Below are 57,671 nucleotides of genomic sequence, written 5' to 3'. Positions count from 1 at the left end.
GACGGGGCTGGTCTACCGGCACGTCAAACAGGACGGCGGGGCCGGGCAGTTCGCCCACGTCGTGCTCGACGTGGAGCCGTACGACGGTGGCTTCATGTTCCGCTCGGCCGTGGTCGGCGGGCGCGTACCGCAGGAGTACGTGCGGGCGGTCGAGGCCGGCTGCCGGGACGCCCTCGTCGAGGGGCCGCTCGGCGGGCACCCGGTGACCGGGCTGCGCGTCACGCTCACCGACGGGGCGACCCATGTGAAGGACTCCTCGGACACGGCGTTCCGCACGGCCGGCCGGCTGGGACTGCGCGAGGCGCTGCGCGCCTGCGCGATGGTCCTGCTGGAGCCGGTCGCCGAGGTCACGGTCACGGTGCCCGAGGAGACGGTCGGCGGCGTGCTCGGCGAGCTCGCCGCCCGGCGCGGCCGGGTGACCGGCTCGGTCACCCGGGCGGGCGCCGCGGTCGTCACCGCGACCGTGCCGCTGGCCGAACTGTTCGGCTGGGCGACCCGGCTGCGCAGCCGCACCCAGGGCCGTGGCACGTTCACGGCCCGGCCCACCGGCTACGCGCCGGCGCCGACGGCGGCCGCCTCAGCGAGGTAGGCCCCCGGCCGGTCCGCTTCCGCCCAGCGGTGCGGTGCGGTGCGGTGGGAGCCTCGGTTGGTTCCCGCCGCGCCGCGGTGCGGTAGCCTCGCCGACCGCGTCGGCGCCCCGGCCCGCAGCGTCTCCCTCAAGCGCCGCTCGGCCCTCGGCCGGTCCCTTCCCGCGCGGTGCGGTGGAGCCTTGTCCGGTCCCTTCCGCCACCGCCGTGCGGGTTGGTCCGGCCGGTCCGCTTCCGCGCCGCGGTGCGCTCTGCCCCGCCGGTCCGCTTCCGCGCCGCGGTGCGCTCCGCCCGGCCGGTCGTTCCCCGCGCCTCCGTGCGGGACGGCCCGGCCGGTCGTTCCCCGCGCCTCCGTGCGGGACGACCCGGCCGGTCGCTCCCCGCGCCTCCGTGCGGGACGACCCGGCCGGTCGCCTCCCACGCCCCCGTGCGGGACTCCCGGCCGGACCCCAGCCTCGGCGGAAAGGAACCGGCCCGCCCCCACGGCTGCCGGTCCGCTCCCGTGCTCGCACGGGAGCGGACCGGTTCCTCGCTACGGGTACGACACCACCGTCGACGGCACGGTCGACGTCCCCGACGTGGGCGCCCCCGTGTCGTTGATGACGCGCTCGTACTGTCCGTTGCCGCCCAGCGAGACCACGAGCAGGTCGTGGAAGCGCACTCCGGGCCGCACGGGCGCGGCGAAGCCGTGGTGCTGCACGATGGTCGGGTCGACGTTGTAGTAGCAGTAGCTGCCCAGGCCCCAGCCCTCGTGGGTGGTCACGTTGTCCCCGACCCGGTAGGCCGCGTAGCCCTTGATCGACCCGTTCTGGATCGCGGCCTGGTTCGGCGCGTCGTACGCCTTCTCGTTCTGGAAGAAGATCGTGCGGCCGCGCTCGCCGAACCACTGCACGTCGTACTTGTTGAAGTGCTCCACGAACAGGCCGGTCGCCAGGACGTCGTGCCCGTTGACGACGACGCCGTAGTCGGCCCGGTTGGTCTCCCAGCCGACGCCATCGCCGTGGTCGGCGCGCCAGACCCAGGTGTGGTCGACGATGGTGTGGCGGCTGTTGACGACCATGCTGGTGGTGGCCTTGCCGGGGCCGGCCCCGCCGATGCGGACGAACACGTCCTGCACGGTGGTCGGGTTGGCGGAGTGGTCCCGGGAGGCGCCGGGCGGGCCGATCTCCAGCAGGGTCGGGGAGTTGACCGGCCCGGCGTCGATGAGGAATCCGGCCAGCCGGACCCCGTCGACGTCGGCGACCCTGAGCGCCGTGACGCCGTTGTCGGGGATGAGCGTCGCGTAGCCGAGGCCCAGGACCACGGTGTTGGCCCGGTCCACCCGGATCGGCCGGTCCAGGTGGTAGATCCCCGGCGTCAGCAGCAGGTGCAGCCCTTCGGACAGGGCCTGGTTGAGCGTGGCCGCCGAGACACCCGGCTTGGCGACGTAGAAGCGGGTCAGCGGCAGGGAGGTGCCGCGCGGGGTGCCGCTGCCCCAGGTGACGCCGCGGGCGTTGGTCCGCTTCTCGGGCAGGAAGACCCGGTACTCGCTGCCGCTGAGGTACAGGAACGGCTTCTCGCGGGAGACGGGCGTGGTGTTCAGCGTGGTGTACGGCGGGTTCGGGAACCCCTGGGCGGGGGCGCCCTCGACGCCGGAGAACACCATGTTCCACACGCCGTTGAGCCAACCGCCGATCGCGCTGTCCCGGGTGTACCACTGCTGCTGCGAGTACGGCTGCACCTGGCCGTCGATCCGGCTATCGGCGATGTAGCCGCCGCTGGACCAGCCGTACCCGGTCGGCGCGAGGTTGAGGTTGCCGCGCACGTGCATGCGGCGGAACGGGGCGGCCTGGGAGACCGCCCAGCGGTTGGTGCCGTTGACGGGGACCACGGCCAGGTTCTCCGCCGAACGCCAGAAGTTCTGCGTGGCGTTGCCGTTGAACCAGCCGGCGTCGACCGTGATGTCACCGTTGATGGTGGTGTCGTCGGGGGAGAGGCCGAGACCGGAGATCGAGGTGTAGAAGCCGATCTGCGCGTTGAGGCCGTGGTAGGTGCCGGGCTTGAACAGCAGCTGGTAGCGGCCGGTGCCGAACTGGGCCGACTCCTGCTGCCGGAAGATCTCGTCGAGTCTGCCCTGGATGTTCGGCGTGGACGGGTCGAAGACGACGACGTTGGGGCCGAGGTCGCCGCCGCCGGGCAGGGCGCGCGGCCTCCTGGGTACGGGCCGCTTCCCGGCGGCGGGGGCGGCCGCGGCCGTGCCGGGCAGGCCGGCGAGCACGGTGGCCGCCGCCGCGGCACCGAGGACGGCGCGGCGGCCGGGGGAGGGCAGGCCGGACGACGGGGAGTCAGTGGGCATGGGGCGGCTCTCCTGGTTCAGGAAGTGAACGGCGTGGGGTGCGGGGAGCGCTCTCTCGCCGCTGAATGGTTCATCCGTGGAACAGATGCGTCAAGGGGGTGCGGCGAGACTTCGGAGAGTACGTCCAAACCCTTGACGTCTCTGCCTTCCACGGATTAACTCACGTCCTAAATTAAGCCATGACGGCTCCCTCCCGGCGGGGGAGCACGGTCTGGGAGGCGAATTCCCGTCCTCCCGGAAGGGACACGAGCAGCATGCGCAGTACCCGAGCCGCGGCAGCCGGCGCCGTCACCCTGTCACTCGTCCTCGCGGCCTCGGCCTGCGGAGGTGGCTCCGCCACCGGCGGCGGGTCCGACGACTCGCCCAAGACGCTGACGTACTGGGCCTCCAACCAGGGCGCCAGCATCGAGATCGACAAGAAGGTCCTCCAGCCCGAGCTCGACAAGTTCGAGAAGCAGACCGGGATCAAGGTGAAGCTGGAGGTCGTCCCCTGGTCGGACCTGCTCAACCGGATCCTCACCGCCACCACCTCCGGCCAGGGCCCGGACGTGCTGAACATCGGCAACACCTGGAGCGCCTCGCTCCAGGCCACGGGCGCCCTGCTGCCCTGGGACGCGAAGAACTTCGACAAGATCGGCGGCAGGGACCGCTTCGTGGACTCGGCGCTCGGCTCCACCGGCGCCCAGGGCAAGGACCCGGCCGCTGTGCCGCTGTACTCGATGGCGTACGCGCTCTACTACAACAAGAAGATGTTCGCCGAGGCGGGCGTCTCCAAGCCGCCGGCCACCTGGGACGAGCTGGTCGCCGCCGGGAAGAAGCTCTCCAAGGACGGCAAGTGGGGCCTGGGCGCCGAGGGCTCGAACCCGTCCGAGAACATCCACCACGCCTACGTCTTCGCCAAGCAGCACGGCGCCGACTTCTTCACCGCCGACGGCAAGCCCGACTTCACCAGCGGCGGAGCGGTCACCGCGGTCAAGCAGTACGTCGACCTGATGGCCAAGGACAAGGTCATCGCGCCCGGCAACGCCGAGTACGCGCAGAACCAGTCCGTCAGCGACTTCGCCAAGGGCAAGACGGCGATGCTGCTGTGGCAGTCCGCCTCCGCCAACCTCAAGTCCCAGGGCATGAGCGAGGACGACTACGGCATCGCGCCCGTGCCCGTGCAGTCCGGCACCCCCGGCACCGGCCGGCAGGTCAACTCGATGGTGGCGGGCATCAACCTCGCCGTCTTCAAGAACACCGACAACCTCGACGGCGCCACCAAGTTCGTGAAGTTCCTGACCAGCGACGACGAGCAGAAGATCCTCAACAAGGCCTACAGCTCCATCCCGCCGGTCAAGACCGCCCAGTCGGACGCCGCGTTCGCCAGCCCGGCCAACGCCGTCCTGAAGGACACCCTCGCCAAGAGCGCCGTGGCGCTGCCGCAGGTCGCCGACGAGTCGCAGTTCGAGACGGCCGTCGGCACGGCGATCAAGGACCTGTTCGCCGACGCGGCCGCCGGACGCGCGGTCACCACCGCGTCGGTGAAGGCGGCCCTGGAGAAGGCCCAGCAGCAGATGCCGGCGGCCTGAGCGACATGACCACCACGGTTGAAGCCGGCACGCCGCCGGTCCGCACGAGCCCGCCCGGTGCGGCGCGCGGTCCCCGCCGCCGCACCGGACGGGTCCGCCGCGTCGGCCTGCCCTACCTGCTGCTCCTGCCCGCGCTGCTCCTCGAACTCCTCGTCCACCTCGTGCCGATGGTGATCGGCGTCGTCATGAGCTTCAAGGAGCTCACGCAGTTCTACATCCGTGACTGGGGCACCGCCCCCTGGTCCGCCCTCGACAACTACAAGGTGTCGGTGGACTTCGACGCCCCCGTCGGCGAGGCGCTGCTGCACTCCTTCCTCGTCACGGTCGCCTTCACGGTGCTGTCGGTGGGCCTGTGCTGGCTGATCGGCACGGCCGCGGCGGTCTTCATGCAGGACACCTTCCGGGGCCGCGGCCTGCTGCGGGCCCTGTTCCTGGTCCCGTACGCCCTGCCGGTCTACGCGGCCGTCATCACCTGGGTGTTCATGTTCCAGCACGACAACGGCCTGGTGAACCACGTCCTGCACGACCAGCTGGGCCTCACCGACAAGCCGTCCTTCTGGCTCATCGGCGACAACAGCTTCATCGCGCTGCTGACCGTGTCGGTGTGGAAGGGCTGGCCGTTCGCGTTCCTCATCGTGATGGCGGGGCTGCAGAACATCCCGCGCGAGCTGTACGAGGCGGCCGCCCTGGACGGCGCGGGCGTGTGGCAGCAGATCCGCCGCATCACCCTGCCGTCGCTGCGCCCGGTCAACCAGGTGCTGGTCCTGGTGCTGTTCCTGTGGACGTTCAACGACTTCAACACGCCGTACGTCCTGTTCGGCAGGACCGCGCCGGCGGCCGCCGACCTCATCTCGGTGCACATCTACCAGGCGTCGTTCGTCACCTGGAACTTCGGCACGGGCTCGGCGATGTCGGTGCTCCTGCTGCTGTTCCTGCTGCTGGTGACGGGCGTGTATCTGGCGCTGACCTCGCGCGGACGGAGGGCCGCCCCATGAGTTCGCCCCTGGCCCCGCCCCGGTCCTTCCTGTGGTCCCGGCGGGTGTTCCTGACCCTGCTGACGGGCTTCGTGCTGCTGCCGGTGTACGTCATGGTGTCCAGCTCGCTGAAGCCGCTCGCGGACGTCACGGGCGAGTTCCGCTGGCTGCCGACCGAGCTGACGATCCGTCCCTACGTCGACATCTGGTCGACCGTCCCGCTCGCGCGCTACTTCGTCAACTCGCTGATCGTGGCGGGGGCGGCGACGGTCTGCTCGGTGGTGATCGCGGTCTTCGCGGCGTACGCGGTGAGCCGCTACGACTTCCGCGGCAAGCGCGTCTTCACGGTCACCGTCCTGTCGACGCAGATGTTCCCCGGCATCCTGTTCCTGCTGCCGCTGTTCCTCATCTACGTCAACATCGGCAACGCCACCGGCATCGCCCTGTTCGGCTCGCGCGGCGGGCTGATCCTCACCTATCTCACCTTCTCGCTGCCGTTCTCCATCTGGATGCTGATCGGCTACTTCGACTCGGTGCCGCGCGACCTGGACGAGGCGGCGCTGGTCGACGGCTGCGGCCCGCTCGGCGCGCTGTTCCGGGTCGTGGTGCCGGCGGCGGTCCCGGGCATCGTCGCGGTGGCCGTCTACGCCTTCATGACCGCCTGGGGCGAGGTCCTGTTCGCCTCGGTGATGACCAACGACACCACCCGCACCCTCGCCGTCGGCCTCCAGGGCTACTCGACCCTCAACGACGTGTACTGGAACCAGATCATGGCCGCCTCGCTGGTCGTCAGCGTGCCCGTCGTCGCGGGCTTCCTGCTGCTCCAGCGCTATCTCGTCGCCGGCCTGACGGCAGGAGCCGTCAAGTGACCGACTCGCCTGTTTCCGAAGGGACTTCCGTGACCATCGACCTCGCCGCCCTCCCCGACGACTTCCTGTGGGGCACGGCCACCTCGGCGTACCAGATCGAGGGCGCCGTGGCGGAGGACGGCCGTGCGCCGTCGATCTGGGACACCTTCTCGCACACCCCGGGCAAGACCGCCGGCGGTGACCACGGCGACGTCGCCTGCGACCACTACCACCGCTGGCGCGAGGACATCGCCCTGATGCGGCAGCTGGGCGTCAACGCCTACCGCCTGTCGATCGCCTGGCCGCGCGTCGTCCCGGGCGGCGACGGCCCCGTGAACCCCAAGGGCCTGGCCTTCTACGACGAGTTGATCGACGGCCTCCTGGAGGCCGGCATCACCCCGTCCGTCACCCTCTACCACTGGGACCTGCCGCAGGCGCTGCAGGACCGCGGCGGCTGGCCGGAGCGCGACACCGCCCTGGCGTTCGCGGACTACGCCTCGGTGGTGGCCGAGCGGCTCGGCGACCGTGTCGGCCACTGGGCCACCCTCAACGAGCCCCTGTGCTCGGCGTGGATCGGCCACCTGGAAGGCAAGATGGCCCCCGGCTGGACGGACCTGACCGCCGCGGTCCGCGCCTCCTACCACCTGCTGCTGGGCCACGGCCTCGCGGCCCGGGCCATCCGGGCGGCGGTCCCGGACGCCCAGGTGGGCATCGTCAACAACCTCTCCACCATCCACGCGGCCTCCGACCGCCCCGAGGACCTCGCCGCGGCCCGCCGCATGGACGGCCACACCAACCGCTGGTGGCTCGACCCGGTGCACGGCCGCGGCTTCCCGGAGGACATGCGCGAGGTCTACGGCGTCGAACTGCCCGAGCAGGCCGGCGACTCGGCGGCCATCGCGGCCCCGCTGGACTGGCTGGGCCTGAACTACTACTTCCCGCAGACCGTGGCCGACGATCCCGAGGGTCCCGCCCCGTACGCCCGGGCCGTCCGCCGGGAGGGCGTCCCGCGCACCGGCATGGACTGGGAGATCGACGCCGGCGGCATCGAGACCCTGCTGCTCCGCCTCACCCGCGAGTACGGGGCGCGCCGGCTGTACGTCACGGAGAACGGCTCGGCCTTCCCCGACGTCGTCCGCCCCGACGGCACCGTCGACGACCCCGAGCGGCAGGACTACCTCCTGCGGCACCTGGCGGCCTGCGCCTCCGCCGCCCGCCAGGGCGCCCCGCTGGCCGGCTACTTCGCCTGGTCCCTGCTGGACAACTTCGAGTGGGCGTACGGCTACGAGAAGCGGTTCGGCCTGGTCCACGTCGACTACGCGACGCAGAAGCGCACGATCAAGGGGACGGGCCACCGGTACGCCGAGGTGGTGCGGACCCACCGGGGCCGGGCGCGCGAGGCCGCCTGAGCCACGAGCGCCGGGGTGGGCGGGGATGCGGGAGCCCGCGCCCACCCCGGCTCACCCCCCGTTGAACCTCTGCACTGTCAGGTACACGCCATTCGAGCCACGTCCTTTCGGTGCCGTCAGGCACATCGAACCGGAGGAGAGCCATGCCGTCCCGTACGCCCCGCACCCTCCTGACCGCACTCGCGGCCCTCACCCTGCTGACCGCGGGCCCCGCCTTCGCGGCCCCCGCCCCCGAGGCGCGGGCCGCGGCCGCCGCCTGGGACACCGACCGCGCGGCCGCCGCGTACGCCGTGAACCCGGCCGCCGTCACGGCGTCCGGCAGCGAGAACGCCGACACGTCCCCCGGCCGCGCCTTCGACGGCAACGGCTCCACCCGCTGGTCCAGCGACTTCTCGGACACCGCATGGATCCGCGTCGACCTCGGCTCGACGATCCGTGTCGACCGGGTCGTCCTGGACTGGGAGGCCGCCTACGGCAAGCGCTACGTGCTGGAGGCCTCGAAGAACGGCACCGACTGGTCACCCTTCTTCACGGAGACGGCCGGCACCGGCGGCTCGGTCAGGGCCCACACCTACCCCCAGGAGGTGACGGCCCGCTACGTCCGCCTGCGCGGCGTGGAACGCGCCACCCCCTACGGCTACTCGCTCTGGTCGATGAGGATCTACGGCGGCGAGCCGGCCCCCGCGTCCACCACCCGCACCAACCTCGCCCTGAACCACCCGGCCTACGCGAACTACTACCAGCACGCGGGCAACTCCCCGGCGTTCGTGACGGACGGCGGCCGGCCGGCGGACCTGAAGGCCGACATCAGCCGCTGGTCGAGCGACTGGAACGCGAACCGCTGGGTCTCGGTCGACCTCGGTGCGCCCTCGACGATCGACTCGGTCGACCTGTACTGGGAGGCGGCCTACGCCGTCGACTACGAACTGCAGGTCTCCGACGACAACCGCACCTGGCGCACGGTTCACCGCCCCTCGGCCGCCGAGGTCGCGTCCCGCCGCGCCGACGTCAAGTCCCCCGGGGAGGCGGTCGGCCGCCACGACGCGATCCGCCTCCCGCAGCCGGTCACGGGCCGCTACGTCCGCATGCTCGGCAAGGAACGCCGCTCCTTCTACAACCCGCCCCCCGCCACCGCCCAGTTCGGCTACTCCCTCTACGAGTTCGAGGTCTGGGGCACGGGCGGCAGCGCGACGGCCGCGTACCCGGCGCTCCCGGGCGAGCAGTCCGGCAGCTACCGCACCACGTTCTTCGACGACTTCACCGCCCCGGCCCTGGACCGGAACAAGTGGCGGGTGGTGCGCACCGGCACGGAGATGGGCTCGGTCAACGGCGAGGCGCAGGCGTACGTCGACTCCACGGACAACATCCGCACGGAGAACGGCGCGCTGGTGCTGTCGGCGAAGCACTGCAAGGGCTGCACCCGGGCGGGCGGCGCCACCTACGACTTCACCTCCGGCCGCATCGACACCCACACCCGTTTCGACTTCACCTACGGCAAGGTCAGCGCCCGTATGAAGCTCCCGGTCGGCGACGGCTTCTGGCCGGCGTTCTGGCTGCTGGGCAGCGACGTCGACGACCCGTCGGTCGGCTGGCCGTCCTCCGGCGAGACCGACATCATGGAGAACATCGGCTACGCCGACTGGACCAGCACCGCCCTGCACGGCCCCGGCTACTCGGCGGACGGCAACATCGGCGCCCGCCAGGTCTACCCCGGGGGCGGCCGGGCGGACGAGTGGCACACGTACGCGGTCGAATGGACCCCCACGACGATGCGCTTCTTCGTCGACGACCGCCTGGTCCAGGAGACGACCCGCAACAAGCTCGAATCCACCCGCGGCCAGTGGGTCTTCGGCCATAACCAGTACGTCATCCTCAACCTGGCCCTCGGCGGCGCCTACCCGGCGGGCTGGAACAAGGTGACGACCCCGTACTGGGGCCTGCCCCAGTCCAGCGTGGACCGCATCGCGGCCGGGGGAGTACGGGCGGAGGTGGACTGGGTGCGGGTGGAGCAGAAGGGGTAGTTCAGGCCGCCTCCACCTCCCAGGTAACCTCTGAACCGTAGTCATCGCGGCCCGACGGGCTTCCGCTCCGCCTCGGTGGAGTCTCGAAGGACATGCCCCCACCCGCACGAGTCAGTTCGTGCTGCCCGGGGGAAGTCCTTGCTGTTCCGCGCGTCTGCCGCATCGGTCGCCACCATGGCGCTCGACAGTTCCCTCTACCTCCACCTCACCGAGCAGTTCACCCACGTGCACGGCCACCGGCCCGGACCCTCAGAGGTCCGATCCTGGCAGCGGAGCATTCCTGCCCTGACAGCCGCGCTCAACGACGCGGGGCTCGGTGAGGTGGAGGTCATGCTGGAGTACGCGCTCCCCTTGAACAGCAAGCGCGCCGATGCCGTGCTCGCAGGGGTCCACCCGGATACGGGGGATCCGTCATACGTCGTGGTGGAACTGAAACAGTGGAGCCAGGCCGAGCCTGATGAGGAAGACCCGGCGCTGTGCCACGTGGACGCGTACGCGCGCCCGGTCCTGAATCCCATCGAGCAGGTCCGCCGCTACTGCGAGTACCTGGTCAACTTCAACGGTGCTGTGGCCCAGCACCCGCGGCGCGTCAGCGGAGCCGCGTTCCTGCACAACGCGACCGAGTTCGGGGTCGGAGGACTGCGCGCAGTGGAGCGCGACGAGCACGGCCTGCTGTTCACCGCGGACCGTCGCGGTGCGTTCCTCGACCATCTCCGTGCGAGGCTCAGCGACAAGCAGGCTGGTGCCCGGGCCGCCGACGAGCTGCTGGCCGGGAAGACCGTCCCGTCCAAGCAGCTGATGTCGGTGGCGGCCCAGGAGGTGCGCGAGCGCGAGCAGTTCGTCCTCCTCGACGAACAGCAGGTCGCGTACCGCATGGTGCTGAACGCCGTGCGCAGGGCAAAGCGGTCGGACCACAAGGAGGTCGTGGTCGTCACCGGCGGTCCCGGCACCGGCAAGAGTGTCATCGCTCTCTCCCTGCTCGGCGAGCTGTACCGTCAGGGCGTCCCCGCACTGCACGCCACCGGGTCCCAGTCGTTCACCAAGACCATGCGGAAGGTGGCGGGCTCCCGCAAACGGGAAGTGCAGGAGCTGTTCAAGTACTTCAACAGCTTCATGACGGCCGAGAAGAACAGCCTGGACGTCCTGATCTGCGACGAGGCGCACCGCATCCGTGAAACGTCCGCCAACCGGTACACGCCGGCCGCGCACCGGACCGGGAGGCGGCAGATCGACGAGTTGCTGGACGTCGCCAAGGTGCCCGTCTTCCTCCTCGACGAGCACCAGGTCGTCCGTCCCGGTGAGATGGGCCGGATCGAAGACATCAAGGAGGCGGCCGCGCGCCGGGGACTGACCTGTCATGTCGTTCCACTCGACAGCCAGTTCCGCTGCGGTGGGAGTGGCGCCTACCTGCGCTGGGTCGTGCGCCTGCTGGGGTTGGAAGCGGGCGGGCCGGTGGTGTGGGAGCCCGACGACCGCATGCGGCTGGTGATCGTCGAGAGCCCGCAGGAGATGGAGTCCTTTCTGGACGGCCGACGCGCCCAGGGTTACGGTGCCCGGATGTCCGCGGGCTACTGCTGGCCCTGGTCGCCGGAGCCCAAGCCGGGGGAGCCGCTTCCCGCGGACGTGCGCATCGGGGACTGGGCCCGTCCCTGGAATTTGCGGGGCGACCGCTCCGTGTCCGGTGCGCCGCCCTCCGCCCTGTGGGCGACGGATCCGGCGGGTTTCGGTCAGATCGGCTGCGTCTACACCGCCCAGGGATTCGAGTACGACTGGGCGGGCGTCATCATCGGGCCAGACCTGGTGTGGCGCGGTGACCGCTGGGTCACCGACCGTACGGCATCCAAGGACCCGGCCTTCAAGCGCTCCACTCCCGATGCGGACGTCGATCGTCTGATCCGCAACACCTACAAGGTTCTCCTCACCAGAGGCATGGTCGGCACGGTCGTCTACTCCACGGACGCGGAAACCCAGGACAAGCTTCGGGAACTGGTGGGCCGGCCGCGCCTCACACCTGTAGGGACATGACGGGCGGCCCACGTCCACGGCCCGTCGATCAGCCGATATGGGATGTGGGGCCGGTGGCCTGGAACAAGCTGTCCGGCACACCGCGCACCTAAGATCACCGATACCGATCGCGGCCCGACGGGCTTCCTCCCCACGAGGACATGCCCCCACCCGCACGAGTCACTCGTGCCCTGGGGGACCCACTCGTGTCCATGCTCCTGCTGAGGCTGACCGCGCAGGACCTGCTCACCCTGAATTCCCGTCGTCGGATGGTGCCCCACCTCGCAGCGCGATGGAAGCACTTCCGGGGCACGGAAGCCTCACTTTCCGAACGAACCGCCTGGGCGGAGAGCCTGGTCGAACTCGCCAAGGACCTCGTGGCGGCGGACCGTGGCGGTGTCGAGATGATCGTCGAATGCGCAGCGACGGTGGAGGAGCCGGAGGACCGAAACGACCAGCGCCTGATCGACGTCGTCCTGGCAGGCCGCCATCCGGAGACTCACCATCCGTCGTTCCAGCTCGTCGAACTGAAACGCTGGTCAACGGTCACCCGGGTCGAGGCCGCGACGGCCGAACTGGTGCGCGTACCGGGCATCATCGAACCGAAGCGGCATCCTGCCTTGCAACTGCGTGAATGCTTCGACCTGTTCACCGGAGACTCGGGACCGCTGGACGGCCTCGAGGTCGAGTGCGGCGGGTTCGCCTATCTCCACAACGCCACGGAGGAATCAGCGAAGCCCCTGCTCGACAGTGACGCGCCCACGGGGATCTACGCGCGCACGTACACCAGGGACCGCCGCGCGAAACTGCTGGCGGACCTGCGCGGACATTTCGCGGAGGACGGTGGTGACCACGCTGCCGAACTGCTGCTGAAGAAAATGAACCTCCGCAACACCCCCTTGCTGGACGCGATGATCAGGTCCCGGGGCGAGGACACCGTGTTCACCCTGCGGAGGAAACAGAAGGAGATCGCCGACGACGTCATGGAGAAGGCATCCCTGATACTCGGGGATCCGGACCAGCCGACGCTCGTGCCGGACGACCGAAGGGCCGTGTTCGTCGTGACCGGCGGCGCCGGCACGGGCAAGAGCGCGGTCGGGCTCCAGCTCAAGGCCTGGTTCGAAGCCGCCGGACGCACGGTCCGTTACTCCAGCGGCAGCAGGGCCTTCAACGGTGCGCTCCAGGAGCACGTCGGCTATGGGGACAAGCAGTTCAAGGAGAGCTTCACCTACTTCAGCAGCTTCGTCACGCCGCCCGAGCCGCCCCTCGACGTTCTCATCTGCGACGAGGCGCACCGCTTGCGGGACAGGACCACGAACCGCTACCTGCCCGCAGAGGCACAGGGTACGAAACCTCAGGTGGAGGAGTTGCTGGACGCCTCCCGCCTCACGGTGTTCTTCCTCGACGGGAGCCAGTCGGTCCGCCCGAACGAGGTGGGGACGGTCGAGCTGATCACGGAGGCGGCCAGGGCCCGTGGCATCGTTCCGGCCCGCTACGAGCTGACCGCCCAGTACCGATGCGGCGGCAGCGATGCGTATGTGCGCTGGGTGCGCGACGTCCTCGGGCTGACCGGAAACGAGCCGCAGCCCTGGACTCCGGATGGACTCATGCACGTCGAGGTTGCCGACAGTCCGGAGGAGATGGAGCGGATCATCAGGGCGGAGGCGGACGCCGGGGCCTCTGCCCGCATGGTCGCGGGCTTCTGCTGGCCTTGGACCAAGCCGTTGGGCAAGGGCGCGGGCAGGCGGCTCGAGGCCGATGTGCGCATCGGCGGTTGGCACAGGCCGTGGAACGCGTACAGCGAGAGCTTCTGCGAGGACGGGACCGTGCCGCCCTCCAAGATCTGGTCCGTCCATCCCGCCGGCATCAACCAGATCGGCTGCGTCTACACCGCACAGGGACTTGAATGGGACTGGTGCGGCGTGATCATCGGCGAGGACATGGTCCGCCGCGGTGGTCGCTGGGTCTTCCAGAAGGGCAAGGCGCGCAAGGACCCGGAGACCGGAGTCAAGCGCGTGGCGGTCCCTGGTTCCTTCGATCCCAGTCTTCGAGGCAGAAAGCCGGACGACGAGGACTTCGCCCGATGCATCCGCCACGCGTATCACGTGCTCATGACGCGGGCCGGTCGAGCGACCGTCCTTTACTCGCCCGACGAGGAGACACAGGCATACCTGAAGCAGATCGTCGGCGACGTACGGATCGACGGCCTGCGGCCCACGTGGGAGAACCTTCCGCCCGTGGCACGGACGAACCATCTGCCCCGGCCCACGCGGGGGCGCAACCGATCGCGCAACAGGAGGAAACAGAACAAGCCCGATCACGGGCAGCGACGTCTCTTCTGAGCATCTCTCGCCAGTTGCCTCCGGGGCTGACGCAAAGAGAAGAGTGGCGGGCTCGCCGGACCCGCCACATGCCTCACTCAGACGAGGAGGCGCGCTGCCGCCGTCAGCAGCTCCCACACAAGGTTGGAGGCAACTCCTGCGGCGGCGCCGACCAGGATCTCTCGAGACCAGGAACGACGCGCGGGCTTGTACTCGACCGGTTCCATGAGGGGCCACTCCAGTGGTGAGTTCGGAATGGCAGGGATCGCCCTACCGGGCATCCGCCCTCACAGACGTGAGGTCCACATGGTGGATCACCGCTCTTCACTCACGACCAGCGGACTGGACCGTGGAACACCGCCTCGTACCCTCCGGGAAGGTGCGCAGCGAGAGTGAGCCTAGTGATGAGCGCGGCTTCGTGCCAATTGCTATTCGCGCCACCATCAGGGGAGTACGCCGACCGGTTGCCGGTTGCCGGTTGCCGGTTGCCGGTTGCCGAGCGAGTGCTGCCGCGAACGCCGTCGCTCAGGAGCCCGCCGGGCCGCCCGGTACGTACTCCGGATCCACCTGGGCCGCCAGGTTCTCGCCCGTGCGGTCGTTCGCCCAGGCGTGGGCGTTGCGCAGGTGGAACTCGACCGCGTGGCGGTGGAGCCGGTTCCAGTCGCGGACCTGGGCGTCGACCGTCTCGCGCAGGACGTTCAGCGCGTGCCGGTTGTGGGGCTCCAGTTCGCCCCGCTGCCGGCCCTGTTCCGCCGCGCGGACCCAGGGCGACTGCACCAGGTGCGTCAGCAGGTCGTCGCCCACCTGTTCCTTGAGGAAGAGCAGGTCGTCCTCGGAGGTGACCTTGTTGCCGACGACGGCGACGCGGATGCCGAACTGTTCCGCGTGGTCGCGGTACTGGCGGTAGACGGAGACACCCTTGCGGGTCGGCTCCGCCACCAGGAACGTGAGGTCGAAGCGGGTGAACAGGCCCGACGCGAAGGCGTCCGCGCCGGCCGTCATGTCGACCACGACGTACTCGCCGGGGCCGTCCACCAGGTGGTTCAGGTACAGCTCGACCGCGCCGAGCTTGGAGTGGTAGCAGGCCACCCCCAGGTCGGACTCGTCGAACTCGCCCGTGACCATCAGCGGTACGCCGCCCGCCCGGCCGACGTGGCGGGCGTGCAGCGGGTCGTCGCCCAGCACGCGCAGCAGACGGGAACCGCGGCCGGGAGGGGTCGTCTTGAGCATCGCCTCGGCGGAGGCGATGCGCGGGTTGCCGCCCCGCAGGAGGTCCTTGATCTCCGCCAGGTGCGGGCCCAGGGGGACGGCGGGCCGCTCCTCGGGGCCGAGCGCCTCGGCCAGGTGCTGGTTGATGTCGCCGTCGACGGCGAGGACCGGGGCACCGGAGCGCGCCAGGTGGCGGGAGAAGAGCGCCGACAGCGTGGTCTTGCCGCTGCCGCCCTTGCCGACGAACGCGACCCTCACGACCGGCCCACCGTCTTGAAAATGGATGTCATGTGACTAGGTTTTAGGGAGTGATCGCCGCCACTGTCAAATCCCGTGCCCCGATCGGGGCGCTGCCGGTGCCCTCCGGCTCACACCCTGAGTGCCGCCGGAGCGCTCCCTCCCGCCGGGCGGGCCCGCGCCCCCCGGTTCTCAGGCCGGCAGTCGCGTGTCCGCCACGCAGGCGATCTCGACCACCTGGCCGGGGAAGGTCAGCTCGGTGACGCCCAGGGCCGTGCTGACCGGGCGGTGGGCACCGAAGTAGGCCCGGTTGCCCTCCGCCACCACGTCGGCGTTGCGCACCAGGTCCACGACGTACAGCGTCTGCGAGACGACCTGATTGCGGGTGGCCCCGAAGTGGGCCAGGACCTTGTCGAGGTTCGCGTACGTCCCCGCGAGCTGGGCGGCGACGTCGTCACCGGGGTCGAAACCGCCCGCCTCGTCGAAGGAGAGCTGCCCGGAGACATGGATCAGCTCCCCGGACCGGATCGCCTGCGTGTAGCCGAAGTGCCGCTCGGCCGGTATGCCGTGGTCGTAGAGGTCGAGGGTGGTCATGGTTCCCGTCCTTCCGTGGCGCGCAGCCGTGCCGCGCTCTCTTGTGGTTACTGGGAAACCGTAGGAGAGTGAACGCCGACCTGGAAGAACGCACTTTTCGGTGACAGGGGAACCAGATGGTGACCAAGCAGCTCAGGGACATTCCCGAGCACGCGGACCTGCGGCGGGCGGACTCCCTGGCGCGGGAGATCTTCTCGGACGTCGCCAACAAGTGGGCGCTGCTGATCATCGAGGCCCTCGGTGAACGCACGCTCCGCTTCAGCGAACTGCGCGACGAGGTCGAGGGCGTCAGCCACAAGATGCTGACCCAGAACCTGCGGATGCTGGAGCGCAACGGCCTGGTCGACCGGACGGTGCACCCCACCGTGCCGCCCAAGGTCGAGTACACGCTCACCGAACCGGGCCGGGCCCTGCGCGCCACGGTCGACCTGATCTGCGGCTGGACCCACCAGTACCTCGGTCACATCGAGGCGGCCCGGGAGCGGTTCGGCGACTGACCCGGCGGCCCTTCAGCCGGCGACGAGTTCCGGCACGGGGCGCCGTGCCGGGGCCGCCTGCGCCCGCGAGGTCCGGTACAGCCACAGCACGTCCCGGCCGAACGACCACACCAGCAGGCCCAGGGCCAGCGCCGCCACGGCGAAGTTGGCCGCGTGGGGGAGCAGACCGGCGCCCGCCAGCAGCAGGAGCACACCCTGCAGGGCGGCGACCGTCTTGCGGGCCGTGCTCGGCGGGAGCGCCGCCGTCAGCCACGGCCACACCCTGGCCGCGGCCACGAACACGTACCGCATGGCCCCGATCAGCAGCACCCACGGACCCAGTTCCATCGAGACGTACACGCTGAGCACCAGGATCAGGAACGCGTCGACCTCCATGTCGAAGCGCGCGCCCAGCGGGCTGGAGGTGCCGGTGCGCCGGGCGACCTTGCCGTCGACACCGTCGAGGATCAGGGCCACCGCCGTCAGCGCGACGAACAGCGACACCGGCGGTGAGCTCTGGAAGGAGTCGGCGACCAGCGCGGTGACCCCGCCGACGAGGGTGGCCCGGCCGAGGGTGACCCGGTTCGCCGCGCCGAAGGAGCGCAGCCGGGAGCGGTGCAGGGCCCGGGAGAGCACCGCCCAGGTGGCGATCGCGAACGCGAGGCCGCTCAGCCAGCCCGCCGGGCCCATCCCGATCGCCGTGCCGATCAGGGCCAGCAGCAGGATCTGCACCCCCGCCCCCACGGCGGTCTCCTGCTGTACGAGCCTCGCGTCGTAAGTGTTGTTCAGGGCCACCGAACACCCTCCGGCCGTGTGACAGAGTCGATCAACGCCGCTACCTTGTGCGCGGCCTGTGCACCCCTCGGTACGCAAGCAGCTTCCCGATCGTTCAGGAGGACTTCGATGAAGCACACCGGACGCGCGTTCTGGATCGACTCGCCCGGCCGAGGCGCGATCCGGGACGTCGCCCTGCGGGAGCCCGGCGAGGACGAGGTGCTGGTGCGCACGCTGTTCTCCGGGGTCAGCCGCGGCACCGAGACGCTGGTCTTCCGCGGCGGCGTGCCCGTCAGCCAGCACACGGCCATGCGGGCCCCCTTCCAGGAGGGCGACTTCCCGGGCCCGGTCAAGTACGGCTACCTCAACGTCGGTGTGGTGGAGCAAGGGCCCGGGACGCTCGCCGGCCGCACCGTGTTCTGCCTCTACCCGCACCAGACCCGGTACGTCGTGCCGGCGAGCGCCGTGACACCCGTGCCGGACACCGTCCCCGCCGAACGGGCCGTGCTCGCGGGGACGGTGGAGACCGCCGTCAACGCCCTGTGGGACGCGGCGCCCCTGATCGGCGACCGGATCGCCGTGGTCGGCGGCGGCATGGTCGGCTGCTCCGTCGCCGCGCTGCTCGCCCGCTTCCCGGGCGTGCGCGTCCAGCTCGTCGACGCCGACCCGTCCCGCGCGAAGACCGCCGAGGCGCTCGGTGTCTCCTTCGCCACCCCGCAGGACGCCGACGGCGACCGCGACCTGGTCGTCCACGCCAGCGCCACCGAACAGGGCCTCGCCCGCTCCCTGGAACTGCTCGCCGCCGAGGGCACCGTCGTCGAACTGAGCTGGTACGGCGACCGGAAGGTGAGCCTGCCACTCGGCGAGGCCTTCCACTCCCGGCGCCTGACCATCCGCTCCAGCCAGGTCGGCACCGTCTCCCCGGCCCGCCCCGGCCGCACCTACGCCGACCGGCTCGCCGTCGCCCTCGACCTGCTCGCCGCCCCGGCGCTCGACGCCCTGATCACCGGGGAATGCGCCTTCGAGGACCTGCCCGAGGTGCTGCCGGGGCTCGCCTCGGGCGAGATCCCCGCCCTGTGCCACCGCGTCCGCTACGCCGAGAGCGAGGGACGCATCGGCTGACGATTCGTTCCATCCGGTACGACATCGGCCGCGACAAGAGCGCCTGACCTGAGAAAAGACGTAGCCCACGCTGAACGGGGGAAGGGAAGCAGCCGTACTACTCGGCATCCCCGGCAGCCATCAGCGGGGGAGCAGACGCGCCGCACCTGGAGGGTCGTCCGTTGTTCAGCATCACCGTCCGCGATCACATCATGATCGCCCACAGCTTCCGCGGCGAGGTCTTCGGACCGGCGCAGCGCCTGCACGGCGCCACGTTCCTGGTGGACGCCACGTTCCGGCGCGAACAGCTGGACGAGGACAACATCGTCGTCGACATCGGGCTGGCCACCCAGGAACTCGGGGCCGTCGTCAGCGAGCTGAACTACCGCAACCTCGACAACGAACCCGACTTCGCCGGGGTCAACACCTCCACTGAGTTCCTGGCCAAGGTCATCGCCGACCGGCTCGCCGAGCGCATCCACAAGGGCGCGCTGGGCGAGGGCGCCAAGGGCATCGCCGGCCTCACCGTCACCCTGCACGAGTCGCACATCGCCTGGGCGAGTTACGAGCGTGCGCTGTGACCGACACGACCGTCGAGCGGCCCGGCTCGACCGGAGGCGCACCGGCGCGGCTCGACTACGTGCCCGTGCAGCACGCCGCCCTGAAGAACGCCGAGATCATCCCCATGTCCCTGCGCACCGTGCACTTCGTGCTGCCGGGCGGTGTCGACGACCCGGCCACCCCGAGCGGCGGCAACGCCTACGACCGGCGCGTCTGCCTGGACCTGCCCGGCTTCGGCTGGCAGGTCGGCAAGCACCCCGTGGCCGGCGCCTGGCCCCGGCCGCAGGCCGCCGCCCGGACCGAACTCGCCCGCACGCTCGCCGCGTTGCCCGACGGCTCCGTCGTCCTGCTCGACGGGCTCGTCGCCTGCGGCGTGCCGGAGATCGTGGTGCCGGAGGCGGAACGGCTGCGCATGGCCGTCCTCGTCCACCTGCCGCTCGGCGACGAGACCGGGCTCGACGCGGCCGTCGCCGCCGAACTCGACGCCAGGGAACGGGCGGTGCTGCGGACGGTGCCGGCGGTGATCGCCACCAGCGACTGGGCGGTCCGCCGCCTGGTCGCCCACCACGGCCTGCCCCCCGAGCGGGTCCACGTCGCGGCTCCCGGCGCCGACATCGCGCCCCTGGCGCCCGGCACCGACGGTGTGTCGCGGCTGCTGTGCGTGGCCGCCGTGACCCCGCGCAAGGGACAGCACCGGCTGGTGGAGGCCCTGGCCGCGATCACCGACCTGCCGTGGAGCTGCGTGTGCGTCGGCGCCCTCACCCAGGACCCGGAGTACGTGGCCCATCTGCGGTCCCTCATCGCCCGGCACGGTCTCGAGGACCGGCTGGAGCTGGCCGGACCGCGGTCCGGCGCCGCGCTGGACGCCAGTTACGCCACCGCCGACCTCATGGTCCTCACGTCCTACGCCGAGACGTACGGCATGGCCGTGACGGAGGCGCTGGCCCGGGGCATCCCGGTGCTCGCCACGGACGTCGGCGGACTGCCCGAGGCGGTCGGCCGCGCACCCGACGGCGGGGTGCCCGGCATCCTCGTGCCGCCGGAGAACCCCGCCGCCATCGCCGCCGAACTGCGCGGCTGGTTCGGCGAGGCGGACGTACGACGCCGGCTGAAGGCCGCCGCCCGCGGCCGCCGCGCCGCCCTCGACGGCTGGGCGACGACCGCACAGAGCCTGGCGGCGGTCCTGCGCCGGCTCCCGACCGAACCCCGGAGGGGCGCATGACGAACCCGGCGACGACGACGAAGCCGGGCGGACCGGTCCCGGCCCGGCCCGGACCCGGCACCCCCTCCGCACCCCCGCACACCCCGGGCGCGGTCATCCCCGGTGCGGGCCCCAGCGGCGCATCCGGCTCGCGGCCCACCGTCAAGCTGCGGGAGGCCGCTCCCGACGACCCGCCCCGCTACGCGCCCGAGTGGCTGGAGCTGCGGGAGCCGGCCGACGCGGCCGCACGGGCGCACGACCTGCTCGACCCGCTGCGGATCCGGCTCGCCAACCTGCCGGGCAGGCCGGGCGGTGCCGTCATCCACGACCTGGGCTGCGGCACCGGCTCCATGGGCCGCTGGCTCGCCCCCCGCCTGGACGGCGCGCAGCACTGGATCCTGCACGACCGCGACCCCTACCTGCTGCACTTCGCCGCCGTCGCCTCCCCGCGCTCCGGCGCCGACGGCAGCCGGGTCAGCGTCGAGACCCGGCGCGGCGACGTCGCCCGGCTCACCGCGGACGCCCTGCACGGCGCGTCCCTGGTGACGGCGTCCGCCCTGCTGGACGTCCTCACCCAGGAGGAGATCGACGCCCTCGCCGCCGCCTGCGCCGGAGCCGGCTGCCCCGCGCTGCTGACCCTGTCCGTCGCGGGCCGGGTGGAACTGACCCCGTCCCATCCGCTCGACGCGGAGATCACCCGGGCGTTCAACGACCACCAGCGCCGCGACGGCCTGCTCGGCCCCGACGCGGTCACCGCGGCGGCCGAGGCGTTCTCCGCGCTCGGCGCGACCGTGCGGCTGCACCCGAGCCCCTGGCGGCTCGGCCCCGAGCAGGCGGCGCTCACCGAGCAGTGGCTGCGCGGCTGGGTCGGCGCCGCCGTCGAGCAGCGTCCCGAGCTGCGGGCCGAGGCGGAGGTCTACCTGAACAACCGCCTGCGGGCGTGCGCGGCGGGCGAGTTGCGCGTCACGGTCCACCACACCGATCTGCTGGCCCTGTGCCGTCCGGCGGGCGGAGCGTCATGACCCCCCGGGCGACGGGCACGCGCCCCCGGCCGCACGCCACCGCCGGACCGCCGGCGGCGGGCGCCGACCACGCCGTGCCCGGGCCTGCGGACCGGCCCGCTCCGGGGATCCCCGAGCCGGCGCGCCCGGGCCCGACGCGCGGCGATGCCGCCTCCGGCGCCCAGAGCGCGGACGCGGCAGGCCCCGCCGAGGCACCGGCGACCCCGTCGCCCATGACCGGCACCACGGCAGCGCGCGTCGTCCCGGGCGTCCCCTCGTCCCTGCGCGTTCTGCTCGGCCGGTTCGGCTCCCGCAGGACCCGTACGCGGCTGGGGGCCGTCGCCGGAGTCGCCATCGTCGGGGTGCTGTTCTGGCGGCTCGGCACCGGTGCCTTCCTCGACGGGCTGCGCCGGATCGACGCCGTGACGCTGCTGCTCGCGCTCGGCATCGGCGCCGTCACCACCGTGTTCAGCGCCTGGCGGTGGGCCCTCGTCGCCCGCGGCCTGCGCATCCGGCTGCCGTTCGGGCCCGCCCTGGCCGACTACTACCGCGCGCTGTTCCTCAACGCGGCCCTGCCCGGCGGCGTCCTGGGCGACGTCCACCGGGCGGTGCGGCACGGACGAAGCGAGGGGGACCTGCGGCGCGGCGTGAAGGCGGTCGTCCTCGAACGGGCCGCAGGGCAGCTCGCGCTGTTCGCGGCCGCCGCGGTGATCCTCCCGGTGATGCCGTCCCCGGTGCGGGACGAGGCACGGCACATCGCCCCGCTCGCGGCCCTGGCCGTACTGGGCGCCCTCGCCGTCCTCCTCGCCCTGCGCATGAACCGGGCCGTGCCCTCGCGCCGGGGCGGGACGGCGCGCGCGCTGCTCGCCGAGGCCCGCGAGGGGCTGCTGTCCCGCCGTAACGGACCCGGAGTGCTTGCCTCCTCCGTGGTGGTCCTGGCAGGTTACGTCGCCATGTTCGTCCTCGCCGCCCGGGTCGCCGGGACCGCCGCCTCCGTCGCCGTCCTGGTGCCGCTCGCGGTGCTCGCCCTGCTGGCGATGGGACTGCCGCTGAACGTCGGCGGCTGGGGTCCGCGGGAGGGCGTCACCGCCTGGGCGTTCGGCGCCGCGGGCCTCGGCGCCGGGCGGGGACTCGCCGTCGCGGTCGTCTACGGCGTGCTCAGCCTCGTGGCGAGCCTGCCCGGTCTGGTCGTGCTCGTCGCCCGCTGGTACGCGGGCCTGCGCGCCGCGGACCGGACCCGGGCCGCCGCGGACCCGGGCCCCGGCCCGCGCGGCGCCTACGCCTCGGAGGTCAGCATCGAGAAATACGTCCCGAAGGAATCCGCGAGGCTCGCCAGGAGTTCCTTCCCCTTTTCCGCCGACCCCAGCGAAGGACGGCCGATGACACCGGAATCGGTATAGCCGGACATGCCGAGGGTGAGCAGATGACGCCGGTCGTCGGCGACGAAATCGGAGGTCTCATAACCGGGTCGGAGCATTTCGGGATGAGCGTGCAGAAGGATGGAGGTCTCTATTTCCCCCGCGTGCATGTCGGTGAGCAGCGAGGTGACCACCCCCGCCCGCCGGCGCGCCGCCTCCCAGTCCTCCGGGGCCGGGAAGAGCGCCATCCGCTCGCCGCGGGCGGAGGACTCCTGAACGACGTTGCCCAGCACGTAGTTTCCGCCGTGCCCGTTGACCACCACCAGGGCGTCGACCCCGGACCGGCGGAGCGAGGCCGCTATGTCCCGTACCACCGCATGAAGGGTCACCGAGGAGATGCTGACGGTCCCCGGCCAGGCCGCGTGCTCGTGCGAGCACGAGATCGTCACCGGAGGAAGGAGGTGCACCGGGTACGCGCCGGCTATCTCCCGCGCGACGGCACAGGCGACGAGCGTGTCGGTCGCCAGCGGAAGGTACGGACCGTGCTGCTCGAAGCTGCCCACGGGAAGCACCGCGACCTGCCGTGAGACATCGGCGCCCCGCGTCCGTACGTCTTCCGTGGTGTCCGCCGGCACCAGATCACTCATCACGTCACGGCCTTTCGTCTCTGCTTAGGAACTCGAGAATCATGACAGAAAAAATAGGCGTACTCGGCACGAAGTCACCGCAGCGGACCGGCGTGGAACGCGTCGTGAATGCACCCCTGCCCACGGTGTACGGGAAATTCCAGGCGATCGGCTACATGGACCACGACCGCGGCGACGAACAGGTCGCGCTGGTCTACGGCGAACTCGCCACCGACGACGTCCTCGTCCGGCTGCACTCGGAGTGCCTCACCGGTGACGCCTTCGGCTCGCAGCACTGCGAGTGCGGCGACCAGCTGGACGCCGCCCTGCGCGCGGTGGTCGCCGAGGGCGCCGGCGTCGTCGTCTACCTCAGAGGGCACGAGGGCCGCGGCATCGGCCTGCTCGCCAAGCTGCGCGCGATGGCCCTGCAGGCGGAGGGCCTGGACACCGTCGAGGCGAACCTCGCCCTCGGCCTGCCGGTCGACGCCCGTGACTACGGTGTGGCCGCCCGCATCCTGGACGACCTGGGGGTGCGCTCGGTGCGCCTGATGTCCAACAACCCGCGCAAGCGCGAGGCGCTGGTGGCCCACGGCATCGGCGTCGCCGAGCAGGTGCCGCTGCTGATCCCGCCGTGCGAGAGCAACATCACCTACCTGCGGACCAAGCGGGAGCGCCTCGACCACCACCTGCCGCACCTGGACGCGGTGGTCAGCTCCTCCTGACGCGGGGCCGGTCCCCACGACGTGACCTGGGCGGATCCGTGCGCGACCCGTGGTCGGGCCGCGTACGCTTCGTGGACGTCCGCCCCTTGAGCGCCGGCCCGCCGCGGCCGGCGCCTCACGTCCGGAGGCTCACCCGGTATGACCGAGCTCCAGCTGTGGCTGCGCCACGAGGCCCGAACGACCGAGCGCCGCACGCCCGTCGTGCCCGACGACGCCCGGCGGCTCGTCGAGCGCGGAGTGGAACTGACCGTCGAGGAGTCCCCGCAACGGGTCTTCCCGATCGAGGAGTACGAGGCGGCCGGCTGCCGGGTCGCCCCGGCGGGCTCCTGGGTGTCGGCCCCGCGCGACGCCGTCGTGCTCGGCCTGAAGGAACTGCCCGACGCGCCGGCCGCGCTGACGCACCGGCACATCTTCTTCGGCCACGCCTACAAGGCCCAGCCCGGCGCGGCGGAGCTGCTGGGCCGGTTCGCCGCCGGCGGCGGGACGCTGTACGACCTGGAGTACCTGGTGGACGACTCCGGGCGGCGCCTCGCCGCCTTCGGCTTCTGGGCCGGCTACCTGGGCGCCGCCCTGGCGGTGCTGCGGCACCGGGGCCGGCTGCGGGCGCCGCTCGTGCCCACCACCAAGGCCGAACTGGACGAGGTCCTCAAGCCCGCAGACGGCGACGCCGAGTTCACCGCCCTGGTCGTCGGCGCCCTGGGACGCAGCGGCCGCGGCGCACGCGTGGCCTTCGCCACCGCCGGTGTGGACCCGACCTGCTGGGACCTCGCCGAGACCCGCGACCTGGACCGGGCCGCCCTGCTGCGGCACGACGTCATGGTGAACGCGGTACTCGCGACCACCCCCGTCCCGCCCTTCCTGCGCGAGCAGGACCTCGACGCCCCCGGCCGCCGTCTGCGCACCCTGTGCGACGTGACCTGCGACGTCGGCTCCCCGCTCAACGTCCTGCCCGTGTACGACGAGACCACCGACTGGGACGAGCCGGTGCGGCGGCTGCGCGCACAGCCGCCGCTCGACCTGATCGCCATCGACAACCTGCCCTCCCTGCTGCCGCTGGAGTCCAGCGCCGACTTCTCCGCCGCCCTGCTGCCCCACCTGCTCGACTTCGGGGTGACCGGACCCTGGGGACACTGCCTGGAGAGGTTCCGCCGGGCGGTGCGCGAGCACGGTCTCGACGAGGGGGATCACCGTGACCACTGACCCCCACCCGGCGAGCGGCACCGTCCACTGGATCGGTGCCGGCCTGTCCACCGGCAGCGGACTGGCCGCGCTGTGCGACGCCGCGGAGCGCGTGCGGCTGTGGCACCGCACCGAGAGCCGCGCCGCCGAGGCCCTCGGCCGGCTGGGCCTGACCGGACGGGCCGAGCCCCGCGCCTACACCCGGTCCGCGCTCACCGCCGAACTGGCGCCCGGTGACACCGTGGTGTCCATGCTGCCGGCACCGGAGCACGCGGCGCTGCTCGCCGCGTGCGTCCGCCTCCGGGCGCACTTCGCCTGCTCCAGCTATGTGTCGCAGGCGGTGCTGGAGCAGGTGCCCGCCGCCCGGGAGGCCGGGGTCGTCGTCCTCACCGAGGCCGGGCTCGACCCGGGCATCGACCACCTCTTCGCGCACGACCTGGTCGCCCGGGCCCGGGAGGCGATCGGCGAGCGGACGCCCGCCTCGTACTCCCTCACCTCGTACTGCGGCGGCGTCCCCGCCGAGCCGAACGACTTCACCTACCGTTTCAGCTGGGCACCCGCCGGCGTGCTCAACGCCCTGCGCTCACCGGCCCGTTACCTCGAGGACGGGGCCGAGACGGTCGCCGAGCGCCCCTGGGAGGCGACCCGGCGGCACGTCGTGGACGGGGAGACGTTCGAGGTCTACCCCAACCGCGACAGCGTCCCGTTCGTCGCGCAGTACGGCCTGCCGGACGCCTGGTCGCCGCGGACGTTCGTGCGGGGCACGCTGCGGCTGGAAGGGTGGCTGCGGGCCTGGGACGCGGTGTTCGAGGAGCTGAAGCGCGGCGACGACGCCCGGATCGCCGACCTGGCGCGGGAGTTGGCCGCCAGGTACCCCACCACGGACGACGACCGGGACCGGGTCGTCCTCGCCGTGTCCCTGGACGTGCGGTCCGCGGCGGGACAGGGCTGGTCCGGCGGCTACCTGCTGGACCTGGTGGGCGACGCGGGGGAGAGCGCGATGGCCCGCTGCGTCTCGCGCACCCTCGCCCTCGGTGTCCGCCACGTCCTGGACGGCTCCCTGCCGCCGGGCCTGAACCGCGCGGCCGGGACGGCGGCCCGGTCACGGCAGTGGCTGACCGAACTCGGCCGCGACGGAGTGGAGTTCACCCTCCGCGTCGACCGCTAGCCGGGGAGGGGACCTGTCAGGGCCTCGTGCACCAGCCGCTTGAGGTCCTTGAAGACCGTGTGCGAGGTCCGGGGCCGCACCTGCGTCATGAACTGCACCGTCAGGTCGCGGCCCGGATCCACCCAGAACGTCGTCGTCGCCACCCCGCTCCAGCCGAAGGCACCGCGCCCGGACGGCACCTGCGTCCGGTCCGGGTCGATCACCACCGAGCAGTTGAAGCCGAAGCCCATCCCCTCGTTGCCGGGCTCGTCGTGGGCGGGGCGGCTGCCGAAGGCGCGCAGGTCGGCGCCGCCCGGCAGGTGGTTGCGGGTCATCAGGTCCACGGTCTGCGGGGCGAGCAGCCGGACGCCGTCCAGTTCGCCGCGGCGCCGCAGGAACTCCATGAAGCGGTGGTAGTCGTGGGCCGAGCACACCATGCCGCCGCTGCCCGACAGGAACCGTGGCCGGCCCCGCAGCGGCAGCCCCGGGATCGGCTCGATGCCGCCGCCCTCCTTCTCGCCGTACATCTCGGACAGCCGGACCGCTTGTTCGTCGGTGACGTGGAGTCCCGCGTCCGTCATGCCGAGGGGCCCGAAGATCCGCTCGGCGAAGAACGCGTCGAGCGGCCGGCCGGAGACCACCTCGACGACCCGGCCCAGGACGTTGCTGGCCACCGAGTAGTTCCACTCGGTGCCCGGCTCGAACTGCAGCGGCAGGCTCGCGTACACCTCGATCGTCTCGGCCAGGTCCGCGCCCGGCGGCACGGACGACTCCAGTCCGGCCCGGCGGTACAGGGCGTCCACGGGATGGGAGTGGTAGAAGCCGAAGGTGAGGCCCGAGGTGTGGGTCAGCAGGTGCCGTACGAGTATCGGGCCGCGGGCCGGGCGGGTCCGGACGCCCTCGTCCGAGCCGCCGGCGTAGACCCGCGGCTCGGCGAAGGCCGGCAGATGGTCCGCGACCGGATCGTCCAGGGACAGCCGGCCCTCCTCCACCAGCAGCAGCGCGGCGACCGCGGTGACCGGTTTCGTCATGGAGTAGACCCGCCACAGCGTGTCCGCCTCGACGGGGAGCCCGGCCGCGATGTCGCGCGAGCCGTGCGTGACGAGATGGGCGACGCGTCCGCCGCGGGCGATCGAGACGAGGAAGCCGGGCAGCCGCCCCTCGTCGACGAAACGGGCGAGATGCCGGTCCAGGCGCTCCAGCGCCCGCGGGTCCAGTCCCGCCTCGACCGGCTCGACCTCTTCTCGCAGCTGTGCCATGGCTCTTCCTCCGTCGCGCTCTCGCGGTGGAGTCCGGCATACCCCGCCGCCTTCGATCCCATCCTGCTGCAGGGACGTTTTCATGATCGCGCAGAAACGGGTGAGCGAACCCGGGGCGGCACACGGGGGCGTGGGAGCCGGCCGCCGGCTCCCACGCTGGCATCCGGCGGGCGCGGTGGTCAGACGGCCACCTTCCCGGCCCGCGCCGCCGGACGCGGGGTGCGTTCGCCCAGCGCCTCGGTCGGCACCCGGTGGGTCTCCCGCGCGGTCACCGCCGCGATCACCGGAGGCACGCACAGGGCCGCCGTGAACAGCGCCACCGCCGGCCAGTCGTCCCCCTCCGGCCCGGCGATCCGGGCCGCGAAGGTGACGGCGAACCCGGCCGCCGCGAACCCGATCTGCGTGCCGATGGCCACGCCGGACAGCCGCACCCGGGTCGAGAACATCTCGCCGTAGAAGGCGGGCCACACCCCGTTCGCCGCGCTGTAGACCACGCCGAAGCAGATCACGCCGGTCAGGAACGTCAGCGGGTAGGAGCCCGTGGAGACCGCCCACAGGTACAGGAACATCGTCACCGCGCTGCCGGCCGCGCCGGCCAGGAACACCGGGCGGCGGCCGATCCGGTCGGACAGCGTGGCCCACAGCGGGATCGCCGCCAGCGCGACGACATTGGCCAGGGCGGCCACCCACAGCATGGACGTGCGGGACATGCCGACCGCGTCGCTCGTGGCGTACGCCAGTGCCCACACCGTGAAGATCGTGCTGACGGAGGCGATCAGCGCGCCCGCGATCACCCGCAGCACGTCCGCCCAGTGCTCGCGCACCAGCACCAGCAGCGGCATCGTCACGACGCCCTCCTCGGCCGCCTGCCGGGCGAAGGCCGGCGTCTCGTCCAGCTTGCGCCGGATGACCCAGCCCGCGACGGCGACCGCGACACTCAGCCAGAACGGGACCCGCCAGCCCCACGACAGCAGGTGCTCCTCGGGCAGCGCGGCCACCGGGATGAAGACCAGGGTGGCCAGCAACTGGCCGCCCTGGGTGCCGCTGAGGGTGAAGCTGGTGAAGAAGCCGCGCCGGTGCGGCGGCGCGTGTTCCAGCGTCATGGAGTTGGCGCTGGCCTGCTCGCCCGCGGCCGAGATGCCCTGCAGGACGCGGCACAGCACCAGCAGGACCGGGGCGAGGGTGCCGACCTGGTCCCGGGTCGGCAGACAGCCGATGAGGAACGTCGACAGGCCCATCAGCATCAGTGTGAAGACCATGATCTTCTTGCGGCCGAGCCGGTCGCCGAAGTGGCCGAGGACCAGTGCGCCGACCGGGCGGGCGGCGTACGCGACACCGAACGTGGCCAGCGACAGCAGGGTCGCGGTGGCCGGGTCGGACGCGTCGAAGAACACCTCGGGGAAGATCAGCGCGGCGGCACTGCCGTAGAGGAAGAAGTCGTAGTACTCCAGCGCGCTGCCGATCCAGGCGGCGGTGGCGGCTTTCCGGGGCTGGCCGGGCGGGGCGGCGGCCCCTCGCGGCGTGGCGGGGACGGACACGGCGGCTCCTTGGGGGGCTCCACCACAGGCGGAGCGGACACGGGCGACCAGGAGGGGAGATGCGAGGGATGCGCGGGGGAGGTGCGAAGAGGGCGGGCCGGATCGCGGCTAATGAACCCACTGGATAGTTAACAGGGGGTGGCCAGTGATGCTGCGCTCGCGTGCCGCCGGTGTCAAGGGGTCGCGCGCCGGGCGCTCAGTCCGCTGCACGCTCGGCCGTCAGGTAGGCGATCACCATGTCGCCGAGCATGGCGCGGTAGTGGGCGCGCTGCGCCTCGTCGAGCAGGTCGCGGCCGAACAGGGCGCCGAAGGTGTGCCGGTTGGAGACCCGGAAGAAGCAGAACGAGGAGATCATCGCGTGCAGGTCGACGGCGTCCACGTCGGCCGTGAACAGGCCCGACTCCCGGCCCGACGCCAGGATCCGGCGGATCACGTCCAGGGCCGGGGAGCCGATCCTGCCGAGTTCCTCGGAGCCGGCGATGTGGTGCGCCTCGTGGATGTTCTCGATGCTGACCAGACGGATGAAGTCGGGGTGCTGCTCGTGGTGGTCGAAGGTCAGCTCGGCCAGGCGCCGGATCGCCGCCACGGGGTCGAGGTGGTCGACGTCGAGCTGCTGCTCGGCCTCCCGGATCACCCCGTACGCCCGCTCCAGCACCGCCGTGAACAGCTGTTCCTTGCCGCCGAAGTAGTAGTAGATCATCCGCTTCGTGGTGCGGGTGCGGGCGGCGATCTCGTCCACCCGGGCCCCGTCGTACCCGGCCCGGGCGAACTCCTGTGTGGCGACGTCGAGGATCTCGGCCCGGGTGCGGGCGGCGTCACGGATGCGCTCGCCGGGACGTGCCGGTTCTTCGACGCGGGTCATCACATTCCTTCGGGCGAGGGGGCCGGTGCCGGTGATTGTAGAAGCAGGGCCCCGGCCGGCCGGGGCCTTCCCGAACCCGCACGCGGGTGCTACAGATAACGTACTGGTTCGTACATTACTGAGCCGCTCGGGAGGCGCGCGTGCCCAAGGACTCGTATCTGGCCGGACTGATCGGTTCCGGGATCGGCCCGTCGCTCAGCCCGGCGCTGCACGAGCGGGAGGCCGACCGCCAGGGCCTGCGCCTGCTGTACCGGCTCATCGACATCGACCCCCTCGGGGTGCCGCCCGAAGCGGTGGGCGACCTGGTGCGGGCCGCCCGTGACCTGGGGTTCGACGGGCTCAACATCACCCACCCCTGCAAACAGCTCGTCCTGGAGCACCTGGACGCGCTCGCCCCGCAGGCCGAGGCGCTGGGCGCGGTCAACACCGTCGTCTTCGAGGACGGCCGGGCGGTCGGCCACAACACGGACGTCACCGGATTCGCCGCCTCCTTCGCCCGCGGTCTGCCCGACGCGCCGCTGGAGCGGGTCGTGCAGCTCGGCGCCGGCGGCGCGGGCGCGGCCGTCGCGCACGCCCTCCTCACCCTCGGCGCCGGGCACCTCACCGTCGTCGACGCCCTGCCGGACCGCGCCGAGGCCCTCGCCGCGTCCCTGAACCGGGCCTTCGGCCGGGGCCGGGCGGCCGCCGCGGCCCCGCGGGGGCGGTCGCGGCTGCTCGCACACGCCGACGGCATCGTCCATGCCACCCCCACCGGCATGGCCGCCCACCCCGGCCTGCCCCTGCCCGCGGAGCTGCTCCACCCCGGACTGTGGGTCGCCGAGGTGGTCTACCGCCCGCTGGAGACCGAACTGCTGCGCACCGCCCGCGCCCTGGGCTGCGCCACCCTCGACGGCGGCGGCATGGCCGCCTTCCAGGCCGCCGACGCGTTCCGCCTGTTCACCGGGCGGGAACCCGACGCCGCACGGATGCTGGCGGACCTGACCGCCCTGTCCGGCGCGGTCGGCGCGCCCCACTGACCCCCGGAAGGGACACCGACGTTGCGTACGTCCATCGCCACCGTCTGTCTGAGCGGATCCCTCACCGAGAAGCTCGACGCCGCCGCCCGGGCCGGCTTCGACGGGGTGGAGATCTTCGAGAACGACCTGCTGGTCAGCCCTCTCACGCCCGAGGAGATCCGCGCCCGCTGCGCCGACCTGGGCCTGGGCATCGACCTCTACCAGCCGATGCGGGACGTCGAGGCCGTCCCCGAGGACGAGTTCGCGCGGAACCTGCGGCGCGCCCGGCACAAGTTCGAGCTGATGCGCAGACTCGGCGCCGACACGGTCCTGGTCTGCTCCAGCGTCCGTCCGCACGCGGTGGACGACGACGCCCTCGCCGCCGAGCAGCTGAGCCGACTCGCCGACACCGCCCGGGAGTTCGGCGTCCGGGTGGCCTACGAGGCCCTGGCGTGGGGCCGGCACGTCAGCACCTACGACCACGCCTGGCGCATCGTCGAGGCGGCCGGGCACCCCGCGCTCGGCACCTGCCTGGACAGCTTCCACATCCTCTCGCGCGGCTCGGACCCCCGGGGCATCGAGGACATCCCCGGCGAGAAGATCTTCTTCCTCCAGCTCGCCGACGCCCCGCTGCCCGCCATGGACGTCCTGCAGTGGAGCCGCCACTACCGCTGCTTCCCCGGCCAGGGCGGCTTCGACCTGGCCGGCCTGCTCCGGCACGTGCTGGCCACCGGCTACGACGGGCCGCTGTCCCTGGAGGTCTTCAACGACGTCTTCCGGCAGGCCGAGGCCGGACCCACCGCCGTGGACGCCCGGCGGTCGCTGCTGCTCCTGGAGGAGACCGTGGGGCGGGCGCCGCTGCCCGGACCCGTCGTCCCCACCGGGGTGGCCTTCGCCGGGCTGGTCACCTCCGACGCCGAACCCCTCACCGCCCTGCTGCGGGCCCTGGGCTTCACCCGCACCGCACGGCACCGCGGCGCACCCGTCGCCCTGTGGGAGCAGGGGGAGGCCCGGATCCTCGTCGACACCGGCCCGGCCGTCCGCCGCGACGGCGGCCGGCTCGCCGCGATCGGGCTGGAGTCGCCCGACCCGGCCGGGGCGGTCCGGCGCGCCGAGGCGCTGCTCGCGCCGGTGCTGCCGCGCCGCCGGCCGGCCGGGGACGCGGCCCCGGAGGCGGTCGCCGCCCCCGACGGCACGGAGCTGTTCTTCTGCGCCACCGGCCGGCCCGGACCGCCCGACTGGCGCGCCGGCTTCGAGGAGACCGCACGGCCCGCCCCCGGCCTGGGCGTCCGCGGCATCGACCACGTCGCCCTCACCCAGCCCTGGCACCACTTCGACGAGGCGGTCCTCTTCCACCGCGGTGTGCTCGGGCTGGACGCGCAGGAGAGCGTGGACGTGGCCGATCCCTACGGGCTGCTGCGCAGCCGGGCCGTCGCCGGCCCCGACGGCGGCGTCCGTATCGTCCTCTCCGTCGGCGCCGCGCCGGCCGACGACACCCTGCACGCCCAGCACCTCGCCCTGGCCACCGACGACGTGGTCACCGCGGCCCGCCGCTTCCGCGCGGCCGGCGGCAGCCTGCTGCCGGTCCCCGCGAACTACCACGACGACCTCGCCGCCCGCTTCGATCTCACCGACGGCGAGCTGGAGACCTACCGCGACCTGGGCATCCTCTACGACCGGGACGCCCGGGGCGTGTTCCGCCACTGCTACACCCGCACGGTGGGCCGGGTCTTCTTCGAACTGGTCCAGCGCGACGGCGGCTACCGGGGCTACGGCGCCGTGAACGCGCCCGTGCGGCTGGCGGCACAGCACGCGGTGCGGGGCCTCACGGGCGGCTGACGGTCCGGGTGACGCCGGTGACGACCGTGGTGGCGAGGATCCAGCCGGTGAGGACGAGCGCGTAGGAGAGCCACTGGTACCAGCCGGTGGGGGCGAACGCGCCCTCCTGCCCGAAGGAGATCACCGGCAGCAGCAGGTCGAGGGTGTAGAAGACCGGGTTGAACTCCGGTGCCTCGTCGGCCTTGAGCGGCTCGGGGTGGTGCAGCGCGTAGACGATCGAGCCGGTCAGCAGCAGCGACAGCAGCCAGCCGGCCGCGCGCAGGGGCCGGAAGCCGTAGCCGACGGCAGCGTCCTGCACATGGCCCCACCAGCGGCCGTACCAGGGCAGCGTGGCGCGTCGGCGGCGCTGCTTGGCGAGCTGCACGACCCGGGCGGCGTCGTCGTCGCCGATCCGGCGGTAGGCAGCGGTCAACTGCTCGTAGGCGTGCGGGACATAGCCCTCGCGGTCCCGCTCCAGCATCACCAGGCGCCGCCCGGCCGGTTCGTGCGGGGTGAGCGAGGTGTAGACGAGGCTGTTGAGCAGCACCTCGGCGGGGACGGAGTCCGGTTCCAGGAACAGGACGTCCAGCTGGGCGCGGCGCAGGTTGAGGGTGCCGTCCATGGGCGGGCTCCTGCGCAGCCACAGTTCTCCTATCGAGCAGCTGCTGGCGCGCAGCACCGTGCCGCCGGGGTTCGCCAGACGGGCCCCGGTCAGGTCCAGGCGGCCCGCGACCCGGGCGCCGCGCAGCCCGATCCAGCCGAGCACGTCCGTGTCGCGCAGCAGGGCGTCGCCCTCCACGGTGAGCGTCTCGGCGTCGACGGCGACCGCGCCGGTACCGGCCCGAAGCCGGGCGCCGTTGAGGTCCACCGTCCCGGCGACCGAGGCGCCCGCCAGCCGGACCTCGCCCCGGACGCGCAGCCCCGGCGCGGACAGGCCGTCGCCGACGGTGACGTGGTTGAGCTGGAGCGCCGGCCGTCCCTCGGGCGGTTCGCCGATCTCCGCCCCGTCCAGGAACAGCGCCCCGGCGATCTGCGCCCCGCCGAGCCGCACGGGCCCGGCGAACCGGCAGTCCGACAGGCGCAGCACGCCGTCCACGCGCAGGGTCTCCGCGCCCAAGGCCGGCAGCACCGAACCGCGCAGATTGAGCTGGCGCAGCCGCGCCGCGTACAGCACGGGCACCTCGTCGAAGAAGCAGGAGCTGAGCCGCACGGCGTGGTCGGCATCGGCGTACTGCAGGCGCAGTTCGCCGGTGATCCGCGCCCCCGCCAGCCGCAGGGCGGGTGTCTCGCCGTCCTCCCGCGGGGCGCTCAGCAGCAGGGCCCGCAGCACGTCCGCGCGCACGGTCCGGCCCGGTCCCCAGTCGGCGCCCCGCGCCGGGTCCTCGTCCGCCGCCGTGCGGAAGTCCACGTCCGCCCCGCGCGGGAAGGCGCGCCACACCCGCTGCTCGGCGGGTGTCATGTCGTCGATCCGCATCGACGGGGACTCTGGTGGTCCCGGCCGGAGGCTGTCAACCCGCCTCCGGCCGGGGGCCGGTCATGCCCTGATGTTCCACTCCTGGATGACCGGCCGGCCGTGCTCGGTCGACAACCGGGAGACCGTGCCCGTCTCCAGCCGGAACAACCGCCCCTCCGACGGCGGCAGCCCCAGCCGGCGGGCCGTCAGGACGCGCAGGAAGTGGCCGTGCGCCACCAGCGCCACGTCGCCCTCCGGCAGCGCCCCGGTCACCCGGGCGAGCACCCGGTCGGCGCGCTTGCCGACCTCCTCGGGGGACTCCCCTGGTCCGTCCGGCCCGGGCGGGGCGCCGTCGGTCCACAGGTCCCAGCCGGGGCGGGTGCGGTGTATCTCGTCGGTGGTGACGCCCTCGTAGGCGCCGTAGTGCCACTCGTGCAGGTCCGGGTCCTGTTCGGCCCCCGCCAGGCCCGCGAGCGCGGCGGTGCGCACCGCGCGGGCCAGCGGGCTGGTGAGGACCAGCGCGAAGGGGCGGTCCGCCAGGAGCGGGGCCAGCGACCCGGCCTGCTCCTCACCGCGCGGGGTGAGGGGCAGGTCGGTGAAGCTGGTGTGCTGTCCGCTCCGGCTCCACTCCGTCTCGCCGTGGCGGACCAGCAGCAGATCGCCCACGGTGCTACGCCTTCTTCGCGGACTCGACGGCGTGGCCGCCGAACTGGTTGCGCAGCGCCGCGATCATCTTCATCTGCGGCGAGTCGTCCTGCCGGGAGGCGAACCGGGAGTACAGGGAGGCGGTGATGGCGGGCAGCGGCACGGAGTTGTCGATCGCCGCCTCCACCGTCCAGCGTCCCTCACCGGAGTCCTGGGCGTAGCCGCGCAGGCTCTCCAGGTGCTCGTCCTCGTCGAGCGCGTTGACCGCGAGGTCCAGCAGCCAGGAGCGGATGACGGTGCCGTCCTGCCAGGAGCGGAACACCTCGCGGACGTTGTCCACCGAGTCCACGGCCTCCAGCAGCTCCCAGCCCTCGGCGTAGGCCTGCATCATGGCGTACTCGATGCCGTTGTGGACCATCTTGGCGAAGTGCCCGGCGCCGACCCGGCCCGCGTGGACGAAGCCGTACGGGCCTTCCGGCTTGAGCGCGTCGAAGATGGGCCGCAGCCGGTCCACGTACTCCTTCTCGCCGCCGACCATCAGGGCGTAGCCGTTCTTCAGGCCCCACACGCCGCCGGAGACGCCCGCGTCGACGAAGCCGATGCCGCGCTTGCCCAGCTCCTCGGCGTGCTTCTCGTCGTCCGTCCAGCGGGAGTTGCCGCCGTCCACCACCGTGTCGTACGGCTTGAGGAGGTCCGCCAGCCGGTCGATGACGTGCTGGGTGGGGTCGCCGGCCGGGACCATGACCCAGACCGTGCGGGGCGCTTCCAGCTCGTTGACCAGGTCGGCGAGGCTGGGGACGTCCGACTTCCCGGGGTCGGTGTCGTAACCGACGACGGTGTGGCCGGCGTTGCGCAACCGCTCGCGCATGTTGCCGCCCATCTTGCCGAGACCCACAAGTCCGATCTGCATGTCAGTTCACTTCCCGAAGGTTGCGGTAGGCGGCCACCAGGGCGGCCGTGGACGGGTCGAGACCGGGGACGTCGGCGCCCTCGGTCAGGGCGGGTTCGACGCGCTTGGCGAGGACCTTGCCGAGTTCGACGCCCCACTGGTCGAAGGAGTCGATGTCCCACACCGCGCCCTGGACGAACACCTTGTGCTCGTACAGGGCGACGAGCTGCCCGAGGACCGACGGGGTCAGTTCGGTGGCCAGGATGGTGGTCGTGGGGTGGTTGCCGCGGAACGTGCGGTGCGCCACCTGCTCCTCGGGCACCCCCTCGCTCCGCACTTCTTCGGGCGTCTTGCCGAAGGCGAGGGCCTGGGTCTGGGCGAAGAAGTTGGCCATGAGCAGGTCGTGCTGCGCTTTGAGTTCGTCGCTCAGCTCGGCGACGGGCCGGGCGAAGCCGATGAAGTCGGCCGGGATGAGCTTGGTGCCCTGGTGGATCAACTGGTAGTAGGCGTGCTGCCCGTTGGTGCCGGGCGTGCCCCACACCACCGGTCCGGTCTGCCACCGCACCGGCTCGCCCTGGCGGTCCACCGACTTGCCGTTGGACTCCATGTCGAGCTGCTGGAGGTAGGCGGTGAACTTGGACAGGTAGTGGCTGTAGGGCAGCACCGCGTGCGACTGGGCGTCGTGGAAGTTGCCGTACCAGATGCCCAGCAGGCCCATGATCAGCGGGGCGTTGGACTCGGGCGGCGCGTTGCGGAAGTGCTCGTCGACGATGCGGAAGCCGTCGAGCATCTCCCGGAAGCGGTCCGGGCCGATCGCGATCATCAGGGACAGGCCGATCGCCGAGTCGTAGGAGTAGCGGCCGCCGACCCAGTCCCAGAACTCGAACATGTTGTCCGTGTCGATGCCGAACTCGGTGACCTTCCCGGCGTTCGTCGACAGGGCCACGAAGTGCCTGGCCACCGCCTTGTCGTCCCCCAGCGCCTCCAGCAGCCAGGAGCGCGCGGAGGTGGCGTTGGTGATCGTCTCGATGGTGGTGAACGTTTTCGACGCGACGATGAACAGCGTCTCGGCCGCATCCAGGCCGCGGATCGCCTCGTGCAGGTCGGCGCCGTCCACGTTCGACACGAAACGCACCGTCAGCTCACGGTCGGTGAAAGCGCGCAGCGCCTCGTAGGCCATCGCGGGGCCGAGGTCGGAGCCGCCGATGCCGATGTTGACGACGTTGCGGATGCGCTTGCCGGTGTGGCCGGTCCACTCGCCCGAGCGGACCCGGTCGGCGAAGGCGGCCATCCGGTCCAGCACGGCGTGCACACCCGGCACGACGTTCTCACCGTCGACCTCGACCACCGCGTCCCGCGGGGCCCGCAGCGCGGTGTGCAGCACGGCCCGGTCCTCGGTGGAGTTGATCCTCTCACCGCGGAACATGGCGTCCCGCAGCCCGAACACGTCGGTGGCCGCGGCCAGTTCCCGCAGCAGGGCCAGCGTCTCGTCGGTGACCAGGTGCTTGGAGTAGTCGATGCGCAGGTCGCCGACGCGCACGACGTAGCGCTCGGCGCGGCCCGGGTCCTCGGCGAACAGCTCGCGCAGGTCCGGCTGCGGCAGCGCGTTCGCGCGGTGGTCCGCCAGGGCGGCCCACTCGGGCCGCTGGGTGAGCCGGGGCGAGCCGGCGGGGGAGTCAGACATGAGCGGGGGTCTCCTCGGTCGCCTCGCCGTTCAGGGCGATGGCGTACATCTCGTCGGCGTCGAGGCGCCGCAGCTCCTCGGCGATCAGTTCGGACGTGGCACGGACCTTCAGCGCGAGGGTCCGGGACGGCTGGCCCGGCAGGGTCAGCGTGGCCAGCGGGCCCTCGGGACGGTCGATGACGATCTCACCGTTCTCGGTACCCAGCCGCACGGCCGTCACGACCGGCCCGGCGGTGACCACGCGGTCCACCGGGACGTGCAGCCGGGCCTCCAGCCAGCGGGCCAGCAGCTCGGCGGCCGGGTTCTCGGCCTCGGCCTCCACCGCCGCCGAGATCACCTTCGCCCGGGCCTGGTCCAGCGCCGCCGCCAGCATCGAACGCCAGGGCGTCAGCCGGGTCCAGGCCAGGTCCGTGTCACCGGGCGCGTAGGAGCGGACCCGCCGCTCCAGGGTGCCCAGCGGGTCCTCGACGGCGTACAGGTCGGTGATCCGCCGCTGGGCCAGGGCGCCGAGCGGGTCCTTGGCGGGGTTGTCGGGGGCGTCCACCGGCCACCACACCACCACCGGCGCGTCCGGCAGCAGCAGCGGCAGCACGACCGAGTCGGCGTGGTCGGACACCTCGCCGTAGGTCCGCAGGATCACCGTCTCGCCGGTGCCCGCGTCGGCGCCCACCCGGACCTCGGCGTCCAGCCGGGAGGACTGGCGGTCGCGCGGGGTGCGGGCGTGCCGCTTGATGACGACCAGGGTGCGCGAGGGGTGCTCGTGCGAGGCCTCCTCGGCCGCCTTGATCGCGTCGTAGGCGTTCTCCTCGTCCGTGACGATCACCATCGTCAGGACCATGCCCACGGCGGGCGTGCCGATGGCGCGGCGGCCCTGCACCAGCGCCTTGTTGATCTTGCTTGCCGTGGTGTCGGTCAGGTCGATCTTCATGGCCTGCGCCAGCTCCGTCCGTCTCGTGCGAGCATCTCGTCGGCTTCCGCGGGTCCCCAGCTGCCCGCCGCGTACTGCGCGGGCCGGCCGTGCGTGGCCCAGTACTGCTCGATCGGGTCGAGGATCTTCCAGGACTCTTCCACTTCCTGGTGCCGCGGGAACAGGTTGGCGTCGCCCAGGAGGACGTCCAGGATCAGCCGTTCGTACGCCTCGGGGCTCGATTCGGTGAACGACTCGCCGTAGGCGAAGTCCATCGTCACGTCCCGGATCTCCATCGACGTGCCCGGCACCTTCGAGCCGAAGCGGACCGTCATGCCCTCGTCCGGCTGGACGCGGATGACGATCGCGTTGGCGCCCAGCTCCTCGGTCGCCGTGGAGTCGAAGGGGGAGTGCGGGGCCCGCTGGAAGACGACCGCGATCTCGGTGACCCGGCGGCCGAGCCGCTTGCCGGTGCGCAGGTAGAACGGCACCCCGGCCCAGCGGCGGTTGTCCACCTGGAGCCGGATCGCGGCATAGGTGTCGGTCGTGGAGGACGGGTCGATGCCCTCCTCCTCCAGGTAGCCGCGCACCTTCTCGCCGCCCTGCCAGGCCGCCGCGTACTGGCCGCGCACGGTGCCCTGCCCGAGGTCCTGCGGCAGCCGCACGGCCTTGAGGACCTTCAGCTTCTCGGTGAGCAGCGAGGGGGCGTCGAAGGCGGCCGGCTCCTCCATCGCGGTGAGTGCCATCAGCTGCAGCAGGTGGTTCTGGATCACGTCGCGGGCGGCGCCGATGCCGTCGTAGTAGCCGGCGCGGCCGCCGATGCCGATGTCCTCGGCCATGGTGATCTGCACATGGTCGACGAACGACCGGTTCCAGATCGGTTCGAACATCTGGTTGGCGAAGCGCAGGGCCAGCAGGTTCTGGACCGTCTCCTTGCCCAGGTAGTGGTCGATGCGGAAGACCTGCTCCGGGTCGAACACGTCGTGCACGATCCGGTTGAGCTCCTCGGCCGACTCCAGATCGTGCCCGAACGGCTTTTCGATCACCGCGCGGCGCCAGGAGCCCTCCGGGGCGTCGGCCAGCTTGTGCTTCTTCAGCTGCTGGACGACCTTGGGGAAGAACTTCGGCGGCACCGACAGGTAGAAGGCGTAATTGCCGCTGGTGCCCCGGGAGGCGTCCAGCTCCTCCACGGCGGAGCGCAGCTGCTCGAACGCGTCGTCGTCGTCGAAGTCGCCGGGGATGAACCGCATGCCCTCGGCGAGCTGCTGCCAGACCTCCTCGCGGAACGGCGTGCGGGCGTGCTCGCGCACCGCGTCGTGCACGACCTGCGCGAAGTCCTGGTCCTCCCAGTCCCGGCGGGCGAAGCCCACCAGCGAGAAGCCCGGCGGCAGCAGGCCCCGGTTGGCCAGGTCGTACACGGCCGGCATGAGCTTCTTGCGGGACAGGTCGCCGGTCACGCCGAAGATGACCAGCCCGGAGGGGCCCGCGATCCGGGGCAGCCGGCGGTCCTGGGCGTCGCGCAGGGGGTTGACGAAGTCGGTGTCGGCCCGGACCGGGTGCGCGGCGGACCGGGGTGTGCCGCCGTCACCGGCCCGCTCGCCCTCGGCCGGTTCCCGCGCGCCGCTCACCCCCGTCTGCTCGACTCCGGCCGCCTCCTGGGCCGCCCGCGCCTCCTTGTCCTCCTTGGTCCCCTTCGTCTCCTGCTCGGCCGTCCGGTGGATGTCCTCGCTCATTCCGCGTCAACTCCCTTGCTGTTCAAGGACTTGGTGACCGCGTCCAGCAGGTCCTGCCAGGCCACCTCGAACTTGGCCACTCCCTCGTCCTCCAGTTGCCGCACCACCTCGTCGTATGCGATGCCGAGCCGTTCGACGGCCGCCAGGTCCGCCCGGGCCCGGTCGTAACCGCCGGTGACCGTGCCGCCCCGGACGTCGCCGTGGTCGGCGACGGCGTCCAGGGTGGCCTCCGGCATGGTGTTGACCGTGCCGGGGGCGACCAGTCCGTCCACGTACAGGGTGTCCTCGTAGGCGGGGTCCTTCACACCGGTGGAGGCCCAAAGGGGGCGCTGGCGGTTCGCCCCGGCCCCCTCCAGCGCCTGCCAGCGCGGTCCGGCGAAGACCTGCTCGTACGCCTCGTAGGCGAGCCGCGCGTTGGCCAGGGCCGCCCGGCCCTTCAGCGCGAGGGCCTCGTCCGTGCCCAGCAGCGTCAGCCGCTTGTCGATCTCGGCGTCGACCCGGGAGACGAAGAAGGACGCCACCGAGTGGACGGCCGACAGGTCCGAGCCCGCCGCACGCGCCCGCTCCAGACCGGCGAGGTAGGCGTCCATCACCTCGCGGTAGCGCTCCAGGGAGAAGATCAGGGTCACGTTGACACTGATACCCGCCCCGATCACCTCGGTGATCGCCGGCAGACCCGCCGTCGTCGCCGGGATCTTGATCATCACGTTGGGCCGGTCCACCAGCCAGGCCAGCTGCCTGGCCTCGGCGACGGTCGCCGCCGTGTCGTGGGCCAGCCGGGGGTCGACCTCGATGGAGACCCGGCCGTCCCGGCCGCCTGTGGCCTCGTACACCGGCCGCAGCACGTCCGCCGCGGCCCGCACGTCGGCCGTCGTCATCATCCGGACGGCCTCGTCGACGGTCACACCCCGTACCGCCAGGTCGGCCAGCTGCTCCTCGTAGCCCTCACCGGAGCCGATGGCGGCCTGGAAGATCGACGGGTTGGTGGTGACGCCGACGACGCCCTTGGTGCGCACCAGCTCGGCCAGGTTGCCGGACTCGATGCGCCGGCGGGACAGGTCGTCCAGCCAGATCGACACGCCCTCGTCGGACAGGCGCTTCAGTGCTCCCGCGCTCGCGGTTGTTTCGGTCACAGTGATCATCTTCCTTCGGGCGGTCGGATCAACCGCGCGCGGCGGCGAGGGATTCCCGGGCGGCCGCGACGACGTTCTCGGGGGTGAAGCCGTACTCGGCGAACAGGGTCCGCGCGTCGGCGGAGGCCCCGAAGTGCTCCAGCGAGACGATGCGCCCCGCGTCGCCGACGAACCGGTGCCAGGTCAGCCCGATCCCGGCCTCGACGGCGACCCGGGCCTTCACGGACGGCGGGAGCACGCTGTCGCGGTAGGCGCGCGGCTGCTGCTCGAACCACTCCACGGACGGCATCGACACCACCCGCGTGCCGGTCCCCCCGGCCTCCAGCGTCTCGCGGGCCGCGACCGCGAGCTGCACCTCGGAGCCGGTGGCGACGATCACCACCTCCGGCACCTCGGTGGAGGAGTCGGCGAAAACGTAACCGCCGCGCGCCGCGTCCGGGTTCGGCTCGTAGGTGGGCACGCCCTGGCGGGTGAGCGCCAGGCCGTGCGGGGCCGGGTCGGTGGTGTGCCGCCGCAGGATCTCCGCCCAGACGATCGCGGTCTCGTTGGCGTCGGCGGGCCGGACCACGTTCAGGCCCGGAATGGCGCGCAGCGCGGCCAGGTGCTCCACCGGCTGGTGGGTCGGGCCGTCCTCGCCGAGGCCGATCGAGTCGTGCGTCCACACGTAGGTGACCGGCAGCTGCATCAGGGCCGACATGCGCACCGCGTTGCGCATGTAGTCGGAGAACACCAGGAAGGTGCCGCCGTAGACGCGGGTGTTGCCGTGCAGCGCGATGCCGTTCATCTCCGCGGCCATGGAGAACTCGCGGATGCCGAAGTGCACGGTCCGGCCGTAGGGGTCGGCCTCCGGCAGCGGGTTGCCGCGCGGCAGGAACGACGACGTCTTGTCGATGGTCGTGTTGTTCGACCCGGCCAGGTCGGCGGAGCCGCCCCACAGCTCGGGAACGACCGGGCCGAGCGCCTGGAGGACCTTGCCGGAGGCGGCCCGGGTGGCGACCGCCTCGCCCGGTTCGAACACCGGCAGGGCGTCCTCCCAGCCCTCGGGCAGCTCGCCCTTGCTGACGCGGTCGAAGGTCGCGGCCCGCTCGGGGTTCTCCGTGCGCCAGGCGGCGATCCGCTTGTCCCAGGCGGCGTGCGCCTCGGCGCCCCGGTCCAGGGCCGTGCGGGTGTGGGCCAGCACCTCGTCGGCGACCTCGAAGGTCCGCTCGGGGTCGAAGCCGAGGACGCGCTTGGTGGCGGCGACCTCCTCCTCGCCGAGGGCCGAGCCGTGGGAGGCCTCGGTGTTGCGCGCGTTCGGCGCGGGCCAGGCGATGATCGTGCGCAGCGCGATGATCGAGGGCCGGCCGGTCTCGGCCCGCGCCGCCCGCAGCGCCGCGTGCAGCGCGCGCACGTCGATGTCGCCGTCCTCCTGCGGGGCGACGCGCTGCACGTGCCAGCCGTAGGCCTCGTACCGCTTCAGCACGTCCTCGGAGAACGCCGTGGCGGTGTCGCCCTCGATGGAGATGTGGTTGTCGTCGTAGAGGAAGACCAGGTTGCCGAGCCTCTGGTGGCCGGCGAGGGAGGAGGCCTCGGCGGAGACGCCCTCCTGGAGGTCGCCGTCGGAGACGATCGCCCAGATCGTGTGGTCGAACGGCGACTCGCCCTCGGGGGCGTCCGGGTCGAACAGGCCGCGCTCGTAGCGGGCGGCCATCGCCATGCCCACCGCGTTGGCGGCGCCCTGGCCCAGCGGACCGGTGGTGGTCTCCACGCCGGCGGTGTGGCCGTACTCGGGGTGGCCGGGCGTCCTGGAGCCGTGCGTGCGGAACGCCTTCAGGTCGTCCAGCTCCAGCTCGTAGCCGGCGAGGTACAGCTGCGTGTAGAGGGTCAGCGAGGTGTGGCCGGGGGAGAGGACGAAGCGGTCACGGCCCGTCCACTCCGGGTCGGCGGGGTCGTGCCGCATCACCTTCTGGAAGAGCGTGTAGGCGGCCGGTGCCAGGCTCATCGCGGTGCCGGGATGCCCGTTGCCGACCCGCTGGACGGCGTCGGCCGCCAGCAGGCGGGCGGTGTCGACGGCACGCCGGTCGAGATCGGTCCATTCGAAACTGTCCGCTGTCTGCGTGCTCATCTTCAAGAAGTCCTCGATCGAAGCGGAAAGGCTGCTCTGACGCGTTCAAAACTAAAAGTCTGACTTTTTTGGCGGAAGGTCGGCGTGTGCCAGCCTGTGGTGAAAGTGGGACACCCCATCGACAGCGCGACGGCACGACACGGCAACGGGGCGGTACGAGGCGGACATGGCGGACAGAAGCATCCAAGGCGGCGACGGGATCAGAACGTTCCCCTTCCCGGTCGAGCTGAGCGTCGGCGGCGTCGGCATGCAGGTCGGCCCGATGGGCACCGGCCGCACCTGGCACGCCGAGGCGCCGCTGGAGCGCGTCCACCGCATCGACTTCCACGTCGTGATGCTGTTCGGCGAGGGCCCGGTCCGGCACATGGTCGACTTCACCGAGTACGAGGCCGGCGCCGGGGACCTGCTGTGGATCCGCCCGGGGCAGGTCCACCGCTTCTCGCCCACCAGCGAGTACCGCGGAACCGTGCTCACCATGCAGCCGGGCTTCCTGCCCCGCTCCACCGTGGAGGCCACCGGCCTGTACCGCTACGACCTGCCGCCCCTGCTGCGCCCCGACGCGGCCCGGCTCGCCGGACTGCGCGCCGGCCTCGGCCAGTTGCGGCGCGAGTACGAGGACACGGCCACGCTGCCGCTGAGCCTGCACACGGCCGTGCTGCGCCACACCCTGACGGCCTTCCTGCTGCGCCTCGCGCACCTGGCCACGAGTTCGGCGGAGGCGGGGCGCCGGCAGTCCGACTCCACGTTCACCCTGTTCCGGGACGCCGTGGAGCGGGACTTCGCCACCAATCACAGCGTCAGCGCCTACGCCGACGCACTCGGTTACTCCCGTCGCACCCTGGTCCGCGCGGTCCGCGCCGCCACCGGCGAGACCCCCAAGTCCTTCATCGACAAGCGCGTCGTCCTGGAGGCCAAACGCCTCCTCGCCCACACCGACCTGCCGATCGGCCGGGTGGGCGCGGCGGTCGGCTTCCCGGACGCCGCGAACTTCTCCAAGTTCTTCCACCAGCACACGGACCGGACCCCGGCGGCGTTCCGCGCCGAACTGCGCTGAGGACAGCGAAAAGGGGCCCCACGCGTGCGTGGAGCCCCGGTGCCGGGCCGGGTCAGCGCCCGAAGGTGAACCAGTTGACGTTGACGAAGTCCGCCGGCTGCCCGCTGGTGAAGGTCAGATACACGTCGTGGGTGCCCGTCACGGAGGCGATGTTGGCGGGTACGGTCCGCCACGACTGCCAGCCGCCGGTGTTGCCCACCGCGAAACTCCCGACGGGCGCGTTGCTCCGGCTGTCCAGGCGTACCTCGACCAGTCCGCTGACGCCGTTCGCCGCGCCGCTCGCGACCCGGGCGCTGAACTGCCGGGCCGCGGTGGAGCCGAAGTTCACGCCCTTGAACTGCAGCCAGTCGCCGTTGGCCAGCGCGCCCACGTTCTGGCCGCCGCCGGAGTCGGTGGTCGTCTCGGTCATGGCGCCGGACTGGGCGTCGAACGACTCGGCCTGGATGGTGCCGTAGGCGTCGCGGTTGCCGGTGGGCGGAGGTGTCGTGCCGCCACCGCCCGAGGACAGCACCTGCACGTAGTCGACGACCATCGCGTGGCCGGGCTGGGTGCCCGCGTCCGGGCCGCCGCCGAACGCGTCGGGGAAGCCGCCGCCCATCGCCACGTTGAGGATGATGAAGAAGCCGTGGTCGGTGGCGTTCCGCCAGGTCGTGGCGTCGACCTGACTGGCCCGCACCGTGTGGAAGTTGACGCCGTCGAGGTAGAAGCGGATCTCCTCGACGCTGGTGGAGCGGTCCCACTCCATCCGGTACGTGTGGAAGCCCGCCTGACAGGTGGTGCCCTGGCAGGTGGTCGAACCGCCGATGCCGCTGGTCTCGTTGCAGGGTCCGCCCGGCGAGGTGCCGCAGTGCATCGTCGCGAACACCGTGTTCATGCCCTGGGTGTTCTCCATGATGTCCAGCTCGCCGACGGCCGGCCAGTTCCAGTAGTTGCCGCGGTAGGGCGCCCCCAGCATCCAGAACGCCGGCCAGTAGCCCCTGGCGGCGGCTCCGGTGACGTTCGGCACCTGGATGCGCGACTCGACGCGGAGCGTGCCGCCGGCCGGGGGCTGGAAGTCGGTGCGGTTGGTCTCGATGCGGCCGGAGGTCCAGTTGCCGGCGGCGTCCCGGCGGGGCGTGATGCGCAGGTTGCCGTTGCCGTCGAGGGAGACGTTGTCCGTGCTGCTCGTCATCGTCTCGATCTCGCCGGTGCCCCAGTTGGCGGGGCCGCCCGGGTAGCCCTTGCCGGTGGCGTACTGCCAGTTGGAGGTGTTGACGCCGCTGCCGGCCGGGCCGGTGAAGTCGTCGAGGAACACCTGGGTCCAGCCCGAGGGGGGCGGCGGGGCCGAGGCGCTGGCCGAGGGGGTGGTGACCGCGGCGGCGGCCGCCACGAGGCCGAGCGTGCCGACGACGGCGACGAACGCCCGGCGCAAGGGGCGGGGTCTGCGGGATCTGCGGGGGGTGCTTGAGGTGTCGCTCATGTGGGGGCCTCTCCGGGAAGGGGTTGAGAGCGCTCTCAAAGTGCCGCCAATGTGCTCCACCGCGGGCGTGTCGTCAAGGGTTGAACCAGGAAACTCAGCCGGAGGTTTTCTCGTCGCCCGGATCCGGCTCGGCGGACCGGCGCTTCATGCGGCCGCCCACCGCGTCGTCCATGATCAGCACGAGGAGGAGGCAGACGTACAGCGTCCACCGGGGGAGGCCGCACGCGGCACAGACGACGCCGAGCGCCACCGCGACGACGACCAGCAGCAGCCACCGCACCCCGTGCTGCCACCACCGGTGCGCCGCCGGCCGCCGTGCCCACCGCCGTGCCCACCGTCGCGCCCTGTCCCACCGCGCCATGCCGGTCTCCCCCCGTAGCGCACCTCACGGGGTTCGACTCCCGCCCGGCCGCGACGGTTGCCCCCGGGTTGTGAAACCGGCTCGGTGGGGCACTCGGCACGCACCACCCGGTCGAGGCAGCAGGAGGTACCCGTGGCCGTACGCCATCACCTGATCCGAGTCCCGCCGAGTGCCGTGTGGGACGTCCTCGCCGACGGCAACCGCTACGGGGAGTGGGTGGTGGGGACCTCCGAGTCCCACCCGGTGCGCGGGCACTGGCCGTACAAGGACGCCGCGATCCGCTACCGCGTCCGGCTCGGTCCGGTGCAGCTGGACAACGAGACGACCGTCCGCCTCTGCGAGGAGGGCCGCCGGCTGGAACTGGAGGCCCACGCCGGTGCGCTCGGCACCGCCCGCATCGCCATCGAGCTGCGGCCCTGGGGCGATCACTGTCTGGTCATCGTCGACGAGCACCCCCTGCGCGGGGCCGGCGGCCGGCTGCACAACGTCGGCTTCGAGGCGCTGATCCAGCTGCGCCACCGGGCCATGCTGGCCCGCCTGGCCCGCCTGTGCGAGGAGGAGGCGGGGGTGGGGGACGCGGAAGGCGGCCGCCGCGCCCTGGGGCAGGTCACCGTGGGCCGTGGCGCGGACGGGCCCCGCCATGCCTGACGCCGTGGTGATCGGCGCGGGACCCAACGGCCTGGTGGCCGCGAACCTCCTGGCGGACGCCGGGTGGAGCGTGGAGGTGCTGGAGGAGCAGCCCGAACCGGGCGGCGCCGTACGGCACGACCGCGGCGTGGACCCCGCGTTCGTCAGCGACCTGTTCAGCTCCTTCTACCCCCTCGCGGCCGCCTCGCCCGTGCTGGCCGGGCTGCGCCTGCAGGACCACGGACTGCGCTGGAGCCACGCGCCCAGCGTGGTGGCGCACCCCCTCACCGACGGCAGCTGCGCCGTCCTCGGCCGGGACGTCGACACCACCGCCGCGTCCCTCGACGCCTTCCACCCGGCAGACGGCGACGCCTGGCGGCGGCTGCACGACGTGTGGGACGGCCTGCGCCCGGACCTCCTCGACGCGCTGTTCACCCCCTTCCCGCCGGTGCGCGCGACGGCCCGGCTGGCGATGCGGCTGCGCGCGGCGGGCGGCCTGCGCATGGCCCGCTCCCTGGTACTGCCGGTGCGCCGCCTGGGGGAGGAGGAGTTCCGCGGCGAGGGCGGCCGGCTGCTGCTGGCCGGCAACGCCCTGCACGCCGACCTCGCCCCCGAGGCGTCGGGCAGCGGCGGCTTCGGCTGGCTGATGGCCATGCTGGGGCAGACCTACGGCTTCCCGGTCCCGGCGGGCGGCTCCGGGGCGCTGACCTCGGCCCTGGTGCGCCGCCTGGAGAGCCTGGGCGGGCGGGTGCGCTGCGGGCAGCGCGTCGAGCGGGTCGTGGTCCGCGGCGGACGGGCCGTGGGCGTGCGCACGGCGGCCGGTGACGCGGTGCCCGCACGCCGGGCGGTGCTCGCGGACGTCTCCGTTCCCGCCCTGTTCGGCGAACTCGTCGAGCCCGAGCACCTGCCCGCCCAGGTCCTGGAGGACCTGCGGCGCTTCCAGTGGGACTTCGCCACCTTCAAGGTCGACTGGGCGCTGGACGGACCGGTGCCCTGGCAGGCCGAGCAGGCGGCCGGAGCCGGGACCGTGCACCTGTCCGACGGCGTGGACGAACTCACCCGCTTCGCCGCCCAGCTCGCCATGCGGCAGGTCCCGGACCGCCCGTTCCTGATCTTCGGCCAGATGACCACCTCCGACGCCGGCCGCTCCCCCGAGGGCACCGAGTCGGCCTGGGCGTACACCCACATCCCGCACGAGATCCGGGCCGACGCGGGGGAGGAGAACATCACCGGCGACTGGTCGGCCAAGGACCAGGAGCGCTTCGCCGACCGGGTCGAACGCCAGGTGGAGCGGTTCGCGCCCGGCTTCCGCGACCGGATCCGGGCCCGCCGCGTCCTGGCGCCCCCCACCCTCCAGGCCATGGACGCCAACCTGGCGGGCGGTGCCATCAACGGCGGTACGACAGCGATGCACCAGCAGCTCGTCTTCCGCCCCCTGCCCGGCACCGGCCGCCCGGAGACCCCGGTGCCCGGACTGTTCCTCGCCTCCTCGGGAGCCCACCCGGGCGGCGGGGTGCACGGCGCGCCCGGGTCCAACGCCGCCCGGGCGGCGCTGCGCCGCAACCGGGCACCGGGGCTAGCCCGGGCGCAACGGATCCTGGCGCGGCGCGACCGCACCGGAACCAGACGCTGAACCCGTCGCCCCCTGAGCGGGAAGGAGGGGCGCCCATGCACAGCAGTCCGCTCGCCGGCCGCACGGTCGTCGTCACCGGAGCCGCCCGGGGCGTGGGCGCCGCCGTGGCACGCGAGAGCGCCCGGCGCGGCGCCCGCGTGGCGCTCCTCGGGCACGAGAAGGCCGCGCTGGAGGCGGTGGCCGCCTCGCTGCCGGGCCCGGCGCTGGCCGTGGAGGCCGACGTCACCGACCTGCCCGCCCTGCGGGCGGCGGCCCGCACCGTGCGCGCGGGGCTGGGCCGCCCCTCGGCGGTGGTGGCGAACGCCGGTGTCGCCGAGGGCGGCGCCTTCCTGGACTCCGACCCGGACGTCTGGCGGCGGGTGATCGACGTCAACCTCACCGGCAGCGCCCAGACGGCCCGGGCGTTCCTGCCGGACCTGCTCGACACCGCGGGCTACTTCCTCCAGGTCGCCTCCCTGGCGTCGATCGGCGCCGCCCCGCTGATGAGCGCCTACTGCGCCTCCAAGGCGGGCGTCGAGGCCTTCGCGCACGCCCTGCGGGCGGAGGTGGCGCACCGGGGCGTCGGCGTCGGCATCGCGTACATCAACTGGACGGACACGGACATGATCCGTGACGCCGACCGGTACGACGTCCTGCGCGAGCTGCGCGCCCACATGCCCCCGCCGGCCCGGCGCGTGCACTCCGTGGACGTGGTCGCCGCCCGCCTGGTCAGGTGCCTGGAGCGGCGCCGGACGGCGGTGTACGCGCCGGGCTGGCTGCGGCTGGCACAGCCGGTGCGCTCGGCCATGCCGCCCGTGGTGCTGCGCGTGGCCCGCCGCGAACTGCCCCGCCTGGAGGCCGCCGGGCCCGTCCGGAACACCGGCCTGCTCGGCGCGGGCGGCCACGCCGACCGCACGGCGACGCAGCGGCGCCCCTGACCCCGGCGGCCGGGAGCCACCCCGCGCCCGGCGGCTGGGAGCCCTCTGCGCCTGGCGGCTGGGAGCCCCCCTGCGCCCGGCGGCTGGGAGCCCCCCTGCGCCCGGCGACTGACCGGCCCTGCTTCCCCCGACCACACGGCGCCCGGACGGGCCAGGTCCCGAGGGCGGAGGGCCCTGACTCCGTCGTCCGGAGGGGCTCGGACCCCGTGGCGGGACGCGCGGTGCTTCCGGTCGGGCGGTTCCGGCGCGTGTGGTGCGGAGGGGCCTGGGCTCGCGGCTGGAGCGGCGCTGACTTCGTCGCGCGGAAGGGCCCAGGCCCTGCGGCGGGACGCGCTGCTTCCGGCCGGGCGGTTTCGGCGCGTGTGGTGCGGAGGGGCCTGGGCTCGTGGCTGGAGCGGCGCTGATTTCGTCGTGCCGACGGGCTCTGGGCTCGTGGCCGGAGCGGCGCTGACTTCGTCGCGCGGACGGGGCCTGGCCTCGTGGCGGGACGCGCTGCTTCCGGCCGGGCGGTTCTGGCGCGTGCCGTCCGGACGGGCCTTGGCCTCGTGGCCGGAGCGGGGCCTCCTTCGTCGCGCGGAAGGCCCGGGCCCCGTGGCCGGTCGGATGGGGTCCGCTTCCGGTGGGCGGGCTGGTCCGGCGGGGGTGTCCGGACGGGACCGGCCCCGTGGCGGAGTGGCCGGACCCCGGCCCGGCACCGGCTGCCACCGCCCGTTTTCCCCGTCGTCCGCCGTCATGGCGGACACTGGTCGGCAGGGAAGGGAGGCCGACCGTGCTGACCGGAGTCCGAGAGCAGCTGGGCCAGGCCCTGTTCCGCCGGGTCGCGGGACCCGGCGGGCCGCAGACGCGAGCCCGTATCCACCACACGCCCGGGCCGCGCTGGTTCGGGCCCGACCGGCCGATCCGCACGGTCCACGGTGACGCCTCGATGTTCATCGGCGGGCTGACCGCACTGCTGCTGCAGTCCCTGCACCCGCTCGCCATGGCGGCGGTCGCCGGGCACTCCGGCTACCGCGGTGACCCGTGGGGCCGTCTGCAGCGCACCAGCACCTTCCTGGCCGTGACCACCTACGGCACCGCCGAGGACGCCCGCCGGGCCGTCGACCAGGTCCGCGGCATCCACGAACGGATCCGCGGCACGACCGCGCGGGGCGAGCCGTACCACGCGGCCGATCCGCACCTGCTCGCCTGGGTGCACGCCGCCGAGACGGACAGCTTCCTGCGCGCCCACGAACGCTACGGGGCCCGGCCGCTGGACGCCGCGGGCTACGACGCGTACGTCGCCGACACCGCCCTCGTCGCCGAGGCCCTGGGCGCCGAGGACCCGCCGCGCGACCGCCGCGAGCTGTCCGCGCGGCTGGCCGCCTACCGGCCCGAGCTGCGGGCCACGCCCGAGGCCCGGGCGGCCGCCCGCTTCCTGCTCTTCCAGCCTCCCCTGCCCCTGGCGGTGCGGCCCTTCTACGGCGGGCTGGTGGCCAACGCCGTCACGCTGCTGCCGCCCTGGGCGCGCGGCATGCTGTGGCTGCCCCGGGTGCCGGTCGTCGAGACCCTCGCCGTGCGTCCCGCCGGGCAGGCCCTGACCCGGACCATCCGCTGGGCGATGACCCCGGCCCGCGAGGCGTCGGGGCTGCCCTCCCAGCGCACGTGAGATGCCCCGCACCGCCGGGGCCGGCCCCGGGGTCCGGGCGTCCGCGTACGGCACCACGACGGACACGGCGGCGGTGACCGTGCCGTCCGCACCGCGCACCGGTGCGGCCACCGACAGCGCGTCCAAGGCGTGCAGGAGGCGAGTTCGCCCGGCGGGCAGGTGCGGATCGGCCGCGTGGTACGGCTCACAGCGCGCGCAGGGTCCAGCTCCAGCGGTGGACACCGGCGGGCACGAGGTAGGAGGCGAACGTGTCGGGCCCGCACGACGCCGTGCCGAGCCCGCGGTGCGCCGCGTCGATGTGCACCACGCACCCCGCCCGCGGCACCAGTTCGTCGTGGTGCGCGACGGCGGCGAGGTCGGCCGCGCGATGCCGGGTCACCGAGACCTGCCGCGGCCGGTCCAGCCGCACGGCGAGGCCGGTCGCGTCCGGCGCGGACAGCGTGAAGTGCCGCACCCCGTGCCGCCCGCCGCTCTCCTGCGGCCGCAGATACGGCGTGAACAGCTCGTCCACCGGCAGCGCGTGGTGCCCGACGGGCGCGCCCGCGGCCCGGTCCGGGTACGACTCCCAGGGGCCCTGCCCGAACCACTCCCACAAGGTGAGCCCCGGCACCGTCTCGAACACCGACCCGACCCGGGCCACGTCGTGCAGCGTCCCGGGCAGCTCGGCGCACTCCTCGACGAGCAGCCCCTCCTCGACCGCCGTGAACACCTGCTCGTGCCGGACGGTCCCGCCCGGGCAGAGATGCTCGGTCACCACCGTCACCCCGCCCGGCCCCCGCCGTACGGCCACGAGCCTGCGGGCGGGCCGGTCCAGGCCCCAGTCGCGCCAGCGGCCCGCCATGCCGCCCAGCTCGTCGTTGTCGGTGGGCGCCCGCCACAGGGACAGCACCGGAGCGGCCGTCAGCAGCGGATGGACCAGCAGCCCGTCCTCGTCGACGTCGACCGCGCCGCCCGCGACCGGTGTGCGCACCACCGGCGACGCGGCCCGCAGCCGCACCTGGGGCAGGCACACCACCGTGCCGCGCGGCGCCCACGGCTCGTCGCGGGCCGTCGTGACCCGCAGCGTCAGCCACGCCTCGCCGCCGCCGTCCGGCAGCGCGAACGGCAGCGGCACCGCCGCCGTCTCACCCGGCCGCAGAGCGGGCAGCTCGGCGGGGGCCGTCAGGGTGGGGCCGTCGGCGAGGGACAGCTCCCACTCGCCGGCCAGCCAGTCCAGGCCCCGGAAGTGCTGGTGGTTGCTCAGCACCACGCCCTCGTGCCGGAAGCGCGCGATGCGCACCGGCGCGGCGGTCTCCCGGTGCTCGTACATCACGGGCTTGGGGGTGCGGTCGGGAAAGACGACCCCGTCGGCGATGAACGCGCCGTCGTGGTCGCTCTCGCCGAAGTCGCCGCCGTACGCCCAGCGATGCCCGGGCGCGGCCACACCGTTGCCGTGGAGTCCGGCGCCCCCGGGCCCGGCCGGTCTGCCGTCGTTCACACGCTGCAGGATGCCGTGGTCCCAGAACTCCCAGATGAACCCGCCCTGAAGCCCCGGGGTGGCCTCGATGGCCGCCCAGTGGTCCGCCAGCGTGCCGTTGCTGTTGCCCATGGCGTGCGAGTACTCGCATTGGATGAGCGGCTTGGTCTGCGTGCCCGACAGGGCGTGCGCGAGGCACTCCTCCAGCGGCGCGTACATCGGGCAGGCGATGTCGGAGGCCACGTCCGGGTCGGCCCAGCCGCGCTTGGCGGCGCCCTCGTACTGCACCGGGCGGGTCGGGTCGTGCCGGCGCACCCAGCCCGCCGCCGCGTCGTGGTTCGCGCCGTAGTCGGACTCGTTGCCCAGCGACCAGACGATGACGCACGGGTGGTTCCTGTCGCGCAGCACCATCCGCGCGACCCGGTCGACGAACGCGCCCAGGTAGCGCGGGTCGTCGGCGATCTCGTGCGCGTGGTCGTGCGCCTCGATGTCGGCCTCGTCGACCACGTAGAAGCCGAGTTCGTCGGCCAGGTCGTACAGGGCCGGGTCGTTCGGGTAGTGCGCGGTGCGGATCGCGTTGAAGCCGAACCGCTTCAGCAGGACGAGGTCGGCGCGCATGTCCTGCCGTGACACGGTCCGGCCGGTCAGCGGATGGAAGTCGTGCCGGTTGACGCCCCGGATGAACACGCGCTCGCCGTTGACCAGCAGGTCCCTGCCAAGGATCTCGACGTCCCGGAAGCCCACCCGGTGCCGGGAGGTGTCGGCGACGGTGCCGTCGGCGCGGTGCAGGCGGACGGTCAGGCCGTACAGCTCGGGCGTCTCGGCGTTCCAGGTGCGCACGTCCGGCACCACGGTGCGCAGCCGGGCCTCGCCGAGGAAGGCGGAGACCCGCTCGTCCCCGGCGTTGGCCCGGTCGAACTCCGCGTCCTGGGTGAGCGGGTGCCCCTCCAGCTCCCCGCTGACGTACCAGCCCCCGGGCAGTGCCCCGCCCGCGTCCCGCACCCGGCAGTCCACCCGCAGGTCCCCGTCCCGGCGGGCGCGCACGGTCACGTCCGCCAGGTGCAGCGGGTCGGTCGCGTACAGCAGCACCGAGCGGGTGATCCCGCCGTGCCACCACTGGTCCTGGTCCTCCAGGTGCGAGGCGTCCGACCACTTGACGACGGTCAGGCGCAGCACGGCCCGTTCCCCGGGGCGCACCAGCTCCGTCAGGTCGAACTCGGCGGCCAGGTGGGAGTCCTTGGAGATGCCCGCCGGGCGCCCGTCCACGTGCACCAGCAGCACGCTCTCGGCGGCCCCGACCTGCAGCACGATCCGCCGGCCCGCCCACGCGCCCGGCACCTCGACGGCCCGCTCGTACACGCCGGTCGGGTTGTCGGCCGGCACGTGCGGCGGGAACTCGGCGAACGGCATGCGGACGTTGAGATACCGGGGGAGGTCGTCCGTGCCCTGCAGGGTCCACACCCCCGGCACGTACGACGACGACCAGACCTCCCCGAGCGGGGCGCCGGGCGCGGGCAGCAGCTGGAAGCGCCATTCGCCGTCGAGCCGGACGGCTCCGGGACGCCGGTCCACGGCGTGCATCGGCAGCCGCCCCCAGGAGGTCACCTCGGGTGCCTCCCAGGGGCGCAGGGCGATCAGCGGATCGCTCGTCATCCGCGCACGGCTCCCTTCGCGAGGTCGCCGATGATCTGCCGGGCGCCGAGGGCGAACACGATCAGCAGGGGCACGAGCGCGAGCAGCGCACCGGTCATCACCATGCCGTAGTCGGTCGTGCCGTGGGTGCCGTTGAGCTGGGACAGCGCCACCTGGAGGGTGACGTTGTCCGGGTCGGTCAGGGCGATCAGCGGCCAGGCGTAGTCGTTCCACTGGCCCATGAAGGTGAAGATGCCGAGGAACGCCAGCCCGGGGCGGACCACCGGCAGCGCCACGTGCCAGTACTGGCGCAGGAACCCGGCCCCGTCCAGCCGGGAGGCGTCGATGAGTTCGTCGTGGATGGCGCTCTTCATGTACTGGCGCATCCAGAAGATGCCGAACGCGTTGGCCGCCGCCGGCACGATCAGCGAGGTCATGGACCCGATCCAGCCCAGCTTCGCCATGATCACGAACTGCGGGATGGCCTGGAGCTGCATCGGCACCATGAAGATGAGCATCAGCAGCGCGAACAGGGCCCGCTTGCCGGGGAAGTCGAACTTGGCGAAGACGAACGCCGCGAGCGAGTCGAAGAACAGCACCAGCGCCGTCACACTGACCGCGACCAGCAGCGAGTTCAGCAACGAGCCGAAGAAGTCGACGGTGTCGAAGAGGTTGCGCACGTTCTCCGTGAAGTGCGAGCCCGGCAGCAGCTTCGGCGGGTAGGAGAAGATCTCGGTCGACGTGTGCGTCGACATGACGACGGCCCAGTAGAAGGGGAAGGCCGACAGCAGCAGGCCGCAGACGAGCACCGCGTGCAGCGCGACGCCCCGGCCGCGGGAACCCTTGATGGATGCCATGGTGACCGTGTCTCCCTAGTCTTCGCCCCGGCGCTGCACCAGGCGCCAGTTGATGATCGAGAAGAGGACGACGACGAGGAAGATGCCCCACGCCACGGCGGCGCCGTAGCCGAAGTCGTTGTTGTCGAACGTCTGCTGGAAGAAGTAGAGGACCATCGTCCGGCCGGCGTGGTCGGGGCCGCCCGAGAACGTGGACTCGTTCGCCGTGGTCTGCAGCAGCACCTGCGGTTCGGCGAAGCTCTGCAGTCCGGTGACCGTCGAGACGACCAGCACGAACAGCAGGGTCGGCCGCAGCAGCGGCAGTGTGACCCGCAGGAAGGTCTGCACCGGGCCGGCGCCGTCGATCCGGGCCGCCTCGTACAGGTCGCTCGGGATGGTCTGCAGCCCGGCGAGGAAGATGATCGCGTTGTAGCCGGTCCACTGCCAGGTCATCAGCGTCGCGATGGCGACCTTGATGCCCCACGGCGTGTTCAGCCACGCCACCTGGTCCAGGCCCACCGCCTGCAACAGGGCGTTCATCAGGCCGAAGTTGGTGGAGAACACCGAGCCGAACACGATCGCCACGGCCACGATCGAGGTGACGTTGGGCAGGAAGTACGCGAAGCGGTAGACGTTCTTGAAGCGGACCGCCGAGTTGAGCATCACGGCCGTCACCATCGCCAGCAGGATCATGGGGAAGGTGGCCAGCGCCCAGATGATCAGGGTGTTCCCGATGGAGCTCCAGAAGTCCGTGTCGGTGAGCAGGTAGCGGAACTGCGCCAGGCCCGCCCACTCCATCGCGCCCAGGCCGTCCCAGCGGTGGAAGGACAGATAGAGCGAGAAGCCGACGGGGATCAGGCCGAAGCAGAGGAAGAGCAGGTAGAACGGGGAGATCGCGGCGTACAGCCGCCAGTGGCTCAGGACGCCCTTGCGCCGGTGGACGGCAGTAGTTCCGGTCGCGGCCGCCGGGGGGTTGTCGAGCGCGGGTGCGGTGGCCATCAGTAGCTCACCCCCAGGTGGTCGGCGATCCGCCGGCACTTGCCCATGGCGTCCCTCCAGGCCTGGTCCGGGTCCTTGCCGAGGACGCCGACGTTCTTGATCTCGTCGCGGACGGGCTGCCCGAGCGCGATGTCGTAGGGGCTGTTGTAGGCCACCGGGATCTTCTCGGCCGCCGGGCCGTAGACGTCCATGGTGATCTGGCCGCCGAAGAACGGATCCGGTTCCCGCAGCCTGCGCATCCCGTAGGAGGCGGGGGTGGAGGGGAAGAGGCCGGCGTCGACGAAGCCCTGCGCCTGGTTGTCCGCGTCGAGCATCCAGGTGATGATCTCGAAGGCCCGCTCGGGCTCCCGGCACGCCTTGGTGATCGCCAGGAAGGAGCCGCCGACGTTGGAGGGTCCGCCCGGGCAGTCGGCCACGCGCCATCTGCCCTTGGTCTTCGGCAGGCCGAGCTTGAGGTCGCCGGCGGCCCAGGAGGCGTTGAGCTGACTGGGCAGCAGCCCCCGCTCGGCGGCGGAGTTCCAGTCCGGGGTGCCGCTGACGATGTCCGACACCAGCCCGCGCCGCTTGGCCTCCACGGCACGGTCCCAGCAGGCGCGCACATGCTCGCCGTCCCCGATGAAGTGCCGGTCCCTGTCGACGAACCGGGTGGTGCCCTGCCCGAGCGACATCTCGAAGACGCTGCCGACGTCGGTGAGCAGGAACGCCCCGCGCACCCGCCGTCTGAGCTGCTCGCCGGCGGCGAAGAACTTCTCCCACGTGTCCAGCTCCCGGGACACGTCGGCCGGCTCGTGCGGCAGCCCCGCCTTGTCGAACACGGCCGGCTGGTAGTAGTGCACGACCGGGCCCACGTCGATCGGGAACCCGACCAGGGAGCCGTCGTCGGCCACGCCCTGCTGCCACTTCCAGTCCAGATAGCGGCTCTTGAGCCGCTCGGCGCCCAGCGTCCGCAGGTCCACGAACTGGTCGGCGTTCGGCAAGTAGGAGGCCATGTCCTCCCCCTTGAGCCCCGCGATGTCGGGGATGTGGGCACGGCCGGCCAGGGTGGTGATCAGCTTGGACCGGTAGTAGCCGCCGATCTGCTGGGCCTTGAGGCGGACGTCCTTGCCGTAGCGCGCCGTGGCCTCCTTGACGACGGTGTCGCTGAGACCGCCGCTCCAGTACCACAGGACCATGTTCCGGCCGGTCGAGCCGGCCGGGACGGCGCAGCCGGCCGCCAGGCCGCCCAGTGCCGTGGCGGCCGTACCGGCCAGGCCCGCGCGCAGCAGGCCTCTTCGTGAGAGCCGCACAGCTCCCACCGCCTTTCGGATCTGTTCGTGATGTCGCTCGGGATGGGCACGTGAGGGGGGTGGGGGAGGGGTGCGTCAACGCCCCGGGGCGGGCGGGGTGACGGGCGCGTACCGGACCGGCGGACCCGGGTCCTCGGGGATCCGGTCCGCCAGGAAGCCGTACGCGCGCCTGAGCTGCGGGTCCGTCAGCGCGTTCCACCAGCGGTGGACGCCGTACCAGCCGGGGGCCGCGAGCGCTCCGCCGTGGTGCCGGACCGACAGCCCGGCGGCGAGCACCGCGAACCGCAGCCGCTCCTCCAGCGGCCAGCCGCCCAGCGAGGCCGCGACGAAACTCGCGCCGAAGACGTCGCCCGCGCCGGTGGCGTCCACGGCGTCGACGTCGAGGGCCGGGACCTCCGCGTACTCGCCGGTGGTCTGGTCGACGGCGAGCGCGCCGTCCCGGCCCCGGGTCACGACCGCCACCGGCACCACGTCGGCCAGGGTGCCGAGC

The 57,671-nt window shown here is 72.6% G+C and carries 47 protein-coding genes and 2 pseudogenes (2 of these 49 only partly in view); 24 read left to right on the top strand and 25 right to left on the bottom strand.

The window, feature by feature from the left end; all coding sequences use genetic code 11:
- On the top strand, window positions 1–589 hold the end of the coding sequence (gene fusA / locus ACIGAN_RS00490; protein WP_399854284.1) for an elongation factor G. 1,454 nt of this gene lie to the left of the window's left edge; only the last 589 of its 2,043 coding nucleotides appear in the window; its start codon lies off the left edge, out of view; the stop codon is at window positions 587–589.
- Between the two features lie 530 nt (window positions 590–1,119).
- Here fusA and ACIGAN_RS00485 read toward each other — a convergent pair.
- Window positions 1,120–2,922 (bottom strand): coagulation factor 5/8 type domain-containing protein, encoded by a 1,803-nt coding sequence (locus ACIGAN_RS00485; RefSeq protein WP_399854283.1) that lies wholly within the window; start codon window positions 2,920–2,922, stop codon window positions 1,120–1,122.
- 254 nt (window positions 2,923–3,176) lie between these two features.
- Between ACIGAN_RS00485 and ACIGAN_RS00480 the strand changes: the two genes are divergently transcribed.
- The 7 genes from ACIGAN_RS00480 (at window position 3,177) to ACIGAN_RS00450 (ending at window position 14,091) form a co-directional block, all read left to right on the top strand.
- On the top strand, window positions 3,177–4,493 hold the full coding sequence (locus ACIGAN_RS00480) for an ABC transporter substrate-binding protein (protein WP_399854282.1): 1,317 nt from the start codon (window positions 3,177–3,179) through the stop codon (window positions 4,491–4,493).
- 5 nt (window positions 4,494–4,498) lie between these two features.
- Complete coding sequence (locus ACIGAN_RS00475) at window positions 4,499–5,488, top strand: carbohydrate ABC transporter permease (RefSeq protein ID WP_365098995.1); 990 nt, start codon at window positions 4,499–4,501, stop codon at window positions 5,486–5,488.
- A gap of 8 nt (window positions 5,489–5,496) precedes the next feature.
- A complete protein-coding gene (locus ACIGAN_RS00470) occupies window positions 5,497–6,336 on the top strand; it encodes a carbohydrate ABC transporter permease (RefSeq protein ID WP_399854610.1) in 840 nt (279 codons plus the stop codon).
- 29 nt (window positions 6,337–6,365) lie between these two features.
- Window positions 6,366–7,724, top strand: a complete 1,359-nt coding sequence (locus tag ACIGAN_RS00465; RefSeq protein WP_365098994.1) for a GH1 family beta-glucosidase — start codon at window positions 6,366–6,368, stop codon at window positions 7,722–7,724.
- Window positions 7,725–7,867: 143 nt separating this feature from the next.
- Window positions 7,868–9,745 (top strand): discoidin domain-containing protein, encoded by a 1,878-nt coding sequence (locus tag ACIGAN_RS00460; protein WP_399854281.1) that lies wholly within the window; start codon window positions 7,868–7,870, stop codon window positions 9,743–9,745.
- Between the two features lie 138 nt (window positions 9,746–9,883).
- On the top strand, window positions 9,884–11,770 hold the full coding sequence (locus ACIGAN_RS00455) for a DUF2075 domain-containing protein (RefSeq protein WP_365744269.1): 1,887 nt from the start codon (window positions 9,884–9,886) through the stop codon (window positions 11,768–11,770).
- 191 nt (window positions 11,771–11,961) lie between these two features.
- Entirely contained in the window at window positions 11,962–14,091 is a 2,130-nt protein-coding gene (locus tag ACIGAN_RS00450; protein WP_399854609.1) for a DNA/RNA helicase domain-containing protein, read from the top strand.
- 77 nt (window positions 14,092–14,168) lie between these two features.
- Here the strand turns inward: ACIGAN_RS00450 and ACIGAN_RS00445 are convergent, their stop codons facing one another.
- From ACIGAN_RS00445 to ACIGAN_RS00435, 3 genes are all read right to left on the bottom strand, one after another.
- Window positions 14,169–14,297, bottom strand: coding sequence for a DUF6408 family protein (locus tag ACIGAN_RS00445; RefSeq protein WP_399854280.1), 129 nt, complete (start codon window positions 14,295–14,297; stop codon window positions 14,169–14,171).
- Window positions 14,298–14,595: 298 nt separating this feature from the next.
- Complete coding sequence (locus ACIGAN_RS00440; protein ID WP_399854279.1) at window positions 14,596–15,537, bottom strand: ATP-binding protein; 942 nt, start codon at window positions 15,535–15,537, stop codon at window positions 14,596–14,598.
- A 171-nt stretch (window positions 15,538–15,708) separates the two neighbouring features.
- Window positions 15,709–16,110, bottom strand: a complete 402-nt coding sequence (locus ACIGAN_RS00435; RefSeq protein WP_399854278.1) for a RidA family protein — start codon at window positions 16,108–16,110, stop codon at window positions 15,709–15,711.
- A gap of 116 nt (window positions 16,111–16,226) precedes the next feature.
- Between ACIGAN_RS00435 and ACIGAN_RS00430 the strand changes: the two genes are divergently transcribed.
- Entirely contained in the window at window positions 16,227–16,607 is a 381-nt protein-coding gene (locus ACIGAN_RS00430; protein ID WP_365098990.1) for a winged helix-turn-helix transcriptional regulator, read from the top strand.
- Window positions 16,608–16,619: 12 nt separating this feature from the next.
- On the opposite strand, the gene ACIGAN_RS00425 is transcribed toward ACIGAN_RS00430, so the two are convergent.
- Window positions 16,620–17,381 carry a CDP-alcohol phosphatidyltransferase family protein gene (locus tag ACIGAN_RS00425; RefSeq protein ID WP_365098989.1) on the bottom strand — a complete coding sequence of 254 codons (762 nt, stop codon included), beginning with the start codon at window positions 17,379–17,381 and terminating at the stop codon, window positions 16,620–16,622.
- A 108-nt stretch (window positions 17,382–17,489) separates the two neighbouring features.
- Between ACIGAN_RS00425 and ACIGAN_RS00420 the strand changes: the two genes are divergently transcribed.
- From ACIGAN_RS00420 to ACIGAN_RS00400, 5 genes and pseudogenes are all read left to right on the top strand, one after another.
- A complete protein-coding gene (locus ACIGAN_RS00420) occupies window positions 17,490–18,482 on the top strand; it encodes a zinc-binding alcohol dehydrogenase (protein ID WP_399854277.1) in 993 nt (330 codons plus the stop codon).
- Between the two features lie 161 nt (window positions 18,483–18,643).
- On the top strand, window positions 18,644–19,042 hold the full coding sequence (locus ACIGAN_RS00415) for a 6-pyruvoyl trahydropterin synthase family protein (RefSeq protein WP_010043117.1): 399 nt from the start codon (window positions 18,644–18,646) through the stop codon (window positions 19,040–19,042).
- Entirely contained in the window at window positions 19,039–20,244 is a 1,206-nt protein-coding gene (locus ACIGAN_RS00410; RefSeq protein WP_399854276.1) for a glycosyltransferase family 4 protein, read from the top strand. Before ACIGAN_RS00415 ends, ACIGAN_RS00410 begins: the two co-directional genes overlap by 4 nt.
- A complete protein-coding gene (locus ACIGAN_RS00405; RefSeq protein WP_399854275.1) occupies window positions 20,241–21,245 on the top strand; it encodes an SAM-dependent methyltransferase in 1,005 nt (334 codons plus the stop codon). Before ACIGAN_RS00410 ends, ACIGAN_RS00405 begins: the two co-directional genes overlap by 4 nt.
- A pseudogene (locus ACIGAN_RS00400) lies at window positions 21,242–22,348 on the top strand (lysylphosphatidylglycerol synthase domain-containing protein); the annotation flags it as partial. The gene ACIGAN_RS00405 and the pseudogene ACIGAN_RS00400, both read left to right, overlap by 4 nt.
- 152 nt (window positions 22,349–22,500) lie before the next feature.
- Here the strand turns inward: ACIGAN_RS00400 and ACIGAN_RS00395 are convergent.
- Entirely contained in the window at window positions 22,501–23,229 is a 729-nt protein-coding gene (locus tag ACIGAN_RS00395) for a creatininase family protein (RefSeq protein WP_365744254.1), read from the bottom strand.
- Between the two features lie 41 nt (window positions 23,230–23,270).
- On the opposite strand from ACIGAN_RS00395, the gene ribA reads away from it, so the two are divergent.
- The 3 genes from ribA to ACIGAN_RS00380 all read left to right on the top strand — a co-directional run bounded on the left by ribA (window position 23,271) and on the right by ACIGAN_RS00380 (window position 26,277).
- Entirely contained in the window at window positions 23,271–23,930 is a 660-nt protein-coding gene (gene ribA, locus ACIGAN_RS00390; RefSeq protein ID WP_365744252.1) for a GTP cyclohydrolase II, read from the top strand.
- Between the two features lie 138 nt (window positions 23,931–24,068).
- Window positions 24,069–25,130 (top strand): saccharopine dehydrogenase, encoded by a 1,062-nt coding sequence (locus tag ACIGAN_RS00385; protein WP_365744250.1) that lies wholly within the window; start codon window positions 24,069–24,071, stop codon window positions 25,128–25,130.
- A complete protein-coding gene (locus ACIGAN_RS00380) occupies window positions 25,120–26,277 on the top strand; it encodes a saccharopine dehydrogenase family protein (protein WP_399854274.1) in 1,158 nt (385 codons plus the stop codon). The genes ACIGAN_RS00385 and ACIGAN_RS00380 overlap by 11 nt, the downstream gene beginning before the upstream one ends.
- Here the strand turns inward: ACIGAN_RS00380 and ACIGAN_RS00375 are convergent.
- The 3 genes from ACIGAN_RS00375 to ACIGAN_RS00365 all read right to left on the bottom strand — a co-directional run bounded on the left by ACIGAN_RS00375 (window position 26,274) and on the right by ACIGAN_RS00365 (window position 29,915).
- Window positions 26,274–27,515: a serine hydrolase domain-containing protein gene (locus tag ACIGAN_RS00375; RefSeq protein WP_399854273.1), complete on the bottom strand. Its 1,242-nt coding sequence runs from the start codon at window positions 27,513–27,515 to the stop codon at window positions 26,274–26,276. The two genes, ACIGAN_RS00380 and ACIGAN_RS00375, sit on opposite strands and share 4 nt — an antisense overlap.
- A gap of 179 nt (window positions 27,516–27,694) precedes the next feature.
- A complete protein-coding gene (locus ACIGAN_RS00370) occupies window positions 27,695–29,053 on the bottom strand; it encodes an MFS transporter (RefSeq protein ID WP_399854272.1) in 1,359 nt (452 codons plus the stop codon).
- A 196-nt stretch (window positions 29,054–29,249) separates the two neighbouring features.
- On the bottom strand, window positions 29,250–29,915 hold the full coding sequence (locus tag ACIGAN_RS00365) for a TetR family transcriptional regulator (protein ID WP_399854271.1): 666 nt from the start codon (window positions 29,913–29,915) through the stop codon (window positions 29,250–29,252).
- Window positions 29,916–30,055: 140 nt separating this feature from the next.
- Between ACIGAN_RS00365 and ACIGAN_RS00360 the strand changes: the two genes are divergently transcribed.
- Window positions 30,056–30,931, top strand: a complete 876-nt coding sequence (locus ACIGAN_RS00360; protein WP_365098978.1) for a shikimate dehydrogenase — start codon at window positions 30,056–30,058, stop codon at window positions 30,929–30,931.
- 21 nt (window positions 30,932–30,952) lie between these two features.
- Window positions 30,953–32,749, top strand: a complete 1,797-nt coding sequence (locus ACIGAN_RS00355; protein WP_399854270.1) for a bifunctional sugar phosphate isomerase/epimerase/4-hydroxyphenylpyruvate dioxygenase family protein — start codon at window positions 30,953–30,955, stop codon at window positions 32,747–32,749.
- On the opposite strand, the gene ACIGAN_RS00350 is transcribed toward ACIGAN_RS00355, so the two are convergent.
- Genes ACIGAN_RS00350 through tkt form a run of 8 tightly spaced genes read right to left on the bottom strand, consistent with a single transcriptional unit; the run spans window position 32,736 to window position 43,276 of the window.
- On the bottom strand, window positions 32,736–34,202 hold the full coding sequence (locus ACIGAN_RS00350; protein ID WP_399854269.1) for a membrane-associated oxidoreductase: 1,467 nt from the start codon (window positions 34,200–34,202) through the stop codon (window positions 32,736–32,738). The two genes, ACIGAN_RS00355 and ACIGAN_RS00350, sit on opposite strands and share 14 nt — an antisense overlap.
- Window positions 34,203–34,262: 60 nt before the next feature.
- Window positions 34,263–34,847, bottom strand: coding sequence for a histidine phosphatase family protein (locus ACIGAN_RS00345; RefSeq protein ID WP_399854268.1), 585 nt, complete (start codon window positions 34,845–34,847; stop codon window positions 34,263–34,265).
- Window positions 34,848–34,851: 4 nt separating this feature from the next.
- Window positions 34,852–35,736, bottom strand: a complete 885-nt coding sequence (gene gnd, locus ACIGAN_RS00340) for a phosphogluconate dehydrogenase (NAD(+)-dependent, decarboxylating) (RefSeq protein ID WP_365744234.1) — start codon at window positions 35,734–35,736, stop codon at window positions 34,852–34,854.
- 1 nt (window position 35,737) lies between these two features.
- The gene (gene pgi / locus ACIGAN_RS00335; protein ID WP_399854267.1) at window positions 35,738–37,399 is read right to left on the bottom strand and encodes a glucose-6-phosphate isomerase; all 1,662 of its coding nucleotides are present in this window, start codon (window positions 37,397–37,399) and stop codon (window positions 35,738–35,740) included.
- Window positions 37,392–38,327 carry a glucose-6-phosphate dehydrogenase assembly protein OpcA gene (gene opcA, locus ACIGAN_RS00330; protein WP_365097830.1) on the bottom strand — a complete coding sequence of 312 codons (936 nt, stop codon included), beginning with the start codon at window positions 38,325–38,327 and terminating at the stop codon, window positions 37,392–37,394. The genes pgi and opcA overlap by 8 nt, the downstream gene beginning before the upstream one ends.
- Entirely contained in the window at window positions 38,324–40,039 is a 1,716-nt protein-coding gene (gene zwf / locus ACIGAN_RS00325) for a glucose-6-phosphate dehydrogenase (protein WP_399854266.1), read from the bottom strand. Before zwf ends, opcA begins: the two co-directional genes overlap by 4 nt.
- Complete coding sequence (gene tal, locus ACIGAN_RS00320) at window positions 40,036–41,181, bottom strand: transaldolase (RefSeq protein WP_365097828.1); 1,146 nt, start codon at window positions 41,179–41,181, stop codon at window positions 40,036–40,038. Before tal ends, zwf begins: the two co-directional genes overlap by 4 nt.
- Before the next feature lie 19 nt (window positions 41,182–41,200).
- A complete protein-coding gene (tkt, locus tag ACIGAN_RS00315) occupies window positions 41,201–43,276 on the bottom strand; it encodes a transketolase (RefSeq protein ID WP_399854265.1) in 2,076 nt (691 codons plus the stop codon).
- A 166-nt stretch (window positions 43,277–43,442) separates the two neighbouring features.
- Here tkt and ACIGAN_RS00310 point away from each other — a divergent pair, with 166 nt between their 5' ends.
- Entirely contained in the window at window positions 43,443–44,330 is an 888-nt protein-coding gene (locus ACIGAN_RS00310) for a helix-turn-helix domain-containing protein (protein ID WP_399854264.1), read from the top strand.
- Between the two features lie 52 nt (window positions 44,331–44,382).
- On the opposite strand, the gene ACIGAN_RS00305 is transcribed toward ACIGAN_RS00310, so the two are convergent.
- On the bottom strand, window positions 44,383–45,789 hold the full coding sequence (locus ACIGAN_RS00305) for a glycoside hydrolase family 16 protein (protein WP_399854263.1): 1,407 nt from the start codon (window positions 45,787–45,789) through the stop codon (window positions 44,383–44,385).
- Between the two features lie 94 nt (window positions 45,790–45,883).
- Window positions 45,884–46,150, bottom strand: coding sequence for a hypothetical protein (locus tag ACIGAN_RS00300; protein ID WP_399854262.1), 267 nt, complete (start codon window positions 46,148–46,150; stop codon window positions 45,884–45,886).
- A gap of 132 nt (window positions 46,151–46,282) precedes the next feature.
- Here ACIGAN_RS00300 and ACIGAN_RS00295 point away from each other — a divergent pair, with 132 nt between their 5' ends.
- The 4 genes from ACIGAN_RS00295 to ACIGAN_RS00280 all read left to right on the top strand — a co-directional run bounded on the left by ACIGAN_RS00295 (window position 46,283) and on the right by ACIGAN_RS00280 (window position 50,972).
- Window positions 46,283–46,798 (top strand): SRPBCC family protein, encoded by a 516-nt coding sequence (locus ACIGAN_RS00295; RefSeq protein WP_365097818.1) that lies wholly within the window; start codon window positions 46,283–46,285, stop codon window positions 46,796–46,798.
- Window positions 46,791–48,410 carry a phytoene desaturase family protein gene (locus tag ACIGAN_RS00290; RefSeq protein WP_399854261.1) on the top strand — a complete coding sequence of 540 codons (1,620 nt, stop codon included), beginning with the start codon at window positions 46,791–46,793 and terminating at the stop codon, window positions 48,408–48,410. Before ACIGAN_RS00295 ends, ACIGAN_RS00290 begins: the two co-directional genes overlap by 8 nt.
- Window positions 48,411–48,445: 35 nt before the next feature.
- Window positions 48,446–49,327, top strand: coding sequence for an SDR family oxidoreductase (locus ACIGAN_RS00285; RefSeq protein ID WP_399854260.1), 882 nt, complete (start codon window positions 48,446–48,448; stop codon window positions 49,325–49,327).
- Between the two features lie 769 nt (window positions 49,328–50,096).
- Window positions 50,097–50,972 carry an oxygenase MpaB family protein gene (locus ACIGAN_RS00280; protein ID WP_399854259.1) on the top strand — a complete coding sequence of 292 codons (876 nt, stop codon included), beginning with the start codon at window positions 50,097–50,099 and terminating at the stop codon, window positions 50,970–50,972.
- Here the strand turns inward: ACIGAN_RS00280 and ACIGAN_RS00275 are convergent.
- The 6 genes and pseudogenes from ACIGAN_RS00275 to ACIGAN_RS00250 form a co-directional block, all read right to left on the bottom strand.
- Window positions 50,949–51,095: pseudogene (locus ACIGAN_RS00275) on the bottom strand (IclR family transcriptional regulator); the annotation flags it as partial. The gene ACIGAN_RS00280 and the pseudogene ACIGAN_RS00275 sit on opposite strands and share 24 nt — an antisense overlap.
- 61 nt (window positions 51,096–51,156) lie before the next feature.
- A complete protein-coding gene (locus tag ACIGAN_RS00270; protein WP_399854258.1) occupies window positions 51,157–54,081 on the bottom strand; it encodes a glycoside hydrolase family 2 TIM barrel-domain containing protein in 2,925 nt (974 codons plus the stop codon).
- Complete coding sequence (locus ACIGAN_RS00265) at window positions 54,078–54,917, bottom strand: carbohydrate ABC transporter permease (RefSeq protein WP_365097809.1); 840 nt, start codon at window positions 54,915–54,917, stop codon at window positions 54,078–54,080. The genes ACIGAN_RS00270 and ACIGAN_RS00265 overlap by 4 nt, the downstream gene beginning before the upstream one ends.
- A 15-nt stretch (window positions 54,918–54,932) precedes the next feature.
- Window positions 54,933–55,895, bottom strand: coding sequence for a carbohydrate ABC transporter permease (locus ACIGAN_RS00260; protein WP_399854257.1), 963 nt, complete (start codon window positions 55,893–55,895; stop codon window positions 54,933–54,935).
- A complete protein-coding gene (locus tag ACIGAN_RS00255; protein WP_365097806.1) occupies window positions 55,895–57,181 on the bottom strand; it encodes an ABC transporter substrate-binding protein in 1,287 nt (428 codons plus the stop codon). The genes ACIGAN_RS00260 and ACIGAN_RS00255 overlap by 1 nt, the downstream gene beginning before the upstream one ends.
- A 75-nt stretch (window positions 57,182–57,256) precedes the next feature.
- Window positions 57,257–57,671, bottom strand: partial view of a carbohydrate kinase family protein gene (locus ACIGAN_RS00250; protein ID WP_365741437.1) — the end only. It continues 605 nt past the right edge of the window; the window shows 415 of its 1,020 coding nt (coding positions 606–1,020); its start codon lies beyond the right edge, outside the window — the gene reads right to left on this strand; the stop codon is at window positions 57,257–57,259.

This window comes from Streptomyces sp. NPDC085931 (genome assembly GCF_044540565.1).
Taxonomy (GTDB): domain Bacteria; phylum Actinomycetota; class Actinomycetes; order Streptomycetales; family Streptomycetaceae; genus Streptomyces.
The sequence above is the reverse complement of the archived record's forward strand: the minus strand, read 5'-3'. Positions and strand labels throughout refer to the sequence as shown.

Coding starts and splice junctions, on each gene's coding strand:
- ACIGAN_RS00485 (WP_399854283.1), bottom strand. CDS start 2,922: ATGCCCACTGACTCCCCGTCGTCCGGCCTGCCCTCCCCCGGCCGCCGC.
- ACIGAN_RS00480 (WP_399854282.1), top strand. CDS start 3,177: ATGCGCAGTACCCGAGCCGCGGCAGCCGGCGCCGTCACCCTGTCACTC.
- ACIGAN_RS00475 (WP_365098995.1), top strand. CDS start 4,499: ATGACCACCACGGTTGAAGCCGGCACGCCGCCGGTCCGCACGAGCCCG.
- ACIGAN_RS00460 (WP_399854281.1), top strand. CDS start 7,868: ATGCCGTCCCGTACGCCCCGCACCCTCCTGACCGCACTCGCGGCCCTC.
- ACIGAN_RS00450 (WP_399854609.1), top strand. CDS start 11,962: ATGCTCCTGCTGAGGCTGACCGCGCAGGACCTGCTCACCCTGAATTCC.
- ACIGAN_RS00445 (WP_399854280.1), bottom strand. CDS start 14,297: ATGGAACCGGTCGAGTACAAGCCCGCGCGTCGTTCCTGGTCTCGAGAG.
- ACIGAN_RS00435 (WP_399854278.1), bottom strand. CDS start 16,110: ATGACCACCCTCGACCTCTACGACCACGGCATACCGGCCGAGCGGCAC.
- ACIGAN_RS00430 (WP_365098990.1), top strand. CDS start 16,227: ATGGTGACCAAGCAGCTCAGGGACATTCCCGAGCACGCGGACCTGCGG.
- ACIGAN_RS00420 (WP_399854277.1), top strand. CDS start 17,490: ATGAAGCACACCGGACGCGCGTTCTGGATCGACTCGCCCGGCCGAGGC.
- ACIGAN_RS00405 (WP_399854275.1), top strand. CDS start 20,241: ATGACGAACCCGGCGACGACGACGAAGCCGGGCGGACCGGTCCCGGCC.
- ACIGAN_RS00395 (WP_365744254.1), bottom strand. CDS start 23,229: ATGAGTGATCTGGTGCCGGCGGACACCACGGAAGACGTACGGACGCGG.
- ribA (WP_365744252.1), top strand. CDS start 23,271: ATGACAGAAAAAATAGGCGTACTCGGCACGAAGTCACCGCAGCGGACC.
- ACIGAN_RS00385 (WP_365744250.1), top strand. CDS start 24,069: ATGACCGAGCTCCAGCTGTGGCTGCGCCACGAGGCCCGAACGACCGAG.
- ACIGAN_RS00375 (WP_399854273.1), bottom strand. CDS start 27,515: ATGGCACAGCTGCGAGAAGAGGTCGAGCCGGTCGAGGCGGGACTGGAC.
- ACIGAN_RS00365 (WP_399854271.1), bottom strand. CDS start 29,915: ATGACCCGCGTCGAAGAACCGGCACGTCCCGGCGAGCGCATCCGTGAC.
- ACIGAN_RS00350 (WP_399854269.1), bottom strand. CDS start 34,202: ATGCGGATCGACGACATGACACCCGCCGAGCAGCGGGTGTGGCGCGCC.
- gnd (WP_365744234.1), bottom strand. CDS start 35,736: ATGCAGATCGGACTTGTGGGTCTCGGCAAGATGGGCGGCAACATGCGC.
- pgi (WP_399854267.1), bottom strand. CDS start 37,399: ATGTCTGACTCCCCCGCCGGCTCGCCCCGGCTCACCCAGCGGCCCGAG.
- opcA (WP_365097830.1), bottom strand. CDS start 38,327: ATGAAGATCGACCTGACCGACACCACGGCAAGCAAGATCAACAAGGCG.
- zwf (WP_399854266.1), bottom strand. CDS start 40,039: ATGAGCGAGGACATCCACCGGACGGCCGAGCAGGAGACGAAGGGGACC.
- tal (WP_365097828.1), bottom strand. CDS start 41,181: ATGATCACTGTGACCGAAACAACCGCGAGCGCGGGAGCACTGAAGCGC.
- tkt (WP_399854265.1), bottom strand. CDS start 43,276: ATGAGCACGCAGACAGCGGACAGTTTCGAATGGACCGATCTCGACCGG.
- ACIGAN_RS00310 (WP_399854264.1), top strand. CDS start 43,443: ATGGCGGACAGAAGCATCCAAGGCGGCGACGGGATCAGAACGTTCCCC.
- ACIGAN_RS00305 (WP_399854263.1), bottom strand. CDS start 45,789: ATGAGCGACACCTCAAGCACCCCCCGCAGATCCCGCAGACCCCGCCCC.
- ACIGAN_RS00300 (WP_399854262.1), bottom strand. CDS start 46,150: ATGGCGCGGTGGGACAGGGCGCGACGGTGGGCACGGCGGTGGGCACGG.
- ACIGAN_RS00290 (WP_399854261.1), top strand. CDS start 46,791: ATGCCTGACGCCGTGGTGATCGGCGCGGGACCCAACGGCCTGGTGGCC.
- ACIGAN_RS00285 (WP_399854260.1), top strand. CDS start 48,446: ATGCACAGCAGTCCGCTCGCCGGCCGCACGGTCGTCGTCACCGGAGCC.
- ACIGAN_RS00270 (WP_399854258.1), bottom strand. CDS start 54,081: ATGACGAGCGATCCGCTGATCGCCCTGCGCCCCTGGGAGGCACCCGAG.
- ACIGAN_RS00265 (WP_365097809.1), bottom strand. CDS start 54,917: ATGGCATCCATCAAGGGTTCCCGCGGCCGGGGCGTCGCGCTGCACGCG.
- ACIGAN_RS00260 (WP_399854257.1), bottom strand. CDS start 55,895: ATGGCCACCGCACCCGCGCTCGACAACCCCCCGGCGGCCGCGACCGGA.